Origin of the sequence: Streptomyces sp. NPDC088707 (assembly GCF_044752725.1) — a bacterium.
In the GTDB taxonomy this organism is placed as follows: Bacteria; Actinomycetota; Actinomycetes; order Streptomycetales; family Streptomycetaceae; genus Streptomyces.
Window position 1 is genome coordinate 115344 of sequence record NZ_JBIVLV010000004.1, and the last position, 57488, is coordinate 172831.

Genomic DNA, 57488 nt, shown 5'->3' on the forward strand with positions numbered 1-57488 from the left:
CGACGCCTCGAGCTGCTCGGCCACCGCACCGAGTGCCGGATCGACCGCCGCCAGCAGGTCCGCCTCGTCGGCGACGAAGCCGTGCAGGACCTCGTCGACGCGCGCCTTGAACGCGGCCGACTCCCACCGCTCAGCCACGCTCGCCCGCCCGCCGGGCCAGGGCGTGCCGGGCGAGAACCTCCAGGTGCGCCGGGGGTGCGGCGGCGTAGCGATCCAGTACGAGGCGCCCCCGCGCGGTCAGATCCCGCTCGGCCTCCGAGACCAGCTCCGCCGCGTCCGAGCGCCGAGCCAGTCCCCGTACGACTCCGAGTGCGGACCCCAGCGTGCCTACGGCCACATCGGCCAGTCCGGCGACCAGGAGCACCGCCTGCTCACCGGGACCTCCGCTGCGCCTTGCTTCCCGTGTCATGACGTCTCCCCCTCCACAGCGCACCGATACGGCGACGCAGATCACGTGCCGCGGATGTCAGCGTCGCGGGGTGACGGGCACGGACGAGCGGAAACTCACGAACGAGTGATCACTCCGATGGAGCGTACGGATCATGGACGAGGGGCGCGGCGGCCCCGGCGTCGCCATCGGCGCCGGCCCCGGCCTCAGCTCGGGCCTCGGCCCGAATCCGCTGCATGAGTTCGATCATCCGCGCGATGACCGGCCCGGGCAGGCCCGGGTTCTGGGCAGCCGCGTACGCCGTGTCCTTGTTGCGCAGCAACGGGAGCAGGGCCCGCGCCGGCAGTCGGGGGTGCCTGGCCGCGGCCCGCTGCACCTGTTCGTACGGGTCGTCCAGCAGCCGCACCGCCGAAGCGGGCGTCAGACGGGCGTCGGTCGCGGCCCGCAGCCGGACCTCCTCGTTGCCGTCCCGGCTGAAGCGCTCGACGAGCTCGGCGGTCGACTCCGGGTCTTCCAGGGCGAGTTGCCGCATACGCGGGTTCGGGTCGTCGGCATGACGGAGCAGGTCGCGGCGCGGGAAGTTCGGATGGCTGCGGGGACGGCCGGGTGCGCTGAGGCTGCCGTTCCACCACTGCCACACCCGCAGCAGCATCTCGGCGGGCGCGTCGTCGCACGACTCGGCGAGGAAGAGCTGCACGACACGGTCCTCGTCGCGCGCGAGCGACTCGACGACGTCCGGTGGGAGGCGCTCGGCGCGCGCGACGCTTCTGCGCACGAGGGGGTGGGAGGAGGCTCCCAGGCGCCGCATGGCCCCGGGATCGTCGTGCAGCGCTCTGACCCAGTCGAGCGCGCCCGAGTACGTGCCCGGCTCGAAGTCGTAGGCTATGGAAGCCCGTTGCTCCTCGGTGAGATCGGGACGCGTGGAGACCGTGAACCGTACGCCCTCGTCGGGGTCTTGGGCGAGAACGGCGACCAGGTCGCCGTCCAGCCACGGGTTGCCCGCGAGGTCGCCGCGCCGGCCGGGGTCGCCGTGGTGGGCCAGATGCTCGGCGAGTTCACGCTCGAGCCGACAGGTCCTCACCGCCTCGCTCGTGTCGAGTCCCTCGGCGTCGTAGGCGGACCGGGGCAGCGGGTGTTCCTGGTGGTGCCGGAGGCGCGCCGCGACGCGGACCGTGCCGTCGGGGTCGTCGAGAAGCGCCGACCGGACCGGGTCGTCCAGCTCCGACCAGGCCGTCGCACGGCATGCCGAGGCGCGCACGGAGGGATCGACGTCGCGGGCCAGCACCGCGAGCAGGCGGGCGGGCAGACCGGTCAGCCGGGCCGCCTCGTGGCGGGTCTTCGCGGACGGGTCCGCCGCGAGCCGCGCGTACGCGGTGTCGGTGAGCTGTACGCGGCGGTCTGCCGCGTACAGCGTGAGGACCCACCGCCTCCGGGCGTCCTGCTCGCCCAGGATCAGGCGTTCCCACTGCTCGGCCGTGATGTTCGGCTGGACCTCGGCGAGCAGCGCGCGCACCGGCCACTCGGGGTGGACCATCGCGGACTCGACGACCGAGGCCGGGAGGTCACGCCACAGGAGGTGGTGGGTCAGGCCCAGGAGACCGGCCCGAAGGTCCTCGGAGGTGGCAGGGTTGTGTGCGAGCCCGTGCGCCCACTCGTCACGCACCCTCGGAGAGGGCTTCAGCCCGCGGAACAGCCATTCCCACGCGGCAGCACGCTCCTCGGCGGTCTCGCTGCCCGCGGCGCGCGCCTCCGCCTCCCGCCGCTCCTCGAAGCGGTCCAGTGCGACGAGCCAGACGTCGTACTCCTCGCTGGTCACCCCGATCAGAGCGTCGCCGTCCGTGGAGAGGGTGACGAACTCGGGCCGGCCGGACCGCTCACCGAGGACTCCGGCGAGGTCCCACCGCTCGGTGAGCCGCACCCGCGTCCAGCGCCGCGACGTGTCCCCCGACACACTGCCGGCCACGTGGATGAGGAACGTGCCGTCCGTGCCGATGACTCCCCGCTCGACGGTCAGCCGGTACCACTGCCGGTTGAGCTCGGCGACCAGGTCCGGAGCGTCCATCCGTACGGCCACGGTCGGTGTGGTGCCGGCCGAGACGACGGGCCGCCAAGCGGCCCAAGGCCGCACGACCCCTTCGACCCGATTTCCCTCCACGACGTCCAGCCCGGCCTGCCGCAGCCGGTCCACGAGCCTCTCCCGCCCACCTGTCATGGTCACTCATCCTGCCCGAGGCGACACGAGAGGCGGACACCGCCCCGTCAAGGGATCGGTGTCCGCCTCCGTCGTGCCACGGGATGCCATGGGCTGCCACGTCAAGTGATGTCACGCCAGGTCATGTCACCCCGCGGCACTCAGCGCGGCGAGCAACGCGCACCCTACGACGCGTCCCGCACCGTCCCCACGAACTCGGGCCCCGGTACGGGCTCCCAGGTGGCGTCGTACGTGATCAGCTGTGCCCGCAGCGACTCCTGCGGCTCATTCACGGCGTCCTTGGCCGTGGGCACACTCACCTCCGCGGTCGTCGCGCCGGCCGGGACGGACACGGGCAGGTTCAGGCCGCCGAACTCGATCTGGGAGAGGGGCGTGGGCGTGGCCGGCACCTCCCCGAGCTGCTCCTTCAGCCATGCCGGGTCGACATCCGCCGTGGTCAGCTCCGTACCGCCGGCGGGCGGCAGGAAGGAGACGTGGCCGCTGATCTCGGCGTCGGCCGGCTCGGACAGCGTCACCCGCCAGGTCAGCGCGGCGCCCTCGGTCACGGAGTCGGCGACGGGCGTCACGGCCACCTTGGGCATGGGGTCGTCGTTCCGCACGGTCACTCCGCCGCGGTGCGCGCCGATCGCCGTGCCGCGTACCGCCTTGACGAAGGCGTCGTGCGTGACGTCGTAGCCGAAGCGGTCGTTGCCCCGTACCTCGACCGGCAGGTCGATGTCATGGCGTCCCGGGCTTACCGTCACCGTGCGGGAGGTGAACTCGCCCGTGGCCGGATCGGGCACGAACAGCCGCACCTGGCCGCTGCCCTGACCGGACACCCGTACCGGCACCCGGTAGGTCCGGACACCGGAGTCACCTTCCGCGACCGTCAGACGTCCGACGTCGACACGCGCCAGCGCGGCCGGACGCACGGCCGGCGTGCCGGGGCGCCAGCCCCAGGCGTCCATCAGCCACGCACGACCGGCAGTCGTACGCGGAGTCAGCTCGAGTGCCGTGATCCGCTTCAGATCCAGGCCGGAACGGACGGCTGCGGACAGCGGTACGCGCACCTCGCGCGCCCAGTAGGAGGTGGTCCGCTCGCTGCCCGGGAGCCCCTCGACACGGGTGCGGCCCAGGTGCGCGCGGCGCCCCGAGGCGTCGGTCACGGCGACGTCCAGCTCGGTGCCCGTGCTGTTGGGCGGGACGATCACCCGAAGGGCGAGAGACCCGGATCCGACCAGGGAGACCGGCCGCGCCGAGCGCACCGCGACCGGCGTTCCGGGACGCGACCACTCCATGGCGACGGCGTCACGGCCCGGTTCGGGCGAGGCCTCCCAGTACGCGAAGTGCGGTGAGGCACCGCCCGCGTCGGGGGACAGGCACGCACGGCCGGGGTCCGGGTCGATCTGGGCGCAGAGCCTGCCGCCGCCGGACACGCTGAGCGGGGAGGAGCCGGGAACGAAGGCCGGCGTACGGTTCGCGCCGACGGCGTGGCTGAGGGCGCGGACCGGGCCGGCCGAGGGCGCGCGGCGGCCGGTGCCGTCGAGGAGCGGACGGACCCGGTCGTCACCGGCGACGAACAGCCGGGCGGCCGCGGCGATGTAGGTGGCGCCGGCGGCCTGCTGCTGTGCGGCGGTGAGACGGGTCCTCGTGCCGGGGGAGCAGACCGGGTCGGGCTGCTCGTCGGACCAGAAGTCGTCGAAGGCCGGAGCCTGTGCCTGGCCCGGTGTCCACTCGCTGTTGAAGAAGTTGTGGTTGGCTCCGACCATGTAGACGGCGCTGTGCAGAGCGGTTCCACGGCTGACACCGCGCGTGCCGTCGACGAAGTTCTGGCCCTGGAGGTCGGACACGTCGCCGTCGCAGCCCGGCAGGATGGTCATGGAGGGCACGTCGGGCGCGGGGTTGTTGCCGAAGATCGTGGGTCCGATCGGCACGGTGCCGAGGATCTTCCACCGGACGGGGCCCCGGTAGCCGTCCTGGTCGGCCGGCGGCGGGGTCAGGGTGTCGAGCGCGGCCCGGTTGACGCCCTCGCCGCCACGGGAGTGGCCGACGAGCAGGACCCGCGACAGGTCCGCCGCGGAGGACCTGCGTACGGCGGCCGGGGCGGCGGCCCGGTCGGCGGACCAGTCGGCCCAGCGCGCCAGGTGCTGCCGTATCAGGGACGAGCGGGCCTGGGCGCCGCCGTCCTCGGCGCGGAAGTCCTGGCCGTTGATGCCGTTGGCGGATATGGACAGGGTCACGTACCCCTGGGAGGCCAGGAGCCGCTGGGCCCGCAGATACCCCTGGTGGCTCGGTATCGGCTTCGAGCCGGCGGCGCAGGGCCAGTCACCGGTCACCTCCTCGGTCCCGGGGGTGTAGCAGGTGCCGTGGCGCCCGTGCAGGAACAGGGCCACGGGCCGCTTCCCCGGCGCACCGGCCGGACCGACGACCGTGGCACGCATCTCGACGGGCTCGGGGAAACCGGGCAGCCGCACGGACTTCAGGTCGTACTCGCCGCTGACGGTGCGGTAGCGACCCGGCACTCCGGGGTCCACGCCGTTCGCGGGGAGCGGGGCGCCCGGCAGCGCGGTCGGGGCGGAGGGGGTGAGGCGCGCGGAGCGGGCGGGACCGGCCGCGTCGAGCCGCCGTCCGCCGGCCGTGACCCGCAGCTGGGTCCCCTCGGTGAGCTGCACGTCCTGGAGGGGCAACCCGAAGGAACGGCCGTCCCGCGCGGCCACCGGATGGCCGAGAAGCCGGTCGCCGGCGTGGAACGCGACGCGGGCGTCGCCGATGGGGACGGGTTCGGGCGACGTCCACACCAGCCGGCGGTGAGCCCCGGCGCCGGAGACCTGCCAGCCCTCGGGCAGGTCGAGATCGCCGAGTCGGCTGCCGGCGGCGGCAGCCGAAGGTGCTCCGGATGGCGATGCCCCGGATGTGGGTGCTCCGGTGGCGGGTGCTCCGGAGGGGGCTGGCGACTGTGCGAACGCCGCCCCGGGTGACACCGAGGCCAAGGCGAGTAACGCCGCGGCGGTGGCCACGCCGCGTGTAGCACGTATCAAAACGGACTTCCTCACGATCGGTCCTGTGGGGAACGAGGGAGGCGTGTGGAGCGCGTCGGGGACTCAGATGTCGCGGATGTGCCCGAACGTGCGCGCCGACCTCCCCAGCCCCTTCTCTCGCCTTCGGAGGATGACAACGACCCCGTGCGGGTTGCCTGGTGGCGCGAACACGCCGTCTGTCCGGCTGAACTCCCTCTCCTCAGGAATACATCCACTGGGCAGACGCTTCGGGGCCGGGCAACAGATCGCTCAGGTTGCCTAGACGTTAGGGGTCTGGTTCGAAGAGCGGTGCCCGGGGTGCGAGTTCGCGAAGTTCGGTGGGCGGGAGCAGTTCGCGATGTGTGGCGGACGGGCGCGTCGGGAGGCGTGCTCGCCGGTGGGCGCCGCCCGTCCGAGAGGAACTCTCCGTGGACCGAAGGTCCCTGCTCACCGTCGCGACAGGGGATCATGACCAGCAGCCGGCGGGTGGCGGGCAGTCGGCGTACGACCCGGTCTCCGGCTACGGTCTCGGAATGAGCGAACTCAACACCTTGGCCGCGACTCGCGACGCCTACGACGCCATCGCCACCGTGTACGCGCAGCAGTTCCAGGACTCCCTGCGGGACCGCCCCTTGGAGCGCGCCATGTTGGGTGCCTTCGCGGAACTGGTGCGGTCGACCGGTGACGGCCGCGGCGAGGTCGCGGACCTCGGCTGCGGACCGGGCTACGTCACCGCCCACCTGCACGGGTCGGGTCTGAACGCGTTCGGCGTCGATGCCTCGCCCGTGATGGTCGCGCTCGCGCGTGAATCCCACCCGGGGCTGCGGTTCGAGGTCGGTTCGATGGCCCAGCTGGACATCGAGGACGGCGCGCTGGGCGGCGTTCTCTCGCGGTGGTCCGTCATCCACACCCCGCCGCAGGACGTCCCTGCCATCGTGGCCGAGATCGCCCGGGTCCTGACACCCGGCGGGCACCTCTTGATCGACTTCCCCGCCACGGACGGCCCGCATCTCGCGACGCAGAGCTACGACCATGTGGTGGCGACCGCCTACCGCTGGAACCCCGACCGCCTTGCCGCACTCCTGCGCGAGCACGGACTGACGGAGGTCGGCCGCATGACCATCGAGCCGTTGCCCACGGACCGACGGCAGTTCCAGGAGGTCGAGCTCCTCGCCCGCAAGGCGTGACGCGACGAACGCGCAGCTCGCGGCCGGACCGCAGGCCTCACGGAACCAGCCGGGCCGCAGCCGCGTGATCCAGGGCGACCCGGCCTGGGCGACCGGCCAGGGCGATGGGCCCTGGGTGACCGGCCCTAGGCGAGCGGCCCCAGGCTGTCCTGGGACTCGATGAGCCCCTGCTCGCTCGGGGCCAGGCCGTCGTCGAGCACCCGTGCCATCTGCCGGGCCCGCAGATCGAGATGCGCTTCGGCGGGCTTCGCGAAGCCGTGGCGGGCGCGGGCCTCGGCGGGGGTCAGGACTTCCTCGCGGCGGGGCGGAATGCCGAGCTTCATGGGGGCGACCACCGCGACCGTGGACGGGGACTGCCGTGCCAGCAGGAGCAGCTCGATTCTGGGGCTGAGGTGCGCGAGCGCGAACGAGGCCTTCATGACGGGCACGATGAGGACGTCGAGGGCCCGCGACTGCCGGATGCCGGCCAGCTCGCGCATCCAGCGCGGCATGGTGGCAAGGGTGGCGATCCGGAGCGCCTGTGCGACGACCAGGCCGGCCGGCCTCGCCCAGAGGGGCGTAGGCGGCAGCACGAGGTCGGCGCGCAGCAGGTGGGTCATGGCCTGCCGCGCGATCGGGCTGGCGGACAGCTGAGGACGCATCCGCTCGAAGTAGGCCCGCACGCCCTCACGGTCACGCGGGACGTCGTCGGGGGAGCAGGTCTGAAACTCCGCGGCGGTCGCGCACGCCTGCCAGTACTCCCGCTCCTCCTCGGCGGTCAGCTTGCCGGGACCGTACTTCTCGTACGCGTACAGGATGGAATGCCAGCCGGTGAGTTGGATCCACAACTGGGAGGCGGGGTCGTTGGCGTCGTAGGTCCCCTCGCCGTAGGGCAGTCGTCCGACGGCCTTGGAGTGCACCTTGACCAGGACGTCCGCCGCCTTGCACACCTCGCGCGAGCCGGCGAAGGCCACCATCGCGAAGTACCGCAGGGTGCGGTCGTAGCGCGTGCGCGGACGTTGGTAGATGCCCTGAGTCCCGTGTACGGCGGCCACCAGGGGCGGGTCGAGCTCCTCGACCACGACGGACCGCTGGAAGCCGACCGTAAGCGACGTCGGATAGCTCCAGACCTTCCACACCACCGACCCGGGGCCGAAGAAGCCGTAGTCCTCGTGTGGTTCGACCTCGCTCCGTTTCAGCAACGCCATCGTTCCGCTCCTCGCCTCGCGCCCGCTCACGCCATTACGACAGTGCTGTCTTAAATTAAGACACGGATGTCGTAAACTGCCAAGGTGTCTGCCAACACCGCTTCGGAAGCCACGCCGCGCAAGCGGCGCCCCTACGCCCCGCGCGTCCCGCTCGCGGAGCGCCGCGAGCAACTGCTCGACGCGGCGCTGGCTGTGATCGTCGGTGACGGATACGCCGGGGTCTCCATCGACGCGATCGCGAAGCGGGCCGACGTCGCCCGGTCGGTGGTCTACGGCGTCTTCGAGAACCTGGGTGACCTCCTGGGCGCCCTGCTCGACCGTGAGCAGGGCCGCGCCTTCCGGCAGCTGCTCGAGACCGTTCCTGAAGGGGTGGACCCTCGGGAGCCCGCGGCGTTCGCCGCCGAGAGTGTGCGCCGGATGTCCACGATGCTTCGCACCGCCCCCGACACCTGGCGGCTGATCCTGCTGACACCGGGGGACATGCCCGCGGTCGTCCGCGACCGCGTGGAGGCGGACCGGGAGCGGTTCCGCCAACGGGTCGCCGACTGGGTCACCGCCGTCCTCGCCGACCGGGGCGGCTCCGAGCTCGACCCCCAGATCCTTGCCCACGCCTTCGTGGCCTGCGTCGAACACTTCGGGCGCACCGCGCTCACCGACCCGCAGAGGTTCGCCCCGGAACACGTGGCCCGGCAGGTGGAGATGCTGTTCCGCGCGCTCTGGCCCGCCGAATGATCCGCGAGTGGATCCGCCGGACCGGCCGCGTGACGATGGGGCCGGATCGGTATCCGAAGTCCTGCCGAGCCGGCCGCCCGGGCATGGCCAGGGCTGAGAACTCCTCAGTCTTCAACCGGCACCGCGCGCGTCTCCTGCTCTTCGTCGAGAGCCGGGACCCGGATCCCGCTCAAACGCGCTCAGCTCTCGCTCCGAACCGACCTCTGCCTCCGTACCCGTCTCTCAGAGGGCTCCACCGGAATCCCGGGAGTGCATCGGACGCCTGGGTCCGGCGAAGGCGCCGCCTCCGGCCGTCGGTCATCGCCCGTTCGGGTGACGGCGGCCTCGGCTGCCGAAGCGTGACTCCCGGCTGTCGAGGCTGCGTGTGCGGGGCGCCGTCGATCGGCCGGAGACGCCCGCCGTGGACCGCTATCGGCAATCACCGGATCCCGGTCTCGACCCGCGACCGGAGTGGCGGCTCCCCGGACGAGGCGTCAGTGCATCAGCAGAAGCCTGGTGTTGGGCACGAGCTTCCGGTTCACGCTGGTGCTCTGCACGAAGATCGTGAAGTCGTCGTTGTGGTCGGGCTTGACGCGCACCTCGACGTCCGGCAGGCCCAGCAGCGATCGGGCCTCGGGCCCCGTGTACACCCGGTCCGTCTTCTTCTCCAGGACCGCGATCTGCTTCCGCGCCTGGATCTTCTCCGACTTGCTCAACTGGTAGAACGCGCCCCCGGTTCGGTAGGTGTGCCCGCTTTCGACGACCCAGTCCCGGATCGCCGCATCCCGAGCCACCGCGATCAGCTCGTACTCCGACGGATCCACGGGGGCCAGGCCGGCCGCCTCGACGGTGTCCATGTTCACGGCGTCGGCCCCCACGGAGAACACGGCCCGTGATCCCCTGATGCCCTTGCTGCGCCCCACCATGAACTTCTCGGTGGCCTCCTGGATGACCTGCCCGGCCTCCTCCAGACCCTGCGTGCTCGTGGCGTCCCAGATGGCGATGTTGTCCTTCGGGAAGCCGCCCTGCATGGCCTCGTGCCTGCCCATCTGGTCCGGAACCAGGACGGCCAGCGTCCAGTTGTCCTCCTGCGTCCGGATCATCTCCGCCACGGCCTTCACCAGTTCACGCGGATCCTTGCTCGGAGCGTCCGGGCAGCGGTGGCTCGCGTTCTCCTGGCCGTCGGTGAGCACGAACGTCAGGAAGCTGTGGTCGCCGTACAGCTGCGCCGTCTGCGCGAGCTCCCGCTGGGACTTCAGCGCGGCCGCCAGCAGAGCCGTCATACCGCCCACCCGGTACAGCTGCTTCAGTGACGGCATCCGCAGCACGTCCTTGTCGTAGATGACGCACTCCACCTTGTCGGCGAAGACGTACACCGTGACGCGGGTCTCCTGGTCCAGGTCCTTCGACCGGCGGGCAAGGTACGCGATCTGCTGGTCGGCGACCTCGATGACCTTGCGGCTCAGATGCGACATGGACGAACTGGCGTCCAGTACAAGAGCAACGTGGTTGATGTAGTTCTGGCTTCGGGTCATGACAGCTCCCCCTCGTTCCGACTCGATGCACCCACCGTCTCACCCACCACTGACAATCGAACGTGGCTTCGAGGGGGGCGCCGGAGGGGGGTCGTAGGAGGCGGGGCACGGTGAACGGGCCGCACTGACCGCCGACCCGCCGGCCGTCTCGACGATGACGGGGGGCGGTGACAGTCGTGTCGGGCGACCCGTCCGGGCGGTCGTCCAGGTCGCGCGAGGCAGTGAAAGCCCGTGCGTTCGTGGGGTTTGTCGGGATCTACGAGTGCGCGTGCTGCTGCTGCCCGGTCCCGGGCGGCAGCAGCACGTCGGCCGTCTTCGTCGGCCTGGCTCTCAGTACGCGTGCCCCAGGTGTGCGATGGCCTGCTTCAGCAGCACCCCGCGGCCGTCCGGCATCTCGTTCTGTACGGCGGGGGAGGCCGCCTCCTGCGGGCTGAACCAGACGAGGTCCAGTGCGTCCTGCCGTGGGCGGCAGTCGCCGCTCACCGGCACGATGTACGCGAGCGAGACCGCGTGCTGGCGTGGGTCGTGGTACGGCGTGATGCCGGCCGTGGGGAAGTACTCGGCGACGGTGAAGGGCTGCAGTGAGGGAGGGACGCGTGGCAGGGCCACGGGGCCGAGGTCTTTCTCCAGGTGGCGTAGGAGTGCGTCACGGACTCGTTCGTGGTGCATGACCCGGCCGGAGACCAGGGTGCGGCTGATGGTTCCGTCCGCGCCGATCCGCAGGAGCAGGCCGATGCTGGTGACTTCGCCGCTGTCGTCCACACGCACGGGTACGGCCTCGACGTACAGGATCGGCATCTGGGCCCGAGCCGTGTTCAGCTCGTCGGTGCTCAGCCAGCCGGGCGTGGTCTCAGTCATGTCGGACATCGCTTGATCATACTTTCCCGACTGTGCCTCGGCCTAGGTCGCGTGTCTGCCAGGCGGGTGGGAGTCGAAGCGGGCCGGTGTGAAGGCGTGAGTCGTACATGTCGGCCGCCGATGCGTTCGGCGACGGGCCCCCAGCGCCGACTCGGGGCGGCCGCCGCGGCGCCTGCGGGGTGGCGTCGGTCGGCCAGGGTGCGTCGGCGATCAGCGCAAGCAGTCGGCCGAGCGTCTCGCGCTGCTCCCGGTCGAGCGCTCCGAGCGGGTCGGTGGCGCACGGCATGGCCGTACGCAGCCTCGATTCGTGCCGACCACTGAGCACCGCCAGGTGCTACCAGGCGCCACCTGGCCCCGGCACCACTGCAGAGAGGGTTCTCCATGTCCCCCAAGGTCGTCCTGATCACCGGAACCTCCTCCGGCATCGGCCTCGCCGCCGCCGTCTCCGCCGCCCGTACGGGCTTCACCACCGTCGCCACACTGCGCGACCCGGCCCGCGCCGGCGCGTTGCGCAAAGCGTCGCGAACGTGGGCGTCCAGGAGAGCGCGATGGCCGAGGCCGGCGTCTACGGTACGGCGCCGGCGAACTATCTCGGCCGCACCCGGGGCGCCTTCGCCGCCGCCCAGACGTCGGAGGCGGTGGGGGAGGCGATCACCGAAGGGCTCACCACCGATCGACCGGCCTTCCGCATCCAGACGTCGGACGCGGCCCGCACCTTCGTCGGCGCGAAGCCGGCGGACCTGGACGGCTCGCTGGTTCAGACGGCCACCTCGGCCTGGGTGGCCTGAGCCACGCTCCGGGCAGAGCTGGGGGACTTCCCGTGTCTGTTTCCTCGCCCCGTTCCCTGGTCCCGTTCCTGTCATGGAGTCCTCCGTCGATCCGCTCCGCGGCGGGACAACGCGTGTACGAGACGGCCGAGTTGTCGGTACGGGTCTCGTGTCGAGGCGGCCCACTCCGTCTGCAGCGCCTGCACGTACTCCTCAGGGCCCGGGGTCCAGTCCACGAGGTGGTCGTGGAAGATGCGCACCCCCTGCCAGGGAAGCGGGGCGAGCCCGTGGTCGGCCGCGAGCGCGTCGAGGGCCTCGGCCGTGTCCCCACGCGTCTGGAGGCCGAGATTCCCCGTGCTTGTCGCGGCGCCGTGCTCGATGAGGCCACGCGCCGCCCGGTACTCGCCGCGCAGGGCCTCACGGAAGCCGGTCGCGGCCCGGTTCTTCGTGAGGATGCTCAACACCCCGTCGCGGGCCACCAGCCCCGCGAGGCGGCTGATGGCGTCGGCAGCGTCATCCAGGTACATGAGCACCCCGTGGCAGCACACGGCGTCGAACCGCTCTCGCTCGAAGGGAAGGCCGTCGATGCCTGCTTCGACGAGCCGGATCCGCGGGGCGAGGTCGGGCCGCGTGCCCACGCGGCGGGCCGCTGCCCCGAGCATCTCTGCGGACGGGTCGGCGGCCGTCACATGGTGTCCGGCCGCGGCGAGCCGAAGCGTCATCTCGCCGTCCCCGCAGCCGACGTCCAGGACGCGCGCAGGCCCGGTGGGCAGCTCGGCGAGAAGTCGGCGCGCGACGAGGTCGTGTCGCAGGCGGCCCCGGGCACTCAGGGAGTGAGCGGAGTACGCGGCGCCCACGGCGGCGAAGTCGGTCAACGCGCCCACCCCCACTCCGTATAAGGCCTGCCGGCCTGCACTCCCTCGATCGCCGCGCGGGTGTACGGAACGATCGCCTCGGGCAGGTCCCCGGGACTCCACCACTGCCACGCGCAGCACTTGTCCGGCTCCCGCAGCTCGGGTGTGCCTTCCCAGCGGCCGGCGCGGAAGAAGAGCTGGATCCTCGGTGGCCGGTCCTCGGGACGCTCCCGGGGCCATGCCCCGGGCCGTTCCCGGCCTCCTTCCCCGGGCCGGTCGACCAGGTGCACCGTGTGGACCAGTTCGAGGTCTTCGCGGTCGATCACGAGACCGGCCTCTTCGTACGCCTCACGGACCAGGCACGCGGTCGCGGACTCCCTCTCGCAATGACCGGCGAGCGCATGCCACGATCCACCCGCGTACGCCGAGTCCGGGTGGCGACGGCCCAGCAGGATCCGGCCGTCGTGCTCCAGATAGAGGTGGACGCCGACGATGTGCGGGACGGTGCCGGGCGGCGCCGCCGCATGTGCCCCCGTCTCGGAACCCGCCGTGAGGTCGGCAGCCGGTACGGCGTGCTCGGCCGCGTGCTGTGCGAGGAGGTCTCTGGCGGACGCCTCCATCGGCAGGAACGGGCGTCTGCCCGCCACCGCGCCGGCGTTCACCGGAACGATCGTGCCGTCCCGCCCTGAACGTGCGAGCTTGGCGCGCAGCGCGGGTGAGTGGACCTCACCGGACGACAGCCAGACGGCCTCCGAGACTTCCTCGGTCTGCGGGGCGAGGGCGGGGGAGGAGGCGTCGTCGGTGAGGCGGAAGACGAAGCACACGTCGTAGTGCTGGTGGGCGGGTTCGGCCTTGGACGGACGTGCGTCGATGTCGTGGACTCCGATGTCGATGGGGCGGTCGCCGAACCGGGATGTCAGAACGAGAGCGGAGGCGGGGAGCCCGGTCTCCTCCTCCAGTTCCCTCAGGGCGGCCGCGAGCAGCGACGCGTCGGAGGTCTCGACGTGCCCGCCCGGGGGGAGAAGGAGCCCGGAGGCGTTGTGCCGTACGTGCAGGACGCGCCGGGCGCGGTCGATGACGACCGCGCTGCAGGTGATGTGCCCGGGCAGCGTGGAGCGGTGGGTGGGATCTCCGTCGGCGTCCAGGGAGTGCAGCAGCCCGGACAGGTCCGGGTGTTCATCGGGGTGCTCGGCGAGGTAGGCGGTGACCAGATCGCGTACGTGGGAGAGGGACGGCGGCATGTCAGAACCTCACGTGGTACCGGGCGGAAGGGACAGGACGGGGAGACGGAAGCGCCGACACAGAGGGCTCCGTCTGGCGGAGGCGGGTCATGACGTGGCCTCCCCGGCGCCCGCCGGAGCGCCCGGAGCGGTCGATGTGTTGCGAGCGCCCGAAGCGCCCGAAGCGCCCGAAGGGCCCGGCGGCTCCGCCGACCGTGCGGGCTGCGCCGGAACGGTCGGCTGTACGAACTGACGGGCCTGCAGCTCGTACGCCTTTCTGAACACCCCTGCGCCGCCTGCCGGGTCCATGAGCTCGGCGAAGGTGCCCTGCTCGGCGACCCGGCCCTCGTCGAGCACGTAGATCACGTCGGCGTGGCGGGCGCTGGCCAGGCGGTGGGTGATCAGCACAGTGGTCTGCCCCTTGTCGGCCAGCTGGTGGATCTGATCGAAGACCCGCTGCTCGGCGGCCGCGTCCAGGGCGCTGGTGGGCTCGTCGACGATCAGCACGGCGCCGTCGCGGTGCCGGGCTCGGGCGAGGCCGAACTTCTGCCACTGGCCGCCGGAGATCTCCTGCCCGCCCTTGTAGCCGCGGGTGAGGAGGGAGTCCCAGCGACGCGGGAGTCCCGTGACGACCTGGTCGGCCCCCGAGTACGCGGCGGCCGGCGTGACGGCCGCGTCGTCCATCGGACCGGACGTCCGCCCGATGCCGACGTTGACACGGGCGGTGAACGGCCAGCGGAAGAAGTCCTGGGCCACCATCGCCACGCGCGCGAAGACCTGCGCCCGGTCGGCTTCCGCCGTGCTCACGCCGCCCCACAGGACTCTTCCGCTGTCGGGGAGCCGGGCGCCGCTGAGCAGGCTGATCAGGGTAGACTTGCCGGCGCCGTTGCTCCCGACGAGGGCGACGGTCCTGCCACGGGGGATGACCAGGTCGACCTCGGACAGGGACGGCTTGTCCTTGCCGGGGTAGGTGAAGGTGACCTGCTCGAAGCGGACCTCGTCCACCTCCTCCGGCAGGTCCCGCCCGCCGGTGGGGATGGCGCGCCGGACGGCCTCCGTGCACAGGGTCTCCAGATCGGCGACGAACAGCGCCTCCTCCTGCACGTCGGTGACACGGAGGACGAGGTCGGTGATGCTGGCCGAGCCGGTGCGGATCGCCAGGACCGCCGTGCCGGCCACCGCCAGGTCCATGCGTCCGTTCCACAGGAGCAGTCCGAGGACTCCGTAGGTGGCGACGGTCGCGAGGCCGCGGGCCGAGTCCGCCAGTACATGGGTGCGCGCGCCGGTCCAGGCGAGCCGGGTCTGCTCACGCTCGCTCGTGCGCGCCATCTCCCGGAAGTGCGTGAGGAGGAAGGGCGCCACGTCGTGGACCCGGATCTCGGCCGCGGCCTGCGGGTTGATCAGGAGCTGGCTGATCAGCTTGGCGGCCCGGACATGCTGCACGAAGCGGTGCCAGCTGACGTACCGATGCCTGGCCATGGTGAGCGAGCCCCACGCGCTCGGCAGCGCCATGAACGCAAGCAGCGGCAGGAGTGTCCAGTGCAGCACCGCGAGAACGCCGGCGGCGGCGATGAGGGAGATCGCCGAGGTGACCACGGCGGTGCAGTAGCCGACCATCCGCCGGGCCGCGTCGGCGCCCCACTGCGCGGAGTCCATCAGCTTGTGGAAGGCGTCGTCCTCGATCGCCTCCAGCTCCACCTTCGCCACGAGCCCGAGATAGCGCTCGGTCGCGACCCGCTGGGCCTTCGGCTCCAGAATCCCGGTGGCAGCGGCCGAGGCCGACGCGCACGCCGAGCCGATCACCGCAAGCACGGCGACGAGGGCGAGTGACGGCAGCGCGGCGCGGAGCCTTCCGGTGATGTCGCCGGACGCGAGCAGTTCGACCAGGAGGGAGTTGACCGCGATCAGGGAGACGGCCTGCGCGATCCCGCGGGTGATCTCGCAGACGGCTACCGTGACGAACGCCCGCTGGTCGGCCTCGCGCGCCAGCCGGATCGCGACCGCGACCTGCCGTGGCAGCGCGCCGGCCATCTGCCGCAGTCCCAGCTTCAGCCAGGCCCCGTCGTGGCTGCCCCAGCCGTAGTCGTAGGTGAGCTCGCCGCCGAAGAGCAACTGCTCGGATTCCGAGGGCCCGTCCGGCGAGGAAGGGGCGGTGACGCTGCTGTCGGTCATCCCCACCACCTCGTATCCGGTCGTGCTGCGCAGGAGGCGCCGGCGGTGCGTCGGGGCCGCACCGCCGCGGTCGGAAGGCGGACGGACGCTGGCTCAGCGGCGGGGGGAAGGGCGGTCCGGGGATGCGGCAGGGGGTGCATGTCAGCCTCCGGGAAGGGGTGCGGTGAGGGGTTGCCAGGCTCAACGACGACCCCCGCCCTCTCGAACACATGACTTTTGGACGTGCTGAGAACCCCGACTCCAGGCGAAAGTTCGTTCGTTCCTGGTACATCGACCCTTGTCGGGGCTGGCCTTGGCGTCGGTTCGCCGGTGGCCGAAACGCCGACGCCGCCCCGAGCGTGCGAACAGGGCGGCGTGGGACGAAGCGACAGGGCTGGGGCTGCCGGGGTGCCTGACGCGGTGCGTTGTCAGTGGTCCCGTTCAAGATGGGCACGTCAGTCCTTCTTCATCCCTTCTTCCAGGACGGAGGCGTCATGCCGATCACGAACCGGCAGGTGGCCGGGCACGCGTTTCTCCGGCAGATGTACGCGGACGCGTACTTTCCCGACCATGTCGTCGACAAGGGCAGGGCGATCCTGATGCGGCTGTGCGAACGGATCGAGGCCGAGCCGCCGGCCGACCTGGCGGCGCTGTACGCACTGACTCGGGCGGCGACGGACGAGTTCAATCTCCTGGAGGCGGAGTTCGAGGCTGCGGGGAGCGAGATCGAGACGGTCGCGCGGGAGGTCATCGCCGAGGACTTCTGGTGTGTGGCGTCGGCCTACGGGTTCGCGGACGCGGACGTGGAGGAACTGATCGCCACGCGGGAGTGGTGATCCGAGGCGCCTGTGGGAGCGACGAGAGGCCGGGGAGCCGGCCTCGGTGCCTCGCTCCCTCGGGTGCCCGGCCGCGCGCCCGCGGTCTCTCGGTCCCGCGCGCCCTCGGTGTCAGGAGTCGGCGCGGCCGACGCTGCGTGCCCACAGGATCAGCGGGATCTGGAGGGGAAGGCGGCCGTAGGCGAGCGCCTGTGCCTTCGGCGAGCGGGTTCGCCAGTCGTAGGCCATCTTGACGTTGGCCGGGAAGACTCCGGCGAAGAACAGGGCTGTGGCCCGGGCGCTGGCCTTGCGGGTCGACGGAAGGGCGAGGCCGGCGGCGAGGGCGAGTTCCGCGACCCCGCTGGCCTTGGTCCAGGTCTTGGGGCTGCCCGGAAGGGACTCCGGCACGGTGGCGTCGAACTGCTTCGGGGAGACGAAATGGGCGACGCCCGCTGAGGCGAGCAGGCCGGCGAGGAGGAGGGCGGAGCGCGTGGACCGGGACATCGGATTCCTTCGGACGGGGCGGGGTGGCGACGAGGAGGGACGGGCACACCTTACCGGCCGGTAAGTATGTGTGGCGGGTGCATTCCGCCTCCGTCCCGTGTGCGAGCCCGCCGACACAGGGCCGTCAGGGGCCCGGTGACTGCCGCACCCGCGTGGAGGCCGTCCTCGACGGGCGCCTGGTCAGCCGTTCGTCAGCCACCCCCGCTGCGCGACCTGCCACACCAACTGCGTCCGGGTCATGGCCCCGGCGCGCTGCATCAGGGCCTGGATCCGGCGCTGCACCGTGCGCTGACTTACCCACAGCTGGGAGGCGATGGCCTTGTCCGCCACCCCGGCGACGATCAGGGAGAGCAGATACCGCTCGTCGTCGGCGAGGTGCACCACCGGATTCGGGCCGTCGTCGAAGTCGGCCAGTTCGCCGGAGTCCGTGACGTGCAGCGGCGTCGCCGCCGCCCACTGGCTCTCGAAAAGGGCGATCAGCGCGTCGAGCAGACTGCTGCTGTGGATCACGGCGGCCGTCGGCTCGCCCGCCTGGTCGGCAGGACCCGTCGCACGTTCCGTACCGTCGAGGACCTCCCCGCTCTCGTACACGAGAGGGCAGACGGCCATCGAGCTGTCGGCGATCACCAGCCGCACCGGCAGCGATCCGACGGCCCGCGCCTGCTCGCCCGCGCGAATGCTCCGGGCAACGTTGTCAACCATCCCGGGTCCTTCCAGGAGTTCGCGCTCGTAGATCGTCTTGTAGCGCACCCCCCGGGCGAGCAGCTCCCACTCCTCGTCGTTCTCCGCCGCCGCAAGGGCGACCGGACGGGCCTTGCAGAGCCAGCGCATCTCCCCGGCCCCGTACGCCATCTGCCGGAGCCGCTGGCGGATCACGCTCGCGCCGGTGATCACCTCGACGAGCTGCCCGGCGTCGTGCCGCCGCCCGCCGGCCCGGTACTCCTCGGCGAGCTGTTCCACACCCCGCCGTGCCCATTCGAGCGCCTCGTGCCCGCGCAGCAGCAGCGGGCGCAGCGCCGCGTCGGGCGCCATCGGCACGTATCGCTCGGGACCGCCTGCCGGTGGCTCGGCGGCCCGCCCCACCAGGCCCTTCTCGTGGAGGGAGGCCAGCAGCGACTCGACCCGGGCCCTCTCCCACCCCAACTGCGCGGCGATTGCGCCCGTGTCGGCTTCCCGAACCCCGAGGAGGAAGCGGTACACCCGCTCCTCCGCGGCGTCGACTCCGGCCGCCTCCAGCATGTGCCCTTCGCCCATGACGCCTTACCCCACCCCGGTTGACGTGATCACCCCCGTACCCCAAGTGATCAAATCACAACAGGACCGTCGGAAACGAGAGCGCGCATTACCACGCCGGTCCGGCAAACGGCCTGCGGTGCGGGCACGTTGGCGGCGAGTGGACATGTCACTTCTTCGACAGTCGCAGGCTGTAGCGAAGGTGATCGTTCCTGTTGAGTCTTGTTTCCGCCGGACATGGATCCCCTCCGCCGGCGGAAGGAGTGCCCTCAGCATGCGCAGCAGACGGAGAACCGCACTGCTCGGATTCGCCCTGGCAGCCACCATGGCCGCGGGCGGCATGGCGTACGGCGCCGGCCCACTCCCCACGACCGGGGAGGACGCGGTGACCGCCGCGCCCCGGGACGCCGTCCGCACGGCCACGGTCACCCTGGTCACCGGCGACAAGGTGACGGTGGCCACCCGGGCGGGCAGGACCCTGGCCGTCAACGTCACCCCGTACCGGGGCAGCGCCGCCGGACTGCGGACCTACACGGTCGGCACCGACGTGTACGTCGTTCCCCGCGACGTCGAGGCGCTGGTCCACAACGGCCGGGTCGACAAGCGACTGTTCAACGTCACCCGACTCGTCGCCCAGGGCTTCGACGACGCCCACCGCGCGTCGACCCCGCTGATCGTGCGCTACGACTCCACCGGCACCCCGACCCCCGGCGGGGCCCGTCTCACCCGCAAGCTCCCCGGCGTCCGCGGCGCCGCCGTCACCGCCGACAAGGCCAAGGGCGACACCTTCTGGGAGGCCGTCGACGACGACAGCGCCCGCGCCGGAACCCCCAAGGCCCGTCTGTCGGGCGGCGTCCAGCGCCTCTGGCTCGACGGCAAGGTCGACGCGCTCCTGGAGAAGAGCGTCCCGCAGATCGGCGCGCCGGAGGCGTGGGCCGCCGGATACGACGGCACCGGCGTCAAGGTCGCCGTGCTCGACACCGGCGTCGACGCCACCCACCCCGACCTCGCCGACCGCATCGTCGAGAGCCGCAGCTTCGTCCCCGGCGAGACCGCGCGCGACGGGCACGGCCACGGCACCCACGTCGCCTCCACGATCCTCGGCAGCGGCGCCGGCTCCGATGGCAGGTACCGGGGCGTCGCCCCCGGCGCCAAGCTGGTCGTGGGCAAGGTCCTCGACGACGGCGGCTCCGGCTCGGAGTCCGGGATCATCGAGGGCATGGAATGGGCCGCGCACTCCGGCGCGAAAGTCGTCTCCATGAGTCTGGGCGGCCAGGAGGGCGCCGACGGCACCGACCCCATGTCGCTCGCGGTCAACGAACTCACCGCGAGGACGGGCGTCCTGTTCACCATCGCGGCGGGCAACAGCGGCCCCGGCGCGAAGACCGTCGGCTCGCCCGGCGCCGCCGCCGCGGCCCTGACGGTCGGCGCCGTCGACGCGGACGACGCCGTCGCGAGCTTCTCCAGCCGGGGCCCGCGCGGCGACGGCGGCCTCAAGCCGGAGATCACCGCACCGGGCGTCCGGATCGTCGCCGCCCGCGCGGCCGGCACGACGATGGGCGCGCCGGTCGGCGAGCTCTACACCACCGCGAGCGGCACCTCCATGGCGACACCGCACGTGGCGGGCGCGGCGGCGATCCTCGCCCAGCGCCACCCCGACTGGTCGCCCGCCCAGCTGAAGAACCGCCTCGTCAGCACCGCGAAGACCACCGCCGACACCTCCGTGTACGCCCAGGGCGCCGGCCGCCTCGACGTGGCGCGCGCGGTCCGCCAGCCGGTGTCGGCCGACGGCACGGTCGACTTCGGCCTGCGGGGCTGGGACGACTCGGCCACGGTCGAGAAGAGGATCGAGTACGCCAACGACGGCGACGCCCCGGTCACGCTGGCGCTCTCGCTGGAGAACGCGGGCGCGACGCTGCCCGCCGGCACGCTCGCCCTGGGCGCCGACTCGGTGACCGTCCCCGCGCACGGCACCGCCGCGGTCGCCGTCACCCTCGACAGCGGCAGGCTCACCACCGGCTCGCACGGCGCGCACGTCACCGCGCGGACCACCGACGGGACGGCGGTGGTGACCGCGATCGGCTTCGGCCGGGACGTGCAGCGCTTCGACGTCACGCTGAAGGTCCTCGACCGCGACGGCAGGCCGACCGCAGGCACCGCCGCGATCACCGACACCTCCCTGGACAGGGCGGTGCTCCCGGAGACGTACCCGGTCGGCGAGGACGGGACCGTCGTGGTGCGGGTGCCGCGCGGCGAGCACTCCTTCATCGCGGAGATCTTCCACTACAGCCCGGACTGGAGCATGCTCCACGAGTACACCTACGGAGCCCGGCCCGGCACGCTCATCGACTCCGACCGGACCCTCAACTTCGACGGCTCCAAGGCGAGCCCCGTCACCATGGCCACGCCCCGCCCGTCGGAGACGAACCGCCTCCGGGTCGGCATCACCTCCCGCTCCTCCTCGCAGTCCCTCGTGCAGGACCGCGAGACCTGGCTGGGCGGAGAGACGGCGGTCTACTCGGTGCCGTCGGCCACCACCGACGCCGGCCTCTTCGAGTCGCGCGTCGGCTGGTCGCTCAGCGCCCCCGCGCTGTCGGCCCGGCTCGCCGGCCACGGCGGCCGTGCCCTGGACGTGTCCTACTTCCAGGGCTGGACCGGCTCGGCGCGCTTCGACGGCGGCCGCACCCTCCGCGTCGCCAAGCCCGGAGAGGACGTCCGGGGCAAGCTCGCGCTGGTGAAGCGGGACCCCGGCACCACCACGTACGCGCAGGTCGACGCGGCAGCCGACGCCGGAGCACTGGCCGTGCTCGTCTACAACGACACCCCCGGCGGCTGGCTGGCCGGCAACTGGAGCCCGAAGGAGACGCGCATCCCCGCCATGACCGTCTCCGGCACCGAGGGCGAGCGGCTCCTGGCGCTGACCGGCGCCCGGATCACCTTCTCCGGCACCGCGGTCAGCCCGTACTCCTACGAACTGCTCAAGTACCGCGGCGGCGGCATCCCCGCCGACCAGCGCTACCGCGTGCGGGCCGGTGAACTGGCCACGGTCGACTCACGGTTCCACAGTACGACCGCCGGAGCCGAGGCCGGATACAGCCGGCTGATGCACGCGCCGATGCAACCGGTGGCGAACTTCGCCTTCGGACGGATGCCGCTCCAGCGCACCCTGACCGAGTACGTCACCACGGGCCTGCGCACCTACGAGGCCATGAAGCTCGGCCCCGTGTGGACGGCGGGCGGCACCTGGCAGGTCACGGCCGCCACGACGTTCGCACCCGGACAGCAGGTCCGCCGCGACTGGAACAAGGCCGTCGTCCGCACCGCGCTCCCGGGCGGCCTGGACAACGCCGCGGCCCGTGACGGCGCCGTCGCAGGGATCACCGCCGCGGGACTCCTCGACAGCGGCTCCGGACAGTGGGCCGTGATGCGCAACGGCACCGACAAGGAGCTGACCACGGTCTACCGGGACGGCACGCTCCTCGGCACCGCACCCGCCGCCGCCGTCGCCTTCCCGGTGGTGCCCGAGCGCGCCGAGTACCGCGTGGTCACCGACGTACAGCGGGACGAGGCCGGCTGGAACACCTCCACGAAGGTACGCACCGACTGGCGCTTCCACTCCGCGCAGGGCGAGGGGCGGACGCTGCTGCCCGTCCTGTCGGTCGACTACCGCCTCGGTACCGACCTGGCCAACAGTGCCCGGACCAGGTCCCGTACGCCCGTCGGTCTCGGCGTACGGCACCCCAAGGGCCTCGTCGGCCCGGCCGTCACCGGGGTCGAGCTGTGGGCCTCGTACGACGACGGCGCCACCTGGCGCCAGGTCCGCCTGGACGGCCGTCTGAACGGCGCCATCGACAACCCTGCGGCCCCGGGCTTCGTCTCGCTGAGGGTCACCGCCACCGACGCCGACGGCAACTCCGTCGACCAGACGGTGACGCGGGCCTACCAGGTCCGCCGCTGACGGACCGCAGCCGAACGGCCGGGGTCCCCGCGAGGGAGCCCCGGCCGTTCGCGTCAGCAGAACGCACCGCGGCCGTACGAACCGCCGACGGACCGTTCGACTTCGTGGCCGGCCTCGCTGTGCCGCTGCCGGTCGTCGTGATCTGCGAGCTGCTCGGAGTCCCGCAGGCCGACCGGCCCGAGGTCCAGCGCTGGTCGGCGGAGCTCTTCGCGGCAGGCGAGCCTCGGCAACGCCCTTCTGGCACTGCTCCAGCACCCGGCCGCGCTGGACCGCCTCCGGGCGAACCCCGACGTCCCCGCCACGCTGGATGAACTGCTCCGCTTCGACTCGGCGGTGAGCACGGCCACGTTCCGGTTCAACGCGGAAGCCGTCGAGCTCGGCGGCACGACTGAACGCCGCCGCGCCCCTGACGGACGCGGCCGGGGCGGGTCTCGACGACGGTGCCGGATCCCCCACAAGGGCGGGCGAGCCGCGCAGGGCGCTCGGGCAGCCTCACCGAAGACGTGTTCCAGCCGTCGTTCCGTCACCTGATCGGACCAGCAAGTCCTAGAGTGTGCGCGTGACCGAGCAGAATCCCGAACTCATCGCCGGCCGCTACCAGCTGGTCGAACGCATCGGCCAAGGCGGCATGGGCCGGGTGTGGCGTGGCCTCGACCAGCAGCTCTTCGGGCGCGAGGTCGCCGTGAAGGAGATCCTGTTCCCGCCGGGCATGGACGACGACGACCGAGCCGTACTGCTCCGGCGGTTCACCGGCGAGGCCCGCGCAGCGGTCACTCTCAGCCACCCCGGAGTCATCACCGTCCACGACGTCGTGGAGCATCGCGGAGCCCCCGTCATCATCATGGAGTTGATCCGCGGGCAGTCCCTGGCCGCCGCCATCCGAAGCCACGGCAGGCTGCCCGTACGTCGGGTGGCCGAGATCGGCGCCGCCATGCTCGACGCGCTGGCCGAGGCGCACCGGGCGCGCATCGTCCATCGCGACATCAAGCCGGACAACGTGCTCCTGACCAAGGACCGTGTCGTCCTGACCGACTTCGGCATCGCCCACCTCGCCGACGCCACGACCAAGCTGAGCCACAGCGGAATCGTGATCGGCACGCCGCAGTACATGCCGCCGGAGCAACTGGACGGCAAGCGCCCCACTCCGGCCAACGACCTGTGGGCGCTCGGCGCGACCCTGTACCACGCCGTCGAAGGGCGCCCGCCCTTCGAGGCGGAAGGGCTCCACGCCCTCGCCGTCGCGGTGTTCACCAGCCCGCACCGGTCGCCCGTCCATGCCGGCCCGCTGACCCCCGTCCTCGACGCGCTCCTCACCAAGGACCCGGCCCAGCGGGTGAGCGCCTCGGAAGCGGCCGAGATGCTCGCGTCGGTGTTGCGGTCCTCGGGTGGTGCTGATGTGTCCGCCGAGCGAGGGCCGGCGCGCGAGCCTGGCCCCGAAGCCGAAGCCGAAGCCGAAGCCGAAGCCGAAGCCGAAGCCGAAGCCGAAGCCGAAGCCGAAGCCGAACTCACGCCCAGCCCCGCCCACACGCCCGATCCGAGGGTGCCTCCTTCGCCTGCACCTGAGCCTGCGCCCGCGCCCGCGCCCGCGCCTGGACCTGCACCCGCACCCGCGCCTGTGCCCGGACCCGTTCCGGGCGCGGCAGCGGAGCACGCTTCCGTCCCGCCCATGCCGCAGCAGGCGCCGCCGCCCTCACCGACTCCGCCGTCCCCCACCCCCACCGTCCCGGACTCCGGGGCCGCCGCCGGTACTCCGCGCGGCCGGGTGCCGGACCGCCCGACCGGCCCGCCCCTGCCCGTGGGCGAGAGCCCGGTCGCGCCCGACGCGACCGTCGACTCGGGACACCGAGGCCCGACGTCCGCCCCACGGCGATCCCTCACCCGGCGCTCCGCGATCCTGGGCACGGCACTGGCGGTACTGACCTCGGGATCCCTCCTGACCTGGGCCCTCACCCGTGACGATGACGCCGCGCGCGGCGGAGCGGCCGGCAGTGGAGCGGGGAACCCCTCCGTCACGGTGGTGATCGGTGTGGACGCGCCCCTGAGCGGCGGACTGTCCTCCATGGGCGTCGGCATCAAGAACTCCGCCGACCTGGCGGCCAGGACCGCCAACGAGTCCCGCCACGTCCCCGGCGTGACATTCGAGATCAAGGCGCTGGACGACGCGGCCGACCCCGCCAAGGGGGCGGCCAACGCCACCCGGTTCGTGTCCGACGAGAAGGTTCTCGGCGTCGTAGGCCCGCTCAACTCCGCTGTCGCCCGCACGCTGGTCCCCCCGCTCGCGCGGGCGGACGTGGTCAACGTGTCACCGGGCAACACCGACCCCACCCTGAGCCTGGGCCCCGACTGGGCCGCCGGGACCAGATCCCGCCCCCACTCCACCTACTTCCGTACCATCGCCACGGATGTCGACCAGGGGCCGTTCGCCGCCCGGTACCTGCACGAGGCGAAGAAGACCAAGCTGTACGTCATCGACGACACGAGCGCCCACGGCACCGCACTCACCGCCGGTCTCACGGCCGAGTTCACCGAACTCGGCGGGACCGTCGTCGGCACCGAGCAGGTCGACCCCGCGGAACGCGCCTTCGCGGGACTCGCCGTCCGCGTACGAGCCTCAGGCGCCGACGCCGTCTACTTCGGCGGCTACTACGACACCGCGGCACCCCTGTCCCAACAGCTCAAGCAGGCGGGGGTGAACGTCCCCCTGATGGGCGGCGACGGCATCTTCGACCAGCAGTACCTCACGGAGAACCCGCAGGCGGAAGGCGACCTCGCGACCCAGATCGGCGCCCCCGCCGAGGAATCGGCGGCAGGGCAGGACTTCCTCGCCCGGTACCGGAAGGCCGGCTACCCGGAGCCGCCGGGCTGGTACGGCCCGTACGCCTACGACGCGACCTGGGCCCTCATCGAAGCGGTGAAGACGCTCGTGACGGACAACGGCGGCGCACTCCCGGACGACGCCCGGGCGAAACTCCCGCCGGCAGTCGCCGGTGTCGCCTTCGACGGTGTCACCGGCCGTGTCGCCTTCGACAAGGAGGGCGACACGGTCAACCGCAGGCTGACGGTGTACACGGCGGACGACGGGAGCTGGAGGATCGCCGCCCCGAGCGGTCCCACCCCCTGACCCCGCCCCACGGCGGGCTCTCCGCGCCACCACTCCTGCCGACCTGGGGCTAGGCTCCGTGAAATGGAGCGAGCTGAGGTTCTGAAGCGAGTGATCGGGATCCTGACGGAGGCTCAGGAGATCCGCCGGGCCGTGGAGGACGAGAGTGAGGGCGACGAGGCCTACGACGCCGCGTCCGAGATCGAGCCGCGGGTGGTCACCCAGATGCTGAACGAGATGCTGCCCCACATCAGCGTGCCGGCCGACGCCGCTCCGCAGGAGGTCGCCCACCTCCTCGCCGCGGCTCTCGGTCCCGCGCTGTACACCATGGTCTCCGGGTTCACCCTGGCCTTCACCAGTCTCGCCGTGGCGCATGACGAGGGGCGGACCGACGTCTCCTCCGCCGAAGTGCTGCAGTCCCTTGCGCTGCAGGTGGAGGCGGGCCGTTTCGACGAGGGTGCCTGAGCGGCCCGTCCGAGCGGACGGTCCGCCTCACCTGGGGGGACAGCGCCGTGTGGAAGACAGCGCGCCGCCCTCCGGAGCGACGTGCCGGGCACAGCGACGCCCGGGCGTCGTCGGTGGTCCGGAGGGTTGGCGGGTACGTGGCGCATGCGCGGTGGGCGTCAGCCCAGATCCACCCGGTTCGGATCCGCGATCAGATCCGGGCTCGGGTTCAGCGCAGCGCCAGCGCGACGATCTGCGTGACCGCTTCCTTGTCGAAGTTGTCGTCGCTGACGAGGATCAGCGACCGCTCGCCCGACGGCAGGGAGGGGCCCCAGGTCATGCCTTCGGTGTTGTCGACGGTGGACAGGCCGAGGGCGTGGAAGTCCGCGACGAGCCTCTTCCGCATGGGCGCGACGGGCTGTCCGGCCAAGGAGTCCAGCGACCGTACGTCGGTGGCGCCCCGCGTCGTGGTGTCGTACAGGCGGATCTTGTAGCCGGAGCCGGCGACCCAGGTGCGCTCGAGCACGAGGTAGCGCTCGGCGTCGTTCGGGAAGGCCAGGATGGACGGGACGCCGGTGTCGGGACCCCACGGGCTGGTCGGGTCCGACTCGGCGAAGATCCTCTCGATCGGGTACGCGAACTGTCCGAGCACCCGGCCACCGCGGGTCTGCCGCGTGACGCGCACGAGCGCGCCGTGCGTCACGTCCGGTACCGGTCCGTCCTGGAGCAGGGGGCCCTCGATCGCGCTGGTCACGACGGTGCCGCGGGCGCCGAAGGTGAGCGCCTCGACGGCCTGGTTCCGGCGCGGTCCGCGCTCGGCGGTGATCAAGTAGTTCTCCGGCAGCCGCAGGCGGCCGTGGTGGGTTCCGTCGGACTCGGAGATCTCGATCGACGGCTGGATCACAGGCGGGCCGGCGACGGCGGGCCGGTCGCCCTCCTGCCCCCACCAGTACCGGCATGCGCGCGGGTCGACGCGGATCTCCTCCGGGTCGATCGCCTTGCCGTCGGCGAGGGCGGGGGAGGGGTAGACCGAGCCGTCCGGCTGCAGGAGGGGGTGGGTCGAGGTGAAGTCGACGGCGTGCACGCCGGCCGCGTCGACGTCGAGCTTCGCGGTGTAGAAGCGCGCGGGCTGGAGGAAGGAGCGGTCGTCGCTGATGAGGACGTACTCGCCGGTGCACCGGTCGCGGTCGATGCCGGAGAGGCCGCCGACCGTGGTCCCCTGGAAGTCGAGCTTGTGCGGGACGGTCTTCTCGCCGAGCAGACGGGCCTGCACGGCACGTGTCGACTCCGGTGCGGGCGCGCCGGGTTGGGGCGCGGCGGCCACGGCGGGGGCGAGGGTGGACGTGGCCAGCAGGGCCGCGGCGCAGGCGCGGCGGATCAGAGAGGCACTCATGCCGATGATCATGACCCGGCGCTCGCCCGCCCCGCAGTCACCCAGGCGAGTGGTCTCCCCGCGGCCCGAACCGATCGTCGGATGATGAGCGCGGCCGAGGATCCCTCGGCAGAGCGAAGAGGCCGCCAGGCAGGGAGATCCGAACGGATCCCTGCCCGGCGGCCTGAGGAACTCGACCGACTCGTCCCCTACATCAGAGGAGTTCCCCGTACATCAGAGGAGTTCCCCGTACATCAGACGAGTTCCTCGCGCTTCACCGCGCACAGCGCCCAGATGACGAATCCCGACATGGCGACCATCAGGATCGACCAGGCCGGGTAGTAGGGCAGGGAAAGGAAGTTGGCGATGATGACGAGCGCGGCGATGCCCACGCCGGCCACGCGTGCCCACGTGGACGTCCGGTACAGCCCGAAGCTCACGAGGACCGCGATGATGCCGAGGATGAGGTGTATCCAGCCCCATGAGGTCAGGTCGAACTTGAAGACGTAGTTGGGCGTGTTGACGAAGACCTCGTCCTCGGCGATCGCCATGATGCCGCGGAAGATGCCGACGAGCCCGGTGATCCCGAGCATGACGGCGGCGAAGACGGTCAGTCCGCCGGCCCAGGCCTGTCTCGTCGTGTCTGCCGACCGTGTGGTGTGGGTGGATGCCATCGCGATCCCTCGCTTCTCGCTCGAATCGTCGGTGCCGGGCGCGGTCAGCGTCCGGCGGTGGGGGGCTCGCCGGGCGCGGGGCTCGCGGCCGGCCTGTCGTCGGTCAGGACCAGCGCCTTGGCCCGGTTGAACTCCTCCTCCGTGATGTCTCCACGGGAGCGGAGCTCGGAGAGCCTGGTCAGTTCTTCGGCGCTGCTGGGGCGCGCGGTACCGGACGCGGTCTCGCGAATGTAGGCGTCGAACTCTCGCTGCTGGTCACGGGCCTGGGCTATCTCGCGGTGGCCCATGTTCTTGCCGCGGGCGATCACGTACACGAGGACGCCGAGGAAGGGCAGCAGGATGACGAAGGCGAGCCACCCCGCCTTGCCCCATCCGTTCATGTCCTTGTCGCGGAAGATGTCGGTGATGATCCGGAAGAGCAGGATGAACCACAGGATCCAGAGGAAGAACCACAGCATGGTCCAGAAGACGTTGAGCAGCGGGTAGTCGTAGGCGAGGTACACGATTCCTCCGTTTCCGCGGTCGCCCGGGCATCCGTGGCGTACCTCGGGTCGTGCGCGCGGCGGGGTGGGGTGGGGAGAGCCTCACTCCGGAGGCCCGGGCGCGGGGCTGATGCGTCGGAGACGCGGCCGTCAGAAGGGGCCCGGTGAGTCGTGGCCCGTCACGCCCGCCCTGCGCAGCGCCGACCGCCACGCCAGCGCGACGGCGGTCTCGGCCAGGCCGAGGAGGACGAGCCAGAGGCCGAGCAGCCTGGTCAGGGCCCGAGCCGACTCCGTCGGCAGCGCCAGCACCACGATTCCCGCGACGATGCCGAGAGCCGCGACGGCCATGACGACGCCGCGGTGCGGCATGTTCTTGGTGGCGATGGCCGTGTACAGGGTGACGATGCCGGACACCAGCCAGACGGCGCCGACGATCAGCGAGAGTGCGGCGATCGTCTGGAGCGGGTTCCTGAGACACAGCACCCCGCCCAGGACGCACAGGACGGCCACGATCAGGCCGGGCACGCGGTCGCTGCTGCGCCCGAAGACGGTCACGAACTGGAAGGCGCCGGTGAGCAGCAAGTACACCCCGATGAGCACGGCCAGGACGTGCAGGGTGACATCCGGCCACACGAGCGCCAGGATGCCCGGGATGAGTGTCGCCATCGCGGCGCCGAGGAGCCAGACCCACGAACGGCCGAGACGCGCCAGCTGGTCCTCCGGGTCGACCGTGGGAGGCGGCGATGCCGCGCCCGCCCCGTCCTCCGGTCCGGCACGGGGTGCGGAACCCTGTGGCGTTGCCATGTGTCCTCCTCCCGCCGCCCGCGCGGTTCGTCCCGGAACTTCTGAGGGTTCCAGGAGTCGCCACGTCCCACGACGCTCAGACCGAGCGACTGGAGCGGGCCGGCAGTCCGTACGGACGAGCCTTGACGATGACAGGGCCGAACAGGACGGTCGGTCCGGCCATCGTCACGCGATGGGCCAGGGGCGACGCCGTGGCCGGCGTCCCCGATACGTGTTCCTCGGAGGTCTCGTAGTGCATGAGGCGTCTCTCGGAGGGGCCAGAAACGGGAGCGTGCTGGGCTCCAGGACCAGTGTGCACCCATCGCCTGCCGGACGCCTCACCACGTGAGGAACAGCCAGGAGGGCGGCCCTGGACGCCATCGGAGGCGCCGGTCGCGAGTCGTCACCGACGTCGACGTGCCCGGACCGGTCGACGGCTGTCGGCAGTGAGGGAGGAGCGGTCGGCGGCGTGACCCATGAGCGAGCGGACGAAGCCGTAGGCGGTGGGGAGCCACACGGCGACGGCGATCCACAGGAGCACCCGGCCCGACGTCTCCAGCCACGCGACTCCGGTGGCGGCCGCGACGGACAGGGACGCCACCGCCGTCATGCCGAGCGGGAAGACCGTCGCCCAACGGCGGACGTCGTAGCCGAGTCGCGGCCGGGCGCACTCGCCGCCCAGCAGGACCGCGTACCAGGCCAGATCGAGCGCTGTCAGGACGAGCGTGGTCGTCCGCAGTGTCGTGGCCGCGCCGCCCGACCAGACGCCCGAGGCGAGGAGCTTCGAACCGGCGAGCGCCGAGATCGCCAGGGCTCCGCCCGCGATCCAGTGGTCTCCCGCGCCCGTCACCACCTGGCGGACATCGAAGCGGGCCAGGGCATCGACGTACAGCAGGAGTCCCAGCAGGAACAAGGCGAGAGCCACCCGAGCAAGCCAGTCACCGGCCTCCGGTACGAGGACGGCACACAGGACCGCGAGCCCCTGGGTGGCCACACAGATCAGGAACACGGCGCCCGGTGCCCGCCGGGTCAGGTGCCGGAGAACGGCGACCAGCATCACGGGCCACACCAGCGCGGCGATCACCAGGAGCGACACGGCCACCGGAGTGAGGCCGAGGAGCTCGAACCGGACGCCGAGCACCGTCGTGGCGGCGACCGCGGTGAGCGCGGGCGGGGTGTCGGCGGTCACCTCCCAGCGGCGCCGGTCCCTCAGGAGCAGGGCCGAGAAGCCGAGTGCCAGCAGCAGCCACAGCGCCGTGGCCAGCCACAGCGCCACGACGGAGACCACCTCGAAGCCGGTCAGACCCAGACCCACCGACAGGATGCCGGTGGCCATGACCGCGGCACCGGCCACCGGAGGCCACGCCGCCCAATGCCCGGCGTACCGGGTCATGGCGTGCTCACGCTGGTACATGTCCGTGTCACGTACGGGCCGGGGGGAGGGGGCGCTGGTTCCAGCCCGCCACCACCGGCAGCCCGTGCTCCGTGGACAACCTGCCGACCGTCGCCGTCGTCAGGAGGAACAGCCGCCCCTCGGACGCCGGCAGGCCGAGGTAGCGGGCGGTGAGGACACGCAGCAGATGCGCGTGCGCCACCACCACGCCGTCCTCCTGCGAGCCGGTGAGGAGCGGCGCGAGGCGTGCCAGTACCCGGTCGGCCCGTCGCCCCACGTCCTCGGCGGACTCGCCCGGCCGCCCGTCGGCATGCGGCGGCACGCCGTCGCTCCACAGCGACCAGTCGGGCCGGGTCTCGTGGATCCGCGCCGTGGTGAGCCCCTCGTACCCGCCGTAGTCCCACTCGCACAGGTCCTGGTCCGTCACCGCGTCCCGGAGCCCCGCGAGTTCCGCCGTGTGCCGGGCCCGCCGCAAGGGACTGGTCAGTACGAAGGACAGCGAGCGGCCCTCGAAGAACGGGGCGAGCGTGCGTGCCTCCGCCTCACCGTCCGGGGTGAGCGGCAGATCGGTACGGCCGGTGTGGCGCCCGGAGGCGCTCCACTCCGTCTCGCCGTGACGGATCAGGATGAGGTCGCTCATGGCAGCGGTGCTCCTTTCGACGACACGACGGCGTGGGCTACTGACGGCGCGGCGGGCCGGCCGGGGGCGGGTCACGCCTTTCCAGCGTGCGGCCTCGGTCTCCGTCACGCACTTGAGGTTCAGGAGGACGGAGGCACGGGCGGGCACGGCTCGTCCCGTCAGGGCTCCAGGACGTCGACGTGGTCGCCGACCGCGACCACGAGGACCCGTGACCCTGGTTCGACCGTGCGCCAGCGGTGCCGGACGCCGCCGGCCACCAGGAGCGTGTCGCCGCGTCCCAGTCGGTGGATCCGGCCTTCGGCCTCGACCTCCACCGACCCGTCCGCCACGTACATCAGCTCGTCGTTGCGGTGCCGGAACTCGCGATCCGCCTCGTGCTCGCCGACGAACTCGAGCGCGTGCAGCTGGTGGCGGCCCCGTACCACCGGACGGACGCCGGCCTCCTGGTCGAGCCCGCTGTCGTCATCGGCGCGCACCACGTCGATGGTGCGCGTCCTGTCCGAGGTCGCGAGCAGGTGCACCGCCGTGGTGTCGAGGGCGTCTGCGATCCGCTGCAGCGACCGCATGCTCGGGCGCGCCCGGTCGTTCTCGATCTGGCTGAGGAACGGCGAGGAGAGCCCGCTGAGCCGTGCCACGTCGGCGAGTGTCAGGTCGAGGGCCCGGCGCCGGCGGCGTACGGCAGCCCCCACCCGGGGGGTGTTCGTGCTCTCGGCCTCCATGGATGTTCCGTCCTTCCCCGCCCCGAGGCGCCGTTCTCCCTGGTCGACGGCGCCTGACGGCACCTTACGCGGCGCACCGCGGGAACTCGGAGACGGTTTCGTACTCCCGACACACGCCCGTCACACAACGGCCCTAACGTCAAAGTCGGTTGTTCTCATCAAAGAAAGTTTGACGCAAGGAGTCCCGAAGTGCCCTCTGTCGACCAGAACTCACGCCGTCGGCGTCCCACCGGCCTCATCGCCCTCGACGAGGCGGCGGTATCCGACGGCTACACCCTCTACGCACCCCTCACCGGCACCGGGGAGGTCTACCTCATCGATCTCCACGGCCATACCGTCCACAGCTGGAACCTCCCGTACCGCCCCGGCCGCCACGCCCGACTCCTCGGCGACGGCACCCTCGCCTACAACGGCGTACTCCCGGGGGAGCGTGCCCTCTTCCCGATGTGGCACAAGTACCGGGGCGGCGTCATGCTCCGTGCGGCACCCGACGGCACCGTCCTGCAAGAACACCGCGATCCCCTCCAGCACCACGACGCCCACCACCTCGACGACGGACGCGTCCTCTACACCGCTCTGGAACCCCTGACCGGGGACGACGCCGCGACGGTACGGGGCGGTGTGCCCGGCTCCGAGGCCGAGGGCGGGGTCGTCTGGGCCGACACCATCAAGGAGGTCGGCCCGAACGGTGAACTCCTCTGGTCCTGGCGCGCCTCGGAGCACCTCGACCGAGCCTCCTTCCCTCTGCACGAGGCCTATGCGCGCGAGCACTGGCCCCTGATCAACAGCGTCACGCCCCTGCGGGACGGCAACATCCTGGCCAGCCTGCGCAGCGTCTCGGCCGTCGTCGTCATCAGCCGCGACACCGGCGAGATCCTCTGGCGCAGCCGCCCCGGCACGGTCAGCCAGCAGCACGCCCCCACCGAACTGGACGACGGCCGGCTGCTCGTCTTCGACAACGGCGTGTTCCGGCCCGGACACGACGTCCCGTACTCCCGCGTCATCGAGATCGACCGGGCCACGAGCGACATCGTGTGGGAGTACCACGACCCGGCGCGCGAGTTCTTCTTCGCGCCCTTCATGGGCTCGGCCCAACGCCTTCCGAACGGCAACACGCTCGTCACCGACTCGCCTTCGGGGCGGCTGTTCGAAGTGACCGAGGACGGCTACCTGTGCTGGGAGTACGTCGTCCCGCACTTCGCCGGCTACAGCGAGAGCGAAGTCCGCGGCCTGTTCCCGTCCGAGCCCAACGCGGTCTTCCGCGCCTACCGTTACACCGCGGCCGACATCCCGTGGCTGGAGGCGACGGCATGACGACGACCCGGGCGTCCAAGCCCACCCCGGCGTCCACTCCCGCTTCCGGCGACTCTGCTGAAGCCGTCGAAGCCGTCGAAGCCGTCGAAGCCGTCGAAGCCGTCGAAGCGCGGGACGCGGTCGACGCGGTCGACGCGAAGGTTCCATGGCGGAGACTGGTTCCGCTCTCGGCCCAGCACGTCCTGGCGATGATCGCCGCCCCGGTCTCCACCGTCTTCCTCGTCGCCGGCACCCTGAAGATGTCGCCCGATGCGACGGCCTCACTGCTCAGCGCCGTCCTGCTGCTGTGCGGAGCGGGCGCCCTGCTCCAGTCCCTCGGCGTCTGGCGGATCGGCGGCCGCCTCCCGTTCGTCATGCTGCCCGGCGGCGCCGCGACCGCGCTCTTCCTCCAGATCGCCCAGGAACACGGCGCGCCGACCGCCGCCGGCGCGGTCCTCCTGGCAGCGGCCCTGCTCCTCGCCGTGCTGCCCGTGTACGCCCGTGTCGTACGGCTCTTCCCGCCCCTGGTCATGGGGGTGACCGTGCTGCTCATCGGGATCGCGATGATCCGGGTCGCGTCCCGACTCGTCACCGGCCCCGACGGCACCGGCGAACCCCGAGCGGTGCTCCTCGCCGGGCTCACGGTTGCTGCGACCGTCGCCGCGTACGTGTTCCTGCGCGGCGTCTGGCGCCAGACCTCCGTCCTCATAGGGATGGCGGCGGGCACCGCCGTGGCGGTGGCGACCGGCCTGGGAGCCTTCGCCCCCGCGGCCGGCAGCGGCTTCGCGCTGCCCGCGTTCCTGCCTTTCGGGACACCTAGGTTCGACCTGCTCGCCGCCCTGCCGCTGCTCGTGTTCAGCCTCACCACCCTGGCCGAGATCACCGGACAGACCGTGCTCAACAGCGAGACCGTCGGCCGGACCCCGGCTCCCGAACGGGACGTCCCGCGCGTCGCCCGGGCCGACGCCGTCGTCTCCCTGGCGGGCGGGCTGTTCGGTACGTCCCTCATGGTCACCAGCGCCGAGAACATCGGCATCGGCCGGCTCACCGGGGTCCGCAGCCGGTTCGTGACCGCCGGGGCCGGAGCCCTCCTCGTCGTCCTCGGCCTGGCCACGCCCGTGTCCCGGGCGCTTGCGGGCATACCCGAGGCCGTCGTCGGAGGCTCCGCCCTCGTCGTCTACGCCGTGATCGCCGTCATGGGCGTCGAGATGCTCCGCCGCGCCGACCTGTCAGGCACCGGCACGGGCTCGCTGACCGCCGCGCTCGCGCTCACCGTGGGACTGCTGCCGCTGCTCACCCCGGACCTGTACGAGGGGTTCCCCGGCTGGGCCCGCACGATCCTGGGCAGCGGTGTCGTCGCAGGCACGCTGACGGCCGTCCTCCTCACCGCGCTGCTCGGCCGGTTCGGGGCCAAGAGCCCTACTCCCGCCCCGCCGGACCCGCACGCACGGCAGTGACCGCGCCGGACGTGGCGGCGCGGGTCAGCCGTGCGACGCCGCGCCGCGCCGGTTGAAGGGGAGCCGGCCCAGGACCACCGCCATGCCGCAGGTGTCGGTGAGCGCCGAGAACACCAGACCCCCGGCGATCCCCGCCGAGAGCAGCTGGAACGCAGGGTGGACGAGCAGCCCGAGGGCCAGGCCGAGCAGCACCAGCAACCCGGCGGTGAAACGCACCTGACGCTCCATCCCCCAGACCTTCCGCACGGGTCCCTGCGGGTACTCGAGCGGATGGCCGGCCGAGGCCCATCCCCGGGTGCCGCCGGTGAGACTCGCCGCGGCGACCCCGTGGGAGGCGAGAGTCGCGACAGCCTTCTCGGAGCGGGCACCGGAGGCGCACACCAGCAGGAGTGGCCCGCTCGTCGTCGCGTCCCGCAGGTCGGGCACCCTGTCCTCGATGCGTTCCAGGGGGACGTTCACGGCGCCGGGCAGCCGGCCGGAGGCGAACTCGCCCGGAGTGCGGACGTCGACCACGTTCAGCTCGGTCAGTCGAGCCTCTGCTTCGCCGACGGTGAGGGTGCGGGATGTACTCATGACGAACCTGCCCTTGGCAGTGACCGGTACGGCCCCGCACCGGCAGCGGCGGAACCGTTCCCCGGATGCTAGACGCGCACCCCCGCCCGGACGCCGCGACGGGCGCTGCTGCCACGATCCCGCCATGACACCGCCACACCGCGGCAACATGCCGCGCTGTCGTTCATCCGAGGAGGAGGCGCTCGCGGTCGGGGGAGCGGCGGGGCGCCGCGGTGCGGGTGGCCGCCCGGTGCCGAGGCTTCGGAGCGGCGTCATGGCGTGGGTGCTCCGCCGGTCGCCGCTCATGGACCGGTCTCTGTCGTACCCCCGTGATTCGGCGCGTGTCGGAGCGTGGAGGGTGCATCGACCCCTGCCGCACAACAGGACTGCGGGGTAAGCCGGTTGGCCGAAACGCCGATGGTGGGGATCGCGGGAGGAAGCGCCACCCGCCGTCGACCGCGGCTGTCGGGGAAGGGCTCGGCGTTCGTCGGCTCTTCTCACTTGTGACGAGATGGCGTAGGGGACATCCGGGTGGGTTTCGCTCCGGATCGCAACGGGCCGCAGTACCCGCGTCGTCGTTCCCTGCACGAATGTGGCACGACGACTGAGGAGACGCTCATGACCGAGTTCCAGGCGCTCACCACGGGTCCGCGCGCACTGTCGGACCTCGACCCGTACCGCTTCCCTGCCGTCCACGACCTCGACGACCTGCACGGGGAGACGTCGGCGACCTACGGGATCACGGGCTTCGGCGGCTGCTCGGAGTCGGAGGCTGAGACGTCGAGCAGGCCGTCCTACGGCCTGGAGCCGACCGACCGCCGTCGACTTGAGCTGCACGCCACGCTCACGGCCGCAGGCATCGCGCCCCTGCCGGGCGACCTCGACGCCATCGACGTGCTCTGCGCCCTGGACGACAGCACCCACATCGCGCTCCGTCGGTGGCTGAGCTGGCCCGGCACCTACTGACCCGCGCCGAGCAGTCGCCGAGCCCGCCGGACAGGCCTGTCGTCGCTCCGGCGGATAAGCGGTAGCCGCCCGTCGCCCACCCTGACACGATCAGGGCGTGACGACGTTGTTCCTCATGGTCGGCCTGCCAGGGGCCGGAAAGACCACGAAGGCCCGGCAGCTCGCCCACGAGCACCGCGCGCTCCGTCTGACGCCCGACGACTGGATGATCCCCTTGTTCGGCGAGGCGGACGCGGACGGGAAGCGCGACGTGCTCGAGGGGCGCATGCTCTGGCTCGCCCTGGAGGCGGTGAAGCTGGGCACCAAGGTCGTGGTGGACTACGGCTGTTGGTCCCGGGACGAGCGGTCCGCGATCCGATGGCTGGTGGAGTCCGAGGACGCCCGCTTCCGCATGGTCTACCTACCCGTGGACGCCGGCACCCAACGCGCCCGGATCGCCCGGCGCCAGGCCACCACGCCCGACGAGACGCTGCCGATGACCGAGGCCGACATCCGCTACGGGCGGGCGCACTTCGAGGAGCCCGACGCGTCGGAGCTGGGCGGCAGAGGACCCGCCGACCCGCCCCCGGGCTGGGGGAGCTGGCGGGAGTGGGCCGCCCACCGGTGGCCGTCGTTCGGGTGACTCCCGCCGCCGCACCCGCTGGGGCTCCCTGATCCGGGCGGGCGCCCCGCGGGGACCGTCGTACCCCGCCGGCGACGGGGTACGACGGTCCCCGCGGCACTGCTCAGAGCTGGGTGATCGGGCGCATCGCGAGTCCCTCGGTACCGGCCCAGCCGTTCACCCGCGCCGCGTCGTCGACGGAGATCGTGTCGAGGCTGCCAGGCAGGTCGAAGATGAGCGTGCCCCTCAGCTTGGTGCCCTCACCGGCGACCAGGGTCGCGGTGAAGCGGTCGGACTGGTCGTACTCCGCCTCGCCCCCCTCGTCGTTCCCGAAGACGTACAGCCCCGCGTAGGCCTTGCCGCCGCCTTCGACGACCACGGGCTCGGTGTCCGGCTCCCCGAGCGACTCGACGATCGGGGCGTCGTCGCCTGCCTTGAGCCGCACCTGCGGCGCGTCGTTGAGGACGCACGGAGTCTTCGCGGTGTTGGTGACGGTGAGCAGGAAGTGGCGGGGGGTCTCCCCGCGCTCGTCCTGGAGCTCGACCTCGGTGGTGAGCCCGTCCGCCTTGCAGTCCTCGTACTTCGTGCCGTTGCCGCCGCCGGTCTCGCCGCTGTCCCCGGTCTCGGTGGCCGCCGGGCTGCCGCTGCCGGTCCCGGAGTCGCCCGTGGGCGCGGTGGTCGCCGGAGTGCTCCCGCCCGCCGACGCGGAGCCCGAGGGGGCCGCGCTCGACGGGGCGGAGGCGGCCGGAGACGCGGTGGCCTCGCCGTCACCCTGGCAGGCGGTGGTCGTCAGCAGAGCCGCGACCACGGCCGCGCCCAGGACGGCGCCGCGCAGGCCTCGACGCGGTGAACCAGCTCTGACCGTCTTCGAGTTCATGCCGTTCTCTCTTCCCCCGTGACCGGCCCGAAGCCGGTCCTTGTGCAAGCGACACCGGTATTGTTGCCGCGCGGGGCGGTCGGTCCACCGGCAAGCCGAGTCTGTTACAGCCCTCGTACGAACCAGCAGTCATGGCGTGACCTGGACGGGTGCGCAGAGACCGTCCGCACCTCGCGGAGCGCGGCCCCGGATGCGGGAGAAGCGGTGAGCTGGGGAGCCGACACCATCACCGTCCACGCCGTCAGAGCGTCTCGCTCGCCGAGTCGACCAGGCGGCGACGCGCTGTCTTCACCGCGGGCGCCAGCGCGGCCAGCGCGCCGGCCGCGGTCGCCGTGGCGATCAGGGTCACCAGGACGAGCGGCGAGGGCACGTGGGCGATGCCCGCGCCGATGCCGCTGGAGCGGCCCTCCTCGTCGACGAGCCACCGGCCGAGCGCCGCTCCGGCCCCGGTGCCCAGGAGGGCGGAGACCAGTGTCGTGAAGGCCGCCGCCGCCACGGTCACCGAGCCGATCTGGCGGGGGGTGAGGCCGACGGCCCGCAGAGCCAGCAGGTCGCGCACCCGGGCGCGTACTCCCGTACTGATCAGGGTGAGCAGCTCGACGAGAGCGATGAAGGCCAGGACGGCGATGAGCGCCGCGATCACTCCGCGCGGGGTGTCCAGCCGGTCCGCGGGGGTGGGAGTCTCACGAACCTCCAGGGCTCCGGTGGCGGCCCCGGAGACCGCGGCCGCCACCGCCCGCGGGTCGGCGCCCGGCCGGAGGACGAGTGCGTGGAAGCGAGCGCTCATCGCCGGGGCGTCGTCCCTGAGACTGTCGAGCGGGGTGGAGATCACCCGGCCGCCCTGGTCGGGTTCGACGCTGCGGCCCACGATGTGCAGGATCTGCGGGCGGCCCTCGACCGTCATACGGACCCACTCGCCGACCCGTACGCCGAGGAGGTCGAGGAGCCCCTGCCCGGCGACCGCCTCGTCCGGGCCGGTCGGCGCCCGGCCCTCGACGACGCTGTGGGGGTACGGCCGGCTCCGGCTGCCCAGTCCGCGCAGGGTGATCGTCCCGGTCTGGCCGGGGACCAGCGCGACGAACTCCGCCCCGGGGAAGACGTCTTCGACGCCCGGGACCGAGGACAGGGCGCGTGCGAGCGCCGGATCGTCCCCCGGGCCGGGCTGCTCGGCGCGTACGGTCAGGGCGGCGGCGCGGCCCATCTGGGCGGGGTCGCTGCGGAACTGTTCGAGCGTCGACCAGGCGACGAGGGCCACCGTCATCAGGGCGATGGGGAGCGCGAGCCTGGTGATCGACCACAGGTCGCGGCCGCGGCCGGAGAACGCGGAGCGCCAGCCGAGGACCAGCGCCGGAGACAGGCGCAGGGCGATGGCGCGGCGGCCGAGGGGGGTGATCGGGGCGGCGGTGAGGAGTGCCGACCTGGCGGTGGGAACGGGCGGTACCCGGCCGGCCCGCCAGGCGGCGAGCCCGGTGGCGACGCCGATGAGAAGGACCGCCGCGCCGGGCAGCCCGGCCACGATCGCCCGGTGCCAGGGCATCTGCGGCCACAGGACCACCGCCTCCCCGATCCGGCCCGGTATCCACCGCCCGAGCGTCAGGGTGGCCGCCGTGGCGAGCCCGGCGCCGAGGACCGCGAAGCCCAGGTGCTGGACGAGGAACCCCAGCATCACCTGGCCGGGCGTGAAGCCGACGGCCTTCAGTACCGCGATGTCCCTGAGCTGGCCCCGCACCCGTGCCCTCACCGCTCCGGAGACGGCGACCGCGGCAGCGAAGAGGGCGGCCAGGCCGAAGGCGGCGAACATCTGCCCGAGCAGCTGGTCGTCGCCTCCCCTGTCGGCTTTGGCCTCCTGCCAGTTCGTCACTCGTTCGACCCGGTGGGCGCCGAGCAGCGTCACGGCTCGCTGGACGACGTAGTCCGTGTCGTCGGGGTCCTTGAGCCGCAGCCCGACGCTCTGTCCCGCACCGGTCGGGGCCACGCGGTCCAGTTCCCCGGGCAGCACCCAGGCGAGGCCCGCGCCCTGCCCGGCCCGGTAGCGGGGCTCGGCGCTCTCCGCGATGCCCACGATCCGCAGGGACAAGGGCGCGCCGTCGTCGCCGGCGACCGTCACGGTCTCGCCGGGATCGGCCCACAGCGCCCGCGCGAGTGTGCTCTCCAGAACGATCTCGCCCGGCCGCTCGCCGGTGGGTCCCGATGTCAGCCAGCGCCCCTCGGTGACGAGGGGACGGGCCACCGTGGACGGTTGGGGCGCCGTGCCCCGCAGGACGACCGGCGCCCGCGCGCCGGCCACCTCGACGGTGGCGTCGGCCGTCCGGAAGGGACCCGAGAGCGCGGAGACCTCTTCCAGAGAGGCGAGCGAGGCGAGTGAGGACGTGTCGGGTTCACCGCGGGTGTGAAGCCAGATGTGCGCGCCCTGGGACTGGTTGAACACCCGCTGCCAGGGGTTGACGGCATAGCTGAGCAGCGCCGCGGACAGCAGCAACGAGGCGATCACGCCGGCACTGGCCAGCACCGCGAACAGCGCCTCGCCCCGATGGGCGCGCAGGTCGGAGTGAGCCCACCGCAGAATGGCCCGCACGACGTACCGCCTCAGTCTCGCAGTTCGAGCACGCCGGACACTCCCGGGCGTGCGGTGCCGCCGTCGCCGAGGGTCGCGTCGTCGGCTGTCCGTCCGTCGAAGAAGCTGATGACCCGGTCCGCGGCACTGGCCATGCGGGCGTCGTGGGTGACCATGAGGATGCTCTGGCCCCGCCGGTGGAAGCGCGAGAGCAGCCGTGCGACGTCGCGGGTCCCCTTGCTGTCGAGGCTTCCCGCGGGCTCGTCGGCGAGCAGCAGCGCCGGGTTGTTGACCAGGGCGCGGGCGAGCGCGACCCGCTGTTGCTCGCCACCGGAGAGCTCTCCGGGCATCGAGCGGTCCCTGCCCTTCAGACCGAGTTCCTGGAGGAGTTCCGCTCGGCTCTGGCGCGCCTGCCGGGGAGAGACCCCGGCGAGGAGGGCCGGAAGTTCGATGTTGTCGGCGACGGTGAGGTTGGAGACCAGGTTGAAGAACTGGAAGACGATGCCGATGTGGCGGCGGCGCATCATCGCCCAGCGGGCCTCCGAGTACCCGTCGACCTTCTCCCCGGCCAGCCACAGGTGGCCGCTGTCCGGCCGTTCGAGACCGCCCACGAGGTGCAGCAGGGTCGACTTCCCGGCTCCGGACGGGCCGGTGATCGCGACGAACTCGCCCCGCCGCACGGTCAGGTCCACACCTCGTACCGCCTGGACGGGCGCGCTGTCGCCGTGGTGGGTCTTCGTCAGACCCTCGGCACGCACGATGGTGTCCTGTGGGGTCGCCGCGGTGGGACCTTCTGTCATTCCAGCTCCTCCTGACAACGCTCCAGCCAGTCGAGGTCGGCCTGCAGGTGCAGCATGGCACCCTCGATCAGGAGCTGGGCGATCTTGTTGCCACGGTCCTCCGAAGCGGCGAGCTTGGAGAGGGTGCGCATGGTGTTCAGGTGCCGGCGCCGCTGCTTGTTGATCAGAGTGATCGGATCGGCGAGTCCCGACAACGGGGCCAGCGCGAGTTTCATGAAGAACTCGTCGCGGACCCTCGGCTCGTCGGCGGTCTCCTCGAACCACGCGGAGACGGCGTCCCGGCCCGCTTCCGTCAACCGGTACGTCCGCTTGTTGGGGCGACCGGACTGTTCGACATCCTCACCCTCGATGAGACCGCTCTTCTCCAGCCGCCCGAGCGTCACGTAGACCTGGCCGACGTTCGGCTGAGGGTATGCGGAGCCGAGGAGTTGTTCAAGGCCCTGCTTGAGCTCGTAACCGTGGGCTGGGCCCCGGGTGAGGAGTGCCAGCAGCTGCTGCCGCACACGCTCCCCCTTCTGTGTCGTTCCGGAACCCGATGCCGGACCTGAGACCGTAGGACCAGGTGACGGCGCTGTCATCTGGCGGTCCAGTATCGCCGATTCCCCCGGCTCGACATATGCCACGATGGTCCACGTCGCGTCCGGGACCACGTCCAGGAGGAACCCATGCGGTGGATACGGGCCGTGAGGAGGGGGATTCTCGCAGCGGCGATCATGCTGGCCGGGTACTCCGATGTCGCGCAGCGCCCCGTGGAGCCCTCGGCGGAGGGCCGTGGACCGCTGACGTTCGTCACGGCGGGGGACCTCACCCGCTACCTGGCACCGCTGGTCGACGACTGGAACGGCGGGCATCCGGGCGAGCGGGTCACCCTCGTCGAGCTGCCGGACTCGGCCGACGAGACCCGGGCGCAGATGCTCAGCGAACTGCGCTCCGGCAGCAGCCGGTTCGACGTGCTCAACCTCGACGTGGCCTGGACCTCGGAGTTCGCCGCGGCGGGTCTGATCAGCCCCCTGGACCGCGACCGCTTCGAGCTCGACGCCTTTCTGCGCCCGGTGGTCGACACGGCCACGTTCGACGGGAGGCTGTACGCCGTCCCGTACGTGACCAACGCGGGGCTGCTCTACTACCGCAAGGACGTCCTGGACGCGGCCGGCGAGACACCCCCGAGGACCTGGGCCGAGCTGGCCCGGCAGGCGCGCACCCTCGCTCCCCGGCACGGCCTCGAGGGGTACGCGGGCCAGTTCCTCCCGTACGAGGGGCTGACCGTGAACGTCACCGAGGCGATCCAGTCCGCGGGCGGGACCGTCCTGCGGGACGACGGCACGACGGTCGCGGTCGACTCGGACGCGGCGCGGGCGGGCCTCGCGTTCCTCGCGGACGGGCTGCGTGAGGGCTGGATACCCGCCGAGGCCCTGCGCTACAAGGAGGAGGAGTCCCGCGCCGCCTTCGAGGAGGGCCGCCTCCTCTTCCTGCGGAACTGGCCGTACGTCTACACGGACGCCAACGGCCCCGGATCGAAGGTCGCGGGACGCATCGGCGCCGTGCCGCTGCCCGGTCTCGACGGGCCGGGCACGAGCGTGCTCGGCGGGTCGAACCTCGCCGTGTCCGCCCGTTCGAGGAACGCCGCCACGGCCGCTGACTTCATCGCGTACCTGACGAGCGAGCCGGTGCAGCGCCAGGTCCTGACCCGGGGCGCCCTGCCGCCGGTGCGGGCCTCGCTCTACGACGACCCGACCCTCGTCGCCGCCCACCCCTATCTCCCGATCCTCCGCGAGAGCGTGCTCGCGGCCGTGCCCCGCCCCAAGAGCGCGCGGTACGACCAGGTGAGTCTGGTCGTCCAGGCGATCGGCCAGGACGTGCTGGCGCTCCGCGACACGCCTGAGGAAGCCGTGCGGCGACTGACGCGCGAGCTGGGTGCCATCTCCGGCGGTTCGCGGAGCTCTTGAGGTCCTTCCTGCCTCGCTCGGCCCAGGAGTACTTGCCCGTTAAATAGCTGACACCGCACTTCGTTCATACGGTCTGCCCAGATGGGCCTCATTGCAAGCAAGTTGTGCAGCCTCGTTGACACCACACCGTCATGGCTACTTAACATGAATGCATAGCAGAGGCTCCCGATCGGGTGCTCTCGCCTTCACTGCAGACAGGTCGACGCGAGATGCTCAGCACTCTTGCGGCCCATGCCGGCCGCCCTCCCCGTGCCCACGCCACCACCCCCTGGTGGCGGGACGCGGTGATCTACCAGGTCTACGTCCGCAGCTTCCTCGACAGCACGGGGGACGGGGTCGGAGACCTCGCCGGCGTCCGCGCCGGTCTTCCCTACCTGAGGAAGCTCGGCGTCGACGGCATCTGGCTGAGCCCCTTCTATCCCTCGCCGCAGCACGATCACGGCTACGACGTCGCGGACTACCAGAACGTCGACCCCGTGTACGGCGACCTCGCCGAGTTCGAACGCGTGGTGAGCCAGGCCCACCGGCTGGGCCTCAAGCTGCTGATCGACATCGTTCCCAACCACTGCTCCACCGAGCACCGGTGGTTCCGGGAGGCCCTGGCCGCCGGACCGGGGAGCCGCGCCCGGTCACGGTTCCACTTCGCCGCCGGCCGCGGCCCGGACGGGGACGAGCCCCCGAACAACTGGCACGCCATGTTCGGCGGTCCCGCCTGGACCCGCGTCACGGAACCGGACGGCACCCCCGGCGAGTGGTATCTCCACCTCTTCACACCGGAACAGCCGGACCTCAACTGGCGCGACCCGCGCGTGGGCGAGCACTTCGAGCAGGTGCTGCGATTCTGGCTGGACCGCGGCGTCGACGGCTTCCGCATCGACGTCGCCGCCGGCCTCTACAAGCATCCCGATCTCCCCGACTCGGACGACCCGACGGCGGACGAGCGCACCCGCGACTCGGTCAACCCGCTGGCCTGGAACCAGCCCGAGGTCCACGACGTGTGGCGCCGCTGGCGCGCCGTGTGCGAGGAGTACACGGCACGCGACGGCATCGAGCGGCTGCTGGTGGGCGAGGTGTCGGTGCCGAGCGCACGCGAACACGCCCTGTACGTACGGCCGGACGAGCTGCACCAGGCGTTCTTCTTCGACCTGCTCAGCGCCCCCTGGGACGCCGCCGCCTTCCGCGCCGTCATCGACGAGGCCCTCCGCGACATCGCCGGAACGGGGTCGACGGTCACCTGGGTCCTCAACAACCACGACCAGGTCCGCACCGTCACCCGGTACGCGGGCGGCCCCGGCGCCGAGCACGTCGGCGCCGCACGGGCCCGCGCGGCGGCGCTCCTCATGCTGGCACTCCCGGGCGCCGCCTACGTCTACCAGGGTGAGGAACTCGGGCTGCCCGAGGTGCTCGACCTGCCGGACGACGTGCTGACGGACCCCATCTTCCGCCGTACGGGAAGCCGCGCCAGGATCCGGGACGGCTGCCGCGTCCCCCTTCCCTGGTCGGGCCAGGCGTCCCCCTTCGGGTTCAGCGACGGCGCGGCCGGGGTGCGCACCTGGCTGCCGCAACCGGAGTGGTTCGCCGAGTACGCCACCGACCGTGCCCTCGCCGACACCCGGTCGTTCTGGCACCTCTACCGCGAAGGGCTGCAACTGCGGCGCGGGCTGCCCCAGTTGGGAGAGGGAACCCTGTGCTGGCTGGAGGCGCCACCGCAGGTCCTCGCGATGGCCCGTGGCGACGGACTGGTCTGCGCCGTGAACTTCGGCTCCGAGACCGTCCCCGCCCCGGTGCCCGGAGCGCCGCTGCTGGCCAGCGGACCCTGCCCGGCCGGTGAACTCCCCGGGGCGACCGCCGCCTGGTGGTTCACCGACACCCCCGCCACCTGACCCGCCCCTCTCCGTCCCGCACCACCCGCGCTCCCGTCCCGCACCACCCCGCCCCGCGCGCTGCCCTCCCGCACCGCACCGTCCCGTTCCATTCCGTTCCCGAAGGAAGGATGGACCGTCATGAGACGATCCGCCGCGACAACCCTCCGTACCACCGGCAGCGTCTCGGCCGTGCTGGCCCTGGCGCTCACCGTCACCGCCTGCGGCGGAGACGCCGAACCCGCCGCCGACGGCGAACTCAGCGGAAAGACCGTCACCGTCGCCGGTGTCTGGACCGGCAGCGAGCAGAAGAACTTCAAGAAGGTGCTCGACGCCTTCAGCGAGAAGACCGGCGCCAAGACCGTCTTCGTGCCCTCGGGCGACAACGTCTCCACCTTCGTCGGCAGCAAGATCGAGGGCGGCAACGCCCCCGACGTGGTGCTCGTCCCGCAGGTCGGTGTGCTCCAGCAGTTCGCCAAGGCGGGCTGGCTCCGGCCGCTGTCCGAGAAGACCACGGAGACCGCCACCGCGGGCCTGGCGCCCGTCTGGAAGAACTACGGAACGGTCGACGGGAAGTACTACGGGCTGTACTTCAAGGCGGCCCACAAATCCACCATCTGGTACGCCCCCGAGGCGCTGTCCCAGGCCGGGGTGAACGAGCCCAAGAGCTGGGACGAGCTCCTGACGGCGGGACGGACGCTCGCCGACTCCGGGCGACCCGCCTTCGCGGTCGCCGGTGAGGACGGCTGGACGCTGACCGACTGGTTCGAGAACGTCTACCTCTCCCAGGCCGGTCCGGAGAAGTACGACCAGCTCGCCCAGCACAAGATCAAGTGGACGGACGAGAGCGTCGTCACGGCCCTCTCGACGCTCGCCGTGGTCTTCAAGGACAAGCAACTCGTGTCCGGCGGAGCCCAGGGCGCCCTGCAGACCGACTTCCCCGGCTCCGTGGAGAAGGTCTTCGGCCCGGAGCCCGAGGCAGGCATGGTCTACGAAGGCGACTTCGTCGGCGGCGTCGCCAAGGACGAGTTCGGCAGGAAGCCTGGCGAGGACGCCAAGTTCTTCCCGTTCCCCGCGGTCGGCGCGGGCGCTCCGCCCGTGGTCAGCGGCGGGGACGCCGCGGTGGTCCTCAAGGACGCCAAGAACGCCGAGGCCGGCATGAAGCTCCTCGAATTCCTCGCCACACCGGAAGCGGCCGAGGTCTGGGCCGGGGCCGGCGGCTTCCTCTCCCCGAACAAGAACGTCAAGCCCGAGGCCTACGGCGACGCCACCACGCGCGCCACCGCCGCGTCGCTCGTGGCCGCCGGAGACTCGGTGCGCTTCGACATGTCCGACCAGGCTCCCGCCGCCTTCGGCGGCACCAAGGGCGCCGGCGAGTGGAAGATCCTCCAGGACTTCCTGCGCGACCCCTCGAACCCGAAGGCGACCGCGGCGGCTCTGGAGGCCGCGGCGGCCAAGGCGTACGGGAACTGAGGCCGCCCGGTCATGGCCGACACCCCGAAGGCACGCGCCGCGGCGAACCCGCGGCGCCGTGCCCTGCGCAGAAGGCGCCTCCTCGGCGCGCTCTTCGTCCTCCCGGCCCTGCTGCTCCTGGGGGCACTGGTCGTCTACCCGGTCGTGTACTCCGTCGGGCGCAGTCTCTTCGACGCGAGCGGCGACCGCTTCGTGGGCGCGGGCAACTACCTGGAGATGTTCCAGGACCCGGCCACGCAGAAGGCCCTCCGCAACAGTGTGATCTGGGTCGTCGTCGCGCCCGTGGTTCTCACCGGGCTCGGCCTCGTCCTCGCCGTCCTCACCGAGAAGGTGCGGTGGGCCACCGCGTTCAAGCTCGTCCTGTTCCTCCCCATGGCCGTGTCCTTCCTCGCCGCGGGCATCATCTTCCGCCTCGCCTACGACCAGAACCCCGACCGGGGCGTGCTCAACGCGGCGATCGTCGGCGTCCACGACACGATCGTCGAACCGTCCCCCTATCCGACGGCGCGGGCTCGTGAGGGCAAGGGCCTCGACGGCAGTCCCGGCGAGGGCTACACGACCGCCGAGGTCCGCCCCGGGGGAGACATCGCCCTGCCCTTCGTCGGCGTCGCGCCCGAGGCCGTGCCCCCGAGCGCGGCGCCCGCGCGGACGCCGGAGCCGGCGGCGGGAAGCCTGTCGGGTGCCGTGTACCTGGACTTCACGCCCGGAGCGGGCGGTCGTCAGGGCCAGATCGACACGAAGGAGAAGGGCCTTCCCGGTGTGACGGTCGAGGTGCTCCGCGGAGGATCGGTCGTCGGATCCACGCAGACGGGCGACGACGGCTCCTTCCGCTTCGCCGACCTCGGCGACGACGCCTACACGCTGCGGATTCCCGCGTCCAACTTCGCCGCCGGCTACACCGGCGTCGACTGGCTCGGACCCAGCCTCGTCACCGCGGCCATCATCGGCGCCTACCTGTGGGTCTGGACCGGATTCTCGATGGTCCTCATCGGCGCGGGGCTCGCGGCCATCCCGCGCGACGCCCTTGAGGCGGCCCGCGTGGACGGTGCGACCGAGGGCCAGATCTTCCGCAAGATCACGGTTCCGCTGCTCGCCCCCGTACTCACCGTCGTCTTCGTGACACTCGTCATCAACGTCATGAAGGTGTTCGACCTCGTCTACATCATCGCCCCGGGGCCCGTCCAGGAGGACGCCAACGTCCTGGCCACGCGCATGTGGCTGGTCTCCTTCGGCGGGGGCAACGACCAGGGTCTCGGCAGCGCGCTCAGCGTGCTGCTCCTCGCCCTTGTCGTACCGGCGATGGTCTTCAACATCCGGCGCTTCCGGAAGGGCGGATCATGAGCAGCCACACCGGAACGAGAAGCCGCACCGGAACGACGAGGCGCACCGGCTGGAGAAGCCGCACCGGAACGAGAAGCCGCACCGGGCCGACCCGATGGCTGGGCAGCACCGTGGTGCAGACGGTCCTGGTCCTCGTCGCCCTCGTCTGGATCACGCCGCTCGCGGGGCTCTTCCTCTCCTCCCTGCGCTCGGAGCAGGACAACGCCTCGAACGGCTGGTGGACGTCGCTCGTCGACCCCGCCCAGCTCTCGGTCGACAACTACCGCGCCCTCTTCGAGGATTCCGGTCTCGTCTCGGCGTTCTGGAACACGGTGCTCATCTCGGTACCGACGACGGTGCTCGTCGTCGGCATCGCGTCCCTCGCGGGATACGCCTTCGCCTGGCTCAGCTTCCCCGGCCGTGACGCGGTGTTCCTCGTGGTGGTCGGCCTGCTCGTGGTGCCGGTCCAGATCGGCCTGCTGCCGGTGGCCAAACTCTTCGGCGCGGTGGGCCTCTTCGGCACCGTGGCGGGAGTGATCCTCTTCCACGTGGCGTACGGCCTGCCGTTCGCCGTCTTCCTGCTGCGGAACTACTTCGCGGAGATCCCGAAGGAGATGCTGGAGGCGGCTCGCCTGGACGGCGGCAGCGAGTGGCGGATCTTCCTGCGGCTGATCCTGCCGCTCGGTCGGCCCGCCGTGGCGAGCCTGGCGATCTTCCAGTTCCTCTGGGTGTGGAACGACATGCTCGTGGCCCTGCTGTTCGCCGACAGCGAGTCGCAGCCGCTGACCGTGGCACTCCAGTCCCAGATGAGGCAGTTCGGCAGCAACATCGGTGTCCTGGCGCCGGGTGCCTTCCTGTCGCTCGTGGTCCCGCTGGTGGTGTTCTTCGCCTTCCAGAAGCACTTCGTCCAGGGCGTGATGGCCGGTTCGGTGAAGTAGCCCGCGAGGACGAGGTGTCGGCCCGGGTGGCGGGGGAGTCCCCGCGGCTCGGGCCGACACCGGATGCATGCGCCCCACGTCGCCCTGGTGCCACCGCACAGGGGTGGCGGCCCCTCCCCGCAGGGGGTTTCAGTCGGTGATGTACCAGTCGTTCCGGAGGTACTCCAGGGTGTAGTCGCCGAGGTCGCTCTCGGAGAAGGTGGCGGAGGACCTGACCGCTTCGACCGGCATCTCGATCTTGCCGGGCGTGAGTACGACGACGCGCCGCGGGTCGACCGTCGCGGTCTGCAGGGCCTTCTTCTGCGCGGGCGAGATCATCTGGAACACGACGGTGTACGTCGACGTGCACGGGCCGAGTCCCTGGTCCTCCGCCTGCTTCGCGGCGGGTCCGGCCACGGCGCAGACCGTGTCGATGTCCTCGTGGCCGAGGGCGTGGAGGTACTGCTCGTAACGCCGGATGGCGCCCTCCTTCGTCCTGGGGGAGGGCTGCTCGCCGGTCGAGGTGGCCGACGGCTTCTCGGTCCGAGCGGACGCGGACGGTGTGGCCGAAGGCTCTTCGGTCTGCGGGGATGCGGATGCGGACGTGGACGTGGCCGGCTGCGAAGGCTTCGCCCCCGCGTCCTCCTTCGTCTGTTCCGGGCCGCACGCACACGCCACCAGAGCCACGCAGGCCACCACCGCCGCGTTCACCGTCGTCCGAGCCCGCATTCGGTTCTCTCCGTTTCCCTCGCCACCAGCCGACATCACGTCAAGAGGTCACGCAGGATACGGACGAACGGTTCCTGTGCCGGTCCAAGCCGAGGGCGACCTCGGGTAACTCGTGGTCGCACAGGGGTTGTCAGTGCAATTTCACATTACTATGTTACACCGCACACGGTTCGATGAACGTCCGTCAAACACCGTGTGCGCCACAACAGTTCTCGTCATCCCCAATGACGTTCCCCCACCACTCATGGAGTTCTGTTGTCCATCCCCAGACGTGTGCGTTCGTCCCTGCTGACCTCCGCCATCGCGGTGACCCTCCTGGCGTCCTCGGGCCAGTCCGGGGCCTCCGCGGCCGACACGGACGCCCGCGCCACCGCCGTCCCCGCCGCCTCGACCGGCGCCCCGGCCCCGCAGGCCGAGCATGGGACCAACCCGTTCGACGAGGTGGAGCGCCTCGCCACCGCCCCCCGCAAGACCTTCGGGCCCGCGCCCGCCCCCGGCAGCCTCGCCACCGGGCGCGTCCCCGGGCGAGCCCCGGTCGCCGCCACCGCCGCCGCGCGGACCACCCTCGCCGCCGACAGCAGGACGACCGCCGCCGGCGTTCCCTGCACGCTCGACGGGATCACCGGGCTCGGCCCCGAGCAGTTCGCCGACTTCCTCGCCGACCCCGCCGTCCTGGCCGACGGCTGTCTGCGCGGACTCATCTGGACCTGGGACGCCCGGCTCACGCCCGTCATGTCCGACGCCCACGTCCAGGCCGTCGCCCGCCGCATATCCGGCCTGGCCGCCGCCCACGACGGCCGTAACTCCTCCCACCTGGAGGAGATGTTCACCTACCTGCACGCCGTCGCGTACCACGACTACTCCCGCGGCGAGATCGACACCACCGACGCGCCCACCGTGAACGCCGTCCGCCAGGCCGTCGCCGACTTCGGCAACGCGGCCCGCACCTTCGACGTCACGAAGAACAACGCCCTCACCCTGCGCGAGGCCCTCTACGCGGCCAGCGCCCCCGGGCTCCGGCAGCACCAGCTCGGTCTGATCAAGCGGGTCCTCGCCACCATGGACCCCTCGCACACCGCCACCCACCTCGACCCGTCCTGGGCGGGGGCCGCGCTCGCCGCGCTCTCCGTCAACTACCTGGGCGTCTACCCGGGCAACCAGGACGCCGCCTTCCAGGCCGCGGCGGCCGCCGACCCGGCGTACCGCGCCGTCTTCAAGGCCTTCGCCGGCTACGCCCACCTGAAGGGCACCGCCAACGACTGGGTCGCCCGCGACGCCCTCGGTGAGTACGGCCGCTTCGGCGAGATCCCCAGCCTGCGGACGGAGATCACCGCCGGACTCGGCGGCCTGCTCGGCCAGACGGTCACCACCTTCGGCCGGGGCAGCCAGCAGTGGGCCAAGGTCGTCTCCTGGCTCAACTACTTCGACGCGTGCAAGCCGTACGGCGTCTGCAAGGCGGACATCGAAGCGCAGATCTTCCCGTACACGTACACCTACGACAACGGCGCGATCAAGGTCCGCACGGGGCTCGACCGGGCCACCGTCGACCAGCTGTACTACGCGAGCAAGCAGGTCAAGGCCCAGTTCCACCGTGTGGTCGGCACCGACCAGCCGCTCGCGGGCGACCCCAACACCACCCTCACCATCGTCCTGTACGGCTCCCGGGCCGACTACGAGAACTACCACCCCATCCTGACCGGGATGGGCACCAACAACGGCGGGATCTACATCGAGCGCGGCGCCACCTTCTACACCTACCAGCGCCGCGTCCCGCAGGACTCCTCGCTGACGCTCGAAGAGCTCTTCCGCCACGAGTACACCCACTACCTCAATGGCCGCTACGCCGTCCCCGGCTTCTTCGGCGAAGGCCCCTGGTACCAGGGCGACCGCACCACCTTCATGGACGAGGGCACCGCCGAGTTCTTCGACGGCGCCACCCGCAGCGACGGCATCAAGGTCCGCAAGTCCCTGGTCCGCGGCATCATCAACGACACGGCGGGCGGCGGCCCCCGGATGAACCTCCGGCAGATCCTCAACGCCACCTACGACGGCGACGGCTTCCGCTTCTACAACTACGCGGGAACGTTCTTCGAGTTCCTCTGGAACGAGAAGCCCTCCCTGATCCGCGAGATGTACACCCACCTGCGGAACAACGACGTCGCCGCGTACGACGCCTGGCGCGTCCGTCTCGGCTCCGACGCGGGGCTCCAGAGCGACTACAACCGCTTCCTCGACACCCAGATCGCCCAGGTCGACACGCTCCACGTCCCCAACACCACGTTCACCCCCAACGCCCAGCTGCGTGACGCGGCCCTGGCCACGGTCAGGTCCACCTTCGCCACCGCCACCTACAACACCCCCGACTGCGTCGAGAACGGCGAGCCGGGCAAGCGCCGGTTCGTCTGCACCGGCCGCATCACCGCCAACCTGTCCAACTCGGGCAGCGCGGACCAGAACTTCAAGGACATGTCCGAGACGGTCGACTACTTCATCCTCGACCGCGCGGGCGCCGCATCCAACAACCTGGCCGACATGAACTGTTCCTTCGGGCCGATCGACATCTGGTCCACCCGGGTCGCCGGCACGGCCGGCTTCAGCTGTGAGGGCCCCCTCCGCAGCTGACCCGCCCCGGCCGCCCCGGCCCGGCCCATCCTGTCCGGGCCGGTTCCTCCCCGCGGAGGGACCGGCCCGGCGCATCACCCGAAATCCCCTCCCGGAGGCCGTACTTCGTGAGCACCACCCCGCACACGGTCCGCACCACCGACTACCACACCGCCGGCGAACCCTTCCGGATCGTCGACGAGGACCTGCCCCCGGTCCCCGGCGACACCGTCGCCGAGCGCCGGGCCACCGCCCTCAGGACCGGCGGATCGGGCACGGACCCGCGCCCCGGCCCCCTCGACGACCTGCGCCGCCTCCTGTCCCGCGAGCCGCGCGGGCACGCGGGCATGTACGGCGGTTTCGTCGTGCCGCCCGACGACGACGGAGCCCACTTCGGCGTGCTGTTCTGGCACAAGGACGGCTACTCCACCGCCTGCGGCCACGGCACCATGGCCCTCGGCGCCTGGGCCGTCGACACGGGGCGCGTCCCCGCCCCCGACGACGGCGACGTCTCCGTACGGATCGACGTGCCCTCCGGCCGGGTCACCGCTGCTGTGCACCGCGCGGACGGCCGCACCACCGGCGTCACCTTCCGCAACGTCCCCACCCGCATCGTCGCCCGCGACGTGAAGGTGACCACCGCGCTCGGCACCGTCGACGCCGACCTCGCCGACTCCGGCGCCCTCTACGTCTCCGTCGCCGCCCGCGACCTCGGCCTCGGCGTCTCGGTGGCCACCCTGCCCGAACTCGTCCGCGCCGGAAGGGAGATCCGCGCCGCGCTCGCCGGGCACGACGTGTACGGCGTCATCCTGTACGAGGAGCTCCCCGACACCCCCGAAGGACTCCACCAGCGCAACGTCACCGTCTTCGCCGACGGGCAGATCGACCGCTCACCCTGCGGCTCGGGCACCTCCGCACGCCTCGTCCTGCTCGGCGACGACGGCCGGCTCGCCGTCGGGGACACCCTGCGGCACGAGTCCGTCGTCGGCACCGTGTTCACCGGACGCCTCCTGGCGGCGGGGATCACCGAGGTCAGCGGCAGCACCCACCGCACCGGCACCCACGCCTTCGTCCTCGACCCGGACGACGACCTGGGAGCGGGGTTCCTCCTGTGAACCCGCCCCTCCTCCTCGACGCCGCGACGATGGCCCGCCTCATGAGCCAGGCGGCGGTGACCGACGTCCTCGCCGACGTCCTGCGGGCCGGGCTCGACCCCGACGCCGGACCTCCCCGCACGGCCGTCTCCGTCCCCGCCGGTGAACTCCTCCTGATGCCGGCGGCCTTCGACTCCTTCGCCGGCGTCAAGATCGCCGGAGTCGCCCCCGGCAACCCGGTGCGCGGTCTGCCCCGTATCACCGGCTCCTACCTCCTGCTCGACGGCGCCGACCTCCGGCCGCTCGCCCTCCTCGACGGAGCCGCGCTCACCGAGCTGCGCACGCCGGCCGTCTCCGCCCTCGCCGTCCGCTCCCTCACCCCGGCCGACCGGCCCCTGCGCCTCGTCCTCTTCGGGGCGGGCCCTCAGGCGTACGGACATCTGGAAGCCGTCCTCACCGCCCGCGAGGTCGCCGAGGCGGTCGTCGTCGCACGCGAGCCGGTCGGCGGGCGCGCCCTCGCCGGCTACGCGCGGACCCTCGGCGTCCTGGCCCGCACCGGTACGCCCGACGAGGTGGCCGGCGCCGACCTCGTCGTCTGCTGCACCACGGCCCGGGAACCGCTCTTCGACGGATCCCTGGTCCCACCCGGCGCCACCGTCGTCGCCGTCGGCTCGCACGAGCCGACCGCGCGCGAGACCGACACCGCGCTCGTGGCCAGGTCCGAGGTCTACGTCGAGGCGCGGACGGCAGCGCTGCGGGAGGCGGGGGACCTGCTCGTCCCGATCGCCGAAGGGGCGATCGGGCCCGACCACATCGCGGGCGACCTCGTCGACCTGGTGGCCGGGCGCGGGGAGCCGGCGGCCGGGCGTCCGCGCTTCTTCAAGAGCGTGGGCATGGCCTGGGAGGACCTTGCCGTCGCCACCGCCCTGTACAAGGCGGCCCGTTCGTCCTGAGCACACCGGCGCCCCGGTCCCGCGCGCACGCGGGACCGGGGCGCCGGTGTGCTCGCCCGGGGCGTTCGCGTGCTCAGACGCCCTCGGGGAAGTGGCAGGCGACCTCACGCGCCTCGCCCGCCGCGAGGGTCCGCAGCGGCGGTGCCTCGGTCCGGCAGATCTCCCGTGCCTTGGGACAGCGCGGATGGAAGGTGCAGCCCGGCGGGGGAGCGGCCGGACTCGGTGGGTCGCCGAGCAGGGTGATCCGCTCCCGGCTCCGCTCGGCCGCCGGGTCCGGCAGCGGTACGGCGGAGAGCAGTGCCCGCGTATAGGGATGCGCCGGGGCGCCGTACACCCGTTCCCTGGTGCCGATCTCCACGATCCGGCCCAGGTACATGACGGCCACCCGGTCGCAGACCCGCTTCACGACGGAGAGGTCGTGCGCGATGAAGAGGTAGGCGAGTCCGAGTTCGCGCTGGAGCCGTTCCATCAGGTTGACGATCTGCGCCTGGACGGAGACGTCGAGCGCGGAGACCGGTTCGTCGGCCACCACGAGCCGGGGGTTGGTGGCCAGGGCGCGGGCGATGCCGATGCGCTGGGCCTGTCCGCCGGAGAACTCGTGGGGGTGGCGGTCGATGTGCTCGGGGATGAGCCCGACCAGCTCCATCAGCTCCACGGCGCGTCTGCGCGCGTCGGCCGCCGTGCCGCCCTGGACGAGCAGCGGGTCGGCGATGATCCGGGCCACGGTCTGCCGGGGGTTGAGGGAGGAGTGCGGGTCCTGGAAGACCATCTGGAGGTCGCGCCGCAGCGGCTTGAGCGCCCGCTGTGAGAGGTGGCTGATGTCCCTTCCCTGGTACGAGACGGAGCCGGCGGTGGGTTCGAGGAGCCGCACGATCGTGCGGCCCGTGGTTGACTTGCCGCAGCCGGACTCGCCGACGAGGCCCAGGGTCTCGCCCGCCGCCACGTCGAAGCCGATGCCGTCGACGGCCCGGATCGGGGCCGCGCCCCTGCGGCGGCCGGGGAACGTGATCGTGAGGTCCCGTACGCGGAGGAGGGGCGGTGCGGTCGTGGTCATGGGGCGACGCCTTCGTACGCGGGGAAGTGGCAGGCGGCCGGGTGTCCGTCCGGGCCACCGAGGGAGGGGCGTTCGGTCGCGCAGCGGGTCCGCTCCTCCTCGGAGCCGGCGGCGGCGCGGGGACAGCGGGGTGCGAACGCGCAGCCCGGAGCCGGTTCGAGCAGTGAGGGCGGGCTGCCCGGGATGGCCCGCAGCGGGGCGTCGTCGGGGTCGTCGAGGCGGGGCAGCGAGTCGAGCAGGCCGCGGGTGTACGGATGGGCGGGGGAGGCGAACAGGGCGTCCACGGTGGCGTGTTCGGCGGCCCGGCCGCCGTACATGACGAGCACGTCGTGGGCGACCCGGGCGACCACCCCGAGGTCGTGCGTGATCATGACGACGGAGAGTCCGCGCTCCTGCTGGAGGCGGGCGATCAGCTCCAGGATCTGGGCCTGGACGGTGACGTCGAGCGCGGTGGTGGGCTCGTCGGCGATGAGGAGGTCGGGTTCGCAGACGAGGGCCATCGCGATCATGACCCGCTGGCGCATGCCGCCGGAGAACTGGTGGGGGTACTCACCGGCCCGGCGCCGGGGTTCAGGGATGCCGACCTCGGCGAGTGCCTCGACGGCCCGCTCCCGGGCGACGGCCCGGCGTGAGCCGAAGTGCACCCGGTGGTGCTCGGCGACCTGCTCGCCGACGGTGTAGTAGGGGTGGAGGCTGGACAGCGGGTCCTGGAAGATCATCGCCATCCGCCGGCCGCGGAGCCCGTTCAGCTCGCGGTCGGACAGGCCGATCAGTTCCCGCCCCGCGAGGGTGACGGAGCCGGTGACCTCGGCGCCCGTGTGCAGGCCCATGACGGCGAGGGAGGTGACCGACTTGCCGGAGCCTGACTCGCCCACGATGCCGAGCGTCCGGCCGGGCAGCACGTCGAACGCGAGGGAGTCGACGGCCCGGACGGGGCCGCGCTTCGTCGGGAACGTGACCGTGAGGTCCCGTACCGACAGGAGGGAGGCGGAGTCGCCCATCAGTACCTCACTCGCGGGTCGACGACGGCGTACAGGAGGTCGACGGCCAGGTTGGCGACGACGATGAAGGTGGCGGCGAGCAGCGTCACCCCGAGGATGACCGGCTGGTCCCCGGTCGACAGCGCGCCGTAGAAGAGCCGTCCGATGCCGGGCAGCCCGAAGATGGACTCGGTGATGACGGCGCCCGCGAGGAGCCCTCCGAGGTCCATCCCGAAGATCGTCAGGATCGGCGTCATCCCGGCGCGCAGACCGTGCTTGACGACCACGGTGCGGCGCGGAAGGCCCTTGGCGCGCGCGGTGCGGATGTACGGCTCCGCCATCGACTCGATCATCGCGTTCCGGCTCTGCCTTGCGTACATGGCGGCGTACAGGAGCGCGAGCGCGAGCCACGGGAGCAGCAGGTTGGAGGCCCAGGAGAGGGGGTCGGTGCCGAAGGGCACGTACTGCGGGTAGGGGAGCAGGCCCGTGACCCGGATCAGCCCGTAGATCAGCATCACCGAGGTGAAGTACACGGGGAGCGAGGCTGCGGCGACCGCGCCGACCATCAGGACGCGGTCGGTGAGCGTGTCCTTGCGGAGTGCGGCGGTGACGCCGGCGGAGAGGCCGAGGAGCAGCCAGAGGGCGGCGGCGCCGACGGCGAGCGACGCGGAGACCGGCAGCCGGTCGACGAGGAGGTCCCACACGCCCTGGCTGTTCTCGAAGGAGTAGCCGAGGCACGGGAAGTCGCAGTGCAGGGCGTACTGGCCGGTGCCCAGGGTGCGGCCGGTGAAGATGCCGGTGACGAAGTCGGCGAACTGCCGCCACAGCGGGGCGTCCAGGCCCATGTTGGCGCGGATGGCCTCCAGGCGTTCGGTGCTGCACGACTTGCCGCAGGCCGCGGCGGCGGGGTCGGAGGGCAGGACGTAGAAGACGGCGAAGGTGACGGCGGCGATGGCGATGAGCACGCCGAGCACGCCGAGGAGGCGCCGGCCGAGGTAGAGGATCACGCGCCGCCTCCCCTCGGGTCGAGGACGTCGCGCAGCGCGTCGCCGAGCAGGGTGAAGGCGAGCACGGTGAGGAAGAGACAGAGGCTCGGGACGGCGAAGTACATGGGGTCCGTCTCGTAGTAGGCGACGCTCTCGGCGATCATCTGGCCCCAGGAGGGCGTCGGCGGGCGGACGCCGACACCGAGGTAGCTGAGGGCGGCCTCGGTGGCGATCATCCCGGGGACGATCAGGGTCGTGTACGCGATGACGGGTCCGGCGACGCCCGGGAG

General features: G+C 72.0%; 48 protein-coding genes (2 of these 48 cut by a window edge). 19 read left to right on the forward strand and 29 right to left on the reverse strand.

The window, feature by feature from the left end:
• The 4 genes from ACIP84_RS14405 to ACIP84_RS14420 form a co-directional block, all read right to left on the reverse strand.
• Positions 1 to 138, reverse strand: the 5' end (the start) of a protein-coding gene (locus tag ACIP84_RS14405; protein ID WP_401798062.1) for a polyprenyl synthetase family protein. Its footprint begins 915 nt before the window's first position; the window shows 138 of its 1053 coding nt (coding positions 1-138); its start codon is at positions 136 to 138; its stop codon lies beyond the left edge, outside the window.
• Complete coding sequence (locus ACIP84_RS14410; RefSeq protein WP_355964516.1) at positions 131 to 409, reverse strand: polyprenyl synthetase; 279 nt, start codon at positions 407 to 409, stop codon at positions 131 to 133. Before ACIP84_RS14410 ends, ACIP84_RS14405 begins: the two co-directional genes overlap by 8 nt.
• Positions 410 to 518: 109 nt before the next feature.
• Positions 519 to 2600, reverse strand: a complete 2082-nt coding sequence (locus tag ACIP84_RS14415; RefSeq protein ID WP_401798063.1) for a PE-PGRS family protein — start codon at positions 2598 to 2600, stop codon at positions 519 to 521.
• 164 nt (positions 2601 to 2764) lie between these two features.
• Complete coding sequence (locus ACIP84_RS14420; protein ID WP_401798064.1) at positions 2765 to 5617, reverse strand: alpha/beta hydrolase family protein; 2853 nt, start codon at positions 5615 to 5617, stop codon at positions 2765 to 2767.
• Positions 5618 to 6129: 512 nt separating this feature from the next.
• Between ACIP84_RS14420 and ACIP84_RS14425 the strand changes: the two genes are divergently transcribed.
• Entirely contained in the window at positions 6130 to 6783 is a 654-nt protein-coding gene (locus tag ACIP84_RS14425; RefSeq protein ID WP_401798354.1) for a class I SAM-dependent DNA methyltransferase, read from the forward strand.
• Between the two features lie 125 nt (positions 6784 to 6908).
• Here the strand turns inward: ACIP84_RS14425 and ACIP84_RS14430 are convergent, their stop codons facing one another.
• Complete coding sequence (locus ACIP84_RS14430; protein WP_401798065.1) at positions 6909 to 7970, reverse strand: oxygenase MpaB family protein; 1062 nt, start codon at positions 7968 to 7970, stop codon at positions 6909 to 6911.
• 84 nt (positions 7971 to 8054) lie between these two features.
• Here ACIP84_RS14430 and ACIP84_RS14435 point away from each other — a divergent pair, with 84 nt between their 5' ends.
• On the forward strand, positions 8055 to 8702 hold the full coding sequence (locus ACIP84_RS14435) for a helix-turn-helix domain-containing protein (RefSeq protein ID WP_355964520.1): 648 nt from the start codon (positions 8055 to 8057) through the stop codon (positions 8700 to 8702).
• 473 nt (positions 8703 to 9175) lie between these two features.
• Here the strand turns inward: ACIP84_RS14435 and ACIP84_RS14440 are convergent, their stop codons facing one another.
• Together ACIP84_RS14440 and ACIP84_RS14445 are read right to left on the reverse strand one after the other, a co-directional pair.
• The gene (locus ACIP84_RS14440) at positions 9176 to 10216 is read right to left on the reverse strand and encodes a vWA domain-containing protein (RefSeq protein ID WP_401798066.1); all 1041 of its coding nucleotides are present in this window, start codon (positions 10214 to 10216) and stop codon (positions 9176 to 9178) included.
• A gap of 330 nt (positions 10217 to 10546) precedes the next feature.
• Positions 10547 to 11074 carry an NUDIX hydrolase family protein gene (locus ACIP84_RS14445; RefSeq protein WP_355964571.1) on the reverse strand — a complete coding sequence of 176 codons (528 nt, stop codon included), beginning with the start codon at positions 11072 to 11074 and terminating at the stop codon, positions 10547 to 10549.
• A gap of 527 nt (positions 11075 to 11601) precedes the next feature.
• Here ACIP84_RS14445 and ACIP84_RS14450 point away from each other — a divergent pair.
• Positions 11602 to 11862 carry a hypothetical protein gene (locus ACIP84_RS14450; protein WP_401798067.1) on the forward strand — a complete coding sequence of 87 codons (261 nt, stop codon included), beginning with the start codon at positions 11602 to 11604 and terminating at the stop codon, positions 11860 to 11862.
• 71 nt (positions 11863 to 11933) lie between these two features.
• Here the strand turns inward: ACIP84_RS14450 and ACIP84_RS14455 are convergent, their stop codons facing one another.
• The 3 genes from ACIP84_RS14455 to ACIP84_RS14465 all read right to left on the reverse strand — a co-directional run bounded on the left by ACIP84_RS14455 (position 11934) and on the right by ACIP84_RS14465 (position 16087).
• Positions 11934 to 12725 carry a class I SAM-dependent methyltransferase gene (locus tag ACIP84_RS14455; protein WP_401798068.1) on the reverse strand — a complete coding sequence of 264 codons (792 nt, stop codon included), beginning with the start codon at positions 12723 to 12725 and terminating at the stop codon, positions 11934 to 11936.
• Positions 12713 to 13936: an NUDIX domain-containing protein gene (locus ACIP84_RS14460; protein WP_401798069.1), complete on the reverse strand. Its 1224-nt coding sequence runs from the start codon at positions 13934 to 13936 to the stop codon at positions 12713 to 12715. The genes ACIP84_RS14455 and ACIP84_RS14460 overlap by 13 nt, the downstream gene beginning before the upstream one ends.
• Before the next feature lie 87 nt (positions 13937 to 14023).
• Positions 14024 to 16087 carry an ABC transporter ATP-binding protein gene (locus ACIP84_RS14465; RefSeq protein ID WP_401798070.1) on the reverse strand — a complete coding sequence of 688 codons (2064 nt, stop codon included), beginning with the start codon at positions 16085 to 16087 and terminating at the stop codon, positions 14024 to 14026.
• Positions 16088 to 16560: 473 nt separating this feature from the next.
• Between ACIP84_RS14465 and ACIP84_RS14470 the strand changes: the two genes are divergently transcribed.
• A complete protein-coding gene (locus ACIP84_RS14470; protein ID WP_401798071.1) occupies positions 16561 to 16902 on the forward strand; it encodes a DUF5713 family protein in 342 nt (113 codons plus the stop codon).
• A 111-nt stretch (positions 16903 to 17013) separates the two neighbouring features.
• Here the strand turns inward: ACIP84_RS14470 and ACIP84_RS14475 are convergent, their stop codons facing one another.
• Together ACIP84_RS14475 and ACIP84_RS14480 are read right to left on the reverse strand one after the other, a co-directional pair.
• Positions 17014 to 17385 (reverse strand): DoxX family protein, encoded by a 372-nt coding sequence (locus ACIP84_RS14475; RefSeq protein ID WP_401798072.1) that lies wholly within the window; start codon positions 17383 to 17385, stop codon positions 17014 to 17016.
• Between the two features lie 180 nt (positions 17386 to 17565).
• Positions 17566 to 18624, reverse strand: a complete 1059-nt coding sequence (locus ACIP84_RS14480; protein WP_401798355.1) for a helix-turn-helix domain-containing protein — start codon at positions 18622 to 18624, stop codon at positions 17566 to 17568.
• Between the two features lie 268 nt (positions 18625 to 18892).
• On the opposite strand from ACIP84_RS14480, the gene ACIP84_RS14485 reads away from it, so the two are divergent.
• The 3 genes from ACIP84_RS14485 to ACIP84_RS14495 all read left to right on the forward strand — a co-directional run bounded on the left by ACIP84_RS14485 (position 18893) and on the right by ACIP84_RS14495 (position 26141).
• The gene (locus ACIP84_RS14485; protein ID WP_401798073.1) at positions 18893 to 22576 is read left to right on the forward strand and encodes a S8 family peptidase; all 3684 of its coding nucleotides are present in this window, start codon (positions 18893 to 18895) and stop codon (positions 22574 to 22576) included.
• A 559-nt stretch (positions 22577 to 23135) separates the two neighbouring features.
• Positions 23136 to 25697 carry a bifunctional serine/threonine-protein kinase/ABC transporter substrate-binding protein gene (locus tag ACIP84_RS14490; protein ID WP_401798074.1) on the forward strand — a complete coding sequence of 854 codons (2562 nt, stop codon included), beginning with the start codon at positions 23136 to 23138 and terminating at the stop codon, positions 25695 to 25697.
• Positions 25698 to 25760: 63 nt separating this feature from the next.
• Positions 25761 to 26141 (forward strand): hypothetical protein, encoded by a 381-nt coding sequence (locus ACIP84_RS14495; protein ID WP_401798075.1) that lies wholly within the window; start codon positions 25761 to 25763, stop codon positions 26139 to 26141.
• A 208-nt stretch (positions 26142 to 26349) separates the two neighbouring features.
• Here the strand turns inward: ACIP84_RS14495 and ACIP84_RS14500 are convergent, their stop codons facing one another.
• The 7 genes from ACIP84_RS14500 to ACIP84_RS14530 form a co-directional block, all read right to left on the reverse strand.
• A complete protein-coding gene (locus ACIP84_RS14500; RefSeq protein WP_401798076.1) occupies positions 26350 to 27513 on the reverse strand; it encodes an esterase-like activity of phytase family protein in 1164 nt (387 codons plus the stop codon).
• Between the two features lie 233 nt (positions 27514 to 27746).
• Positions 27747 to 28166 (reverse strand): hypothetical protein, encoded by a 420-nt coding sequence (locus ACIP84_RS14505; protein ID WP_355964532.1) that lies wholly within the window; start codon positions 28164 to 28166, stop codon positions 27747 to 27749.
• A 44-nt stretch (positions 28167 to 28210) separates the two neighbouring features.
• A complete protein-coding gene (locus tag ACIP84_RS14510; RefSeq protein ID WP_401798356.1) occupies positions 28211 to 28624 on the reverse strand; it encodes an SHOCT domain-containing protein in 414 nt (137 codons plus the stop codon).
• A gap of 174 nt (positions 28625 to 28798) precedes the next feature.
• Entirely contained in the window at positions 28799 to 29452 is a 654-nt protein-coding gene (locus tag ACIP84_RS14515) for a DUF308 domain-containing protein (protein ID WP_355964533.1), read from the reverse strand.
• Between the two features lie 382 nt (positions 29453 to 29834).
• A complete protein-coding gene (locus tag ACIP84_RS14520; RefSeq protein WP_401798077.1) occupies positions 29835 to 30845 on the reverse strand; it encodes a tellurite resistance/C4-dicarboxylate transporter family protein in 1011 nt (336 codons plus the stop codon).
• A gap of 7 nt (positions 30846 to 30852) precedes the next feature.
• Complete coding sequence (locus tag ACIP84_RS14525; protein WP_401798078.1) at positions 30853 to 31464, reverse strand: histidine phosphatase family protein; 612 nt, start codon at positions 31462 to 31464, stop codon at positions 30853 to 30855.
• 158 nt (positions 31465 to 31622) lie between these two features.
• Positions 31623 to 32183 carry a helix-turn-helix domain-containing protein gene (locus ACIP84_RS14530; protein ID WP_355964536.1) on the reverse strand — a complete coding sequence of 187 codons (561 nt, stop codon included), beginning with the start codon at positions 32181 to 32183 and terminating at the stop codon, positions 31623 to 31625.
• A 189-nt stretch (positions 32184 to 32372) separates the two neighbouring features.
• Between ACIP84_RS14530 and ACIP84_RS14535 the strand changes: the two genes are divergently transcribed.
• Positions 32373 to 33497 carry an aryl-sulfate sulfotransferase gene (locus tag ACIP84_RS14535; RefSeq protein ID WP_401798079.1) on the forward strand — a complete coding sequence of 375 codons (1125 nt, stop codon included), beginning with the start codon at positions 32373 to 32375 and terminating at the stop codon, positions 33495 to 33497.
• A complete protein-coding gene (locus ACIP84_RS14540) occupies positions 33494 to 34933 on the forward strand; it encodes a uracil-xanthine permease family protein (protein ID WP_401798080.1) in 1440 nt (479 codons plus the stop codon). The genes ACIP84_RS14535 and ACIP84_RS14540 overlap by 4 nt, the downstream gene beginning before the upstream one ends.
• Positions 34934 to 34957: 24 nt before the next feature.
• On the opposite strand, the gene ACIP84_RS14545 is transcribed toward ACIP84_RS14540, so the two are convergent.
• Positions 34958 to 35506 (reverse strand): rhodanese-like domain-containing protein, encoded by a 549-nt coding sequence (locus tag ACIP84_RS14545; protein WP_355964539.1) that lies wholly within the window; start codon positions 35504 to 35506, stop codon positions 34958 to 34960.
• Positions 35507 to 36103: 597 nt separating this feature from the next.
• Here ACIP84_RS14545 and ACIP84_RS14550 point away from each other — a divergent pair.
• A complete protein-coding gene (locus ACIP84_RS14550; protein ID WP_401798081.1) occupies positions 36104 to 36451 on the forward strand; it encodes a hypothetical protein in 348 nt (115 codons plus the stop codon).
• A gap of 97 nt (positions 36452 to 36548) precedes the next feature.
• The gene (locus ACIP84_RS14555) at positions 36549 to 37073 is read left to right on the forward strand and encodes an AAA family ATPase (protein ID WP_401798082.1); all 525 of its coding nucleotides are present in this window, start codon (positions 36549 to 36551) and stop codon (positions 37071 to 37073) included.
• A 103-nt stretch (positions 37074 to 37176) separates the two neighbouring features.
• On the opposite strand, the gene ACIP84_RS14560 is transcribed toward ACIP84_RS14555, so the two are convergent.
• The 4 genes from ACIP84_RS14560 to ACIP84_RS14575 form a co-directional block, all read right to left on the reverse strand.
• A complete protein-coding gene (locus ACIP84_RS14560) occupies positions 37177 to 37929 on the reverse strand; it encodes a DUF4232 domain-containing protein (RefSeq protein ID WP_401798083.1) in 753 nt (250 codons plus the stop codon).
• 241 nt (positions 37930 to 38170) lie between these two features.
• A complete protein-coding gene (locus tag ACIP84_RS14565; protein WP_401798084.1) occupies positions 38171 to 40504 on the reverse strand; it encodes an FtsX-like permease family protein in 2334 nt (777 codons plus the stop codon).
• Between the two features lie 11 nt (positions 40505 to 40515).
• Positions 40516 to 41283: an ABC transporter ATP-binding protein gene (locus ACIP84_RS14570; protein WP_401798085.1), complete on the reverse strand. Its 768-nt coding sequence runs from the start codon at positions 41281 to 41283 to the stop codon at positions 40516 to 40518.
• Positions 41280 to 41786 carry a PadR family transcriptional regulator gene (locus ACIP84_RS14575; RefSeq protein ID WP_355964545.1) on the reverse strand — a complete coding sequence of 169 codons (507 nt, stop codon included), beginning with the start codon at positions 41784 to 41786 and terminating at the stop codon, positions 41280 to 41282. Before ACIP84_RS14575 ends, ACIP84_RS14570 begins: the two co-directional genes overlap by 4 nt.
• Positions 41787 to 41948: 162 nt before the next feature.
• Here ACIP84_RS14575 and ACIP84_RS14580 point away from each other — a divergent pair, with 162 nt between their 5' ends.
• From ACIP84_RS14580 to ACIP84_RS14600, 5 genes are all read left to right on the forward strand, one after another.
• Complete coding sequence (locus ACIP84_RS14580; protein WP_401798086.1) at positions 41949 to 43229, forward strand: ABC transporter substrate-binding protein; 1281 nt, start codon at positions 41949 to 41951, stop codon at positions 43227 to 43229.
• 209 nt (positions 43230 to 43438) lie between these two features.
• The gene (locus tag ACIP84_RS14585) at positions 43439 to 45112 is read left to right on the forward strand and encodes a glycoside hydrolase family 13 protein (protein WP_401798087.1); all 1674 of its coding nucleotides are present in this window, start codon (positions 43439 to 43441) and stop codon (positions 45110 to 45112) included.
• 120 nt (positions 45113 to 45232) lie between these two features.
• Entirely contained in the window at positions 45233 to 46564 is a 1332-nt protein-coding gene (locus ACIP84_RS14590) for an ABC transporter substrate-binding protein (RefSeq protein WP_401798088.1), read from the forward strand.
• Positions 46565 to 46576: 12 nt separating this feature from the next.
• A complete protein-coding gene (locus tag ACIP84_RS14595) occupies positions 46577 to 47905 on the forward strand; it encodes an ABC transporter permease subunit (RefSeq protein WP_401798089.1) in 1329 nt (442 codons plus the stop codon).
• The gene (locus tag ACIP84_RS14600; protein ID WP_401798090.1) at positions 47902 to 48822 is read left to right on the forward strand and encodes a carbohydrate ABC transporter permease; all 921 of its coding nucleotides are present in this window, start codon (positions 47902 to 47904) and stop codon (positions 48820 to 48822) included. The genes ACIP84_RS14595 and ACIP84_RS14600 overlap by 4 nt, the downstream gene beginning before the upstream one ends.
• A 129-nt stretch (positions 48823 to 48951) precedes the next feature.
• Here ACIP84_RS14600 and ACIP84_RS14605 read toward each other — a convergent pair whose 3' ends face one another.
• Positions 48952 to 49530: a hypothetical protein gene (locus ACIP84_RS14605; RefSeq protein WP_401798091.1), complete on the reverse strand. Its 579-nt coding sequence runs from the start codon at positions 49528 to 49530 to the stop codon at positions 48952 to 48954.
• Between the two features lie 273 nt (positions 49531 to 49803).
• On the opposite strand from ACIP84_RS14605, the gene ACIP84_RS14610 reads away from it, so the two are divergent.
• The 3 genes from ACIP84_RS14610 (at position 49804) to ACIP84_RS14620 (ending at position 54178) form a co-directional block, all read left to right on the forward strand.
• Positions 49804 to 52152 carry a collagenase gene (locus tag ACIP84_RS14610; RefSeq protein WP_401798092.1) on the forward strand — a complete coding sequence of 783 codons (2349 nt, stop codon included), beginning with the start codon at positions 49804 to 49806 and terminating at the stop codon, positions 52150 to 52152.
• Between the two features lie 107 nt (positions 52153 to 52259).
• Positions 52260 to 53246 (forward strand): proline racemase family protein, encoded by a 987-nt coding sequence (locus ACIP84_RS14615; RefSeq protein ID WP_401798093.1) that lies wholly within the window; start codon positions 52260 to 52262, stop codon positions 53244 to 53246.
• Positions 53243 to 54178 (forward strand): ornithine cyclodeaminase family protein, encoded by a 936-nt coding sequence (locus ACIP84_RS14620; protein ID WP_401798094.1) that lies wholly within the window; start codon positions 53243 to 53245, stop codon positions 54176 to 54178. The genes ACIP84_RS14615 and ACIP84_RS14620 overlap by 4 nt, the downstream gene beginning before the upstream one ends.
• Before the next feature lie 73 nt (positions 54179 to 54251).
• Here ACIP84_RS14620 and ACIP84_RS14625 read toward each other — a convergent pair whose 3' ends face one another.
• The 4 genes in view from ACIP84_RS14625 to ACIP84_RS14640 are tightly spaced (each overlapping or abutting the next) and all read right to left on the reverse strand, a layout consistent with a single transcriptional unit that may run on beyond the window.
• Positions 54252 to 55232, reverse strand: a complete 981-nt coding sequence (locus tag ACIP84_RS14625) for an ABC transporter ATP-binding protein (protein ID WP_401798095.1) — start codon at positions 55230 to 55232, stop codon at positions 54252 to 54254.
• Positions 55229 to 56233, reverse strand: a complete 1005-nt coding sequence (locus tag ACIP84_RS14630) for an ABC transporter ATP-binding protein (RefSeq protein ID WP_401798096.1) — start codon at positions 56231 to 56233, stop codon at positions 55229 to 55231. The genes ACIP84_RS14625 and ACIP84_RS14630 overlap by 4 nt, the downstream gene beginning before the upstream one ends.
• Positions 56233 to 57219 (reverse strand): ABC transporter permease, encoded by a 987-nt coding sequence (locus tag ACIP84_RS14635; protein ID WP_401798097.1) that lies wholly within the window; start codon positions 57217 to 57219, stop codon positions 56233 to 56235. The genes ACIP84_RS14630 and ACIP84_RS14635 overlap by 1 nt, the downstream gene beginning before the upstream one ends.
• Positions 57216 to 57488: the 3' portion of an ABC transporter permease gene (locus ACIP84_RS14640; protein ID WP_401798357.1), read on the reverse strand. Its footprint extends 684 nt past the window's final position; 273 of the gene's 957 nt are visible here — the last part of the coding sequence; the start codon falls outside the window, past its right edge; it ends in the stop codon at positions 57216 to 57218. The genes ACIP84_RS14635 and ACIP84_RS14640 overlap by 4 nt, the downstream gene beginning before the upstream one ends.

Coding starts and splice junctions, on each gene's coding strand:
- ACIP84_RS14410 (WP_355964516.1), bottom strand. CDS start 409: ATGACACGGGAAGCAAGGCGCAGCGGAGGTCCCGGTGAGCAGGCGGTG.
- ACIP84_RS14415 (WP_401798063.1), bottom strand. CDS start 2,600: ATGACAGGTGGGCGGGAGAGGCTCGTGGACCGGCTGCGGCAGGCCGGG.
- ACIP84_RS14425 (WP_401798354.1), top strand. CDS start 6,130: ATGAGCGAACTCAACACCTTGGCCGCGACTCGCGACGCCTACGACGCC.
- ACIP84_RS14430 (WP_401798065.1), bottom strand. CDS start 7,970: ATGGCGTTGCTGAAACGGAGCGAGGTCGAACCACACGAGGACTACGGC.
- ACIP84_RS14440 (WP_401798066.1), bottom strand. CDS start 10,216: ATGACCCGAAGCCAGAACTACATCAACCACGTTGCTCTTGTACTGGAC.
- ACIP84_RS14445 (WP_355964571.1), bottom strand. CDS start 11,074: ATGACTGAGACCACGCCCGGCTGGCTGAGCACCGACGAGCTGAACACG.
- ACIP84_RS14460 (WP_401798069.1), bottom strand. CDS start 13,936: ATGCCGCCGTCCCTCTCCCACGTACGCGATCTGGTCACCGCCTACCTC.
- ACIP84_RS14465 (WP_401798070.1), bottom strand. CDS start 16,087: ATGACCGACAGCAGCGTCACCGCCCCTTCCTCGCCGGACGGGCCCTCG.
- ACIP84_RS14470 (WP_401798071.1), top strand. CDS start 16,561: ATGCCGATCACGAACCGGCAGGTGGCCGGGCACGCGTTTCTCCGGCAG.
- ACIP84_RS14475 (WP_401798072.1), bottom strand. CDS start 17,385: ATGTCCCGGTCCACGCGCTCCGCCCTCCTCCTCGCCGGCCTGCTCGCC.
- ACIP84_RS14480 (WP_401798355.1), bottom strand. CDS start 18,624: ATGCTGGAGGCGGCCGGAGTCGACGCCGCGGAGGAGCGGGTGTACCGC.
- ACIP84_RS14485 (WP_401798073.1), top strand. CDS start 18,893: ATGCGCAGCAGACGGAGAACCGCACTGCTCGGATTCGCCCTGGCAGCC.
- ACIP84_RS14495 (WP_401798075.1), top strand. CDS start 25,761: ATGGAGCGAGCTGAGGTTCTGAAGCGAGTGATCGGGATCCTGACGGAG.
- ACIP84_RS14500 (WP_401798076.1), bottom strand. CDS start 27,513: ATGAGTGCCTCTCTGATCCGCCGCGCCTGCGCCGCGGCCCTGCTGGCC.
- ACIP84_RS14505 (WP_355964532.1), bottom strand. CDS start 28,166: ATGGCATCCACCCACACCACACGGTCGGCAGACACGACGAGACAGGCC.
- ACIP84_RS14510 (WP_401798356.1), bottom strand. CDS start 28,624: ATGCTGTGGTTCTTCCTCTGGATCCTGTGGTTCATCCTGCTCTTCCGG.
- ACIP84_RS14515 (WP_355964533.1), bottom strand. CDS start 29,452: ATGGCAACGCCACAGGGTTCCGCACCCCGTGCCGGACCGGAGGACGGG.
- ACIP84_RS14520 (WP_401798077.1), bottom strand. CDS start 30,845: ATGTACCAGCGTGAGCACGCCATGACCCGGTACGCCGGGCATTGGGCG.
- ACIP84_RS14525 (WP_401798078.1), bottom strand. CDS start 31,464: ATGAGCGACCTCATCCTGATCCGTCACGGCGAGACGGAGTGGAGCGCC.
- ACIP84_RS14530 (WP_355964536.1), bottom strand. CDS start 32,183: ATGGAGGCCGAGAGCACGAACACCCCCCGGGTGGGGGCTGCCGTACGC.
- ACIP84_RS14540 (WP_401798080.1), top strand. CDS start 33,494: ATGACGACGACCCGGGCGTCCAAGCCCACCCCGGCGTCCACTCCCGCT.
- ACIP84_RS14545 (WP_355964539.1), bottom strand. CDS start 35,506: ATGAGTACATCCCGCACCCTCACCGTCGGCGAAGCAGAGGCTCGACTG.
- ACIP84_RS14550 (WP_401798081.1), top strand. CDS start 36,104: ATGACCGAGTTCCAGGCGCTCACCACGGGTCCGCGCGCACTGTCGGAC.
- ACIP84_RS14560 (WP_401798083.1), bottom strand. CDS start 37,929: ATGAACTCGAAGACGGTCAGAGCTGGTTCACCGCGTCGAGGCCTGCGC.
- ACIP84_RS14570 (WP_401798085.1), bottom strand. CDS start 41,283: ATGACAGAAGGTCCCACCGCGGCGACCCCACAGGACACCATCGTGCGT.
- ACIP84_RS14580 (WP_401798086.1), top strand. CDS start 41,949: ATGCGGTGGATACGGGCCGTGAGGAGGGGGATTCTCGCAGCGGCGATC.
- ACIP84_RS14585 (WP_401798087.1), top strand. CDS start 43,439: ATGCTCAGCACTCTTGCGGCCCATGCCGGCCGCCCTCCCCGTGCCCAC.
- ACIP84_RS14590 (WP_401798088.1), top strand. CDS start 45,233: ATGAGACGATCCGCCGCGACAACCCTCCGTACCACCGGCAGCGTCTCG.
- ACIP84_RS14595 (WP_401798089.1), top strand. CDS start 46,577: ATGGCCGACACCCCGAAGGCACGCGCCGCGGCGAACCCGCGGCGCCGT.
- ACIP84_RS14600 (WP_401798090.1), top strand. CDS start 47,902: ATGAGCAGCCACACCGGAACGAGAAGCCGCACCGGAACGACGAGGCGC.
- ACIP84_RS14605 (WP_401798091.1), bottom strand. CDS start 49,530: ATGCGGGCTCGGACGACGGTGAACGCGGCGGTGGTGGCCTGCGTGGCT.
- ACIP84_RS14625 (WP_401798095.1), bottom strand. CDS start 55,232: ATGACCACGACCGCACCGCCCCTCCTCCGCGTACGGGACCTCACGATC.
- ACIP84_RS14630 (WP_401798096.1), bottom strand. CDS start 56,233: ATGGGCGACTCCGCCTCCCTCCTGTCGGTACGGGACCTCACGGTCACG.